The sequence below is a fragment of the Leuconostoc sp. XM4 genome, assembly GCF_055698815.1.
The window spans coordinates 435,135-492,805 of sequence record NZ_CP134507.1; the positions used below are offsets into that span (position 1 = coordinate 435,135).

The following is a 57,671-nucleotide window of genomic DNA, read 5'->3' on the forward strand; positions in this document are numbered from 1 at the left end:
AATTTTGATGGTGTAACTGGTAAGATGTCAATTGACAAAGACCACAATCCTGTCAAATCAATGGTTATGGTCGGTATGACTGATGGTAAAGAGTCATCTGCCGTAGTTGTTAAGTGAACACGTTTTCTAAGAAACGTATGAAACTAATGCGTTTGATAATATTTTGAGGTTAAAATGACTACTTTCATTCAGCAATTAATCAATGGTCTTATGCTAGGCAGTGTCTATGCGCTACTAGCTTTAGGCTATACAATGGTCTACGGTATTATTAAATTAATCAATTTTGCACATGGTGATATATACATGCTCGGTGCGTATTTTGGCTATTTTTTCATCAAGGTTTTACATTTGAATTTCTTTATAGCGTTAATTCTCGCAATGGCAGTAAGCGCCATTATTGGTGTGGTCATTGAGTATGTTGCCTATCGACCATTGCGTCATTCTCCAAGAATTGCGGTTCTTATCTCCGCTTTAGGCATCTCTTTTTTGCTAGAAAATGGCATGACTTATTTGTATGGGTCAGATCAACGTTCATTTCCACAGGCGATTAAGACAGTACAATACCACTTTTATGGTATACAAGTTTCAAATATTCAGTTGATTATTGCTGTAACTTCAATAGTTTTGATGCTGTTATTAACTTACATTGTTAAAAATACAAAAATGGGTCGTGCGATGCGGGCAGTATCCGCAGATCCAGATGCAGCGTCATTAATGGGCATCAACATCAATCACACAATTTCATTTACATTTGCAATTGGGTCAGCATTGGCGGCGGCTGGTGGCGTTTTGATTGGATTATATTATAACAGTATTGACCCATTGATGGGTATGACTCCTGGGTTGAAAGCGTTTGTTGCCGCGGTTTTGGGTGGTATAGGCATTATTCCAGGGGCAGCAGTAGGTGGTTGGCTAATCGGTATATTGGAAACAATGGTTCAAGCGACAGCTTTTTCAGATTACAAAGATGCGATTGTGTATGCAATGTTGATTGTCATATTGCTTATTAAACCGACTGGTATTTTAGGGAAAAACAAGCGGGAGAAAGTTTGATGGATCAAGCGCATATTAAATACACGTTATCATGGGCATCTTTGGCTGCAATGGGGTTCATTTTGATATTCGTGGCTCAAATGGTTGGCCTTATTGGTCATTATGGCATCACAACGATTGTACTTATCGGCATTAATATCATTGCTGCACTGGGACTTAATCTAGTGGTTGGTATTTCAGGGCAGTTTTCGTTAGGGCACGCTGGATTTATGGCTATCGGTGCTTACGCGACAGCATTAGTTATGGAAGTTGTTCCAGGTATCATTGGCTTTATTTTGGGAATGGCTGCAGGCATCGTAGTCAGTGGCGTAATTGCCTTAATTGTTGGTATTCCAACTTTGCGTTTACGTGGTGATTATTTGGCTATTGCAACATTAGGGTTTGCTGAAATTATTAGAATTGTCATTATGAACTTGAAAATAACTAACGGACCAGCTGGTATTTTTGGCATCGCACCTTTTGTGAGTTGGCAATTAGTTTATATACTAGCAGTTATAACATTGATTATTGTGGTCAACTTTGTTCGTAGTATGCCTGGGCGAGCCATTATTGCCGTTCGTGATAATGAAATTGCTGCCGAATCCTTAGGAATTAATACAACTAAGTATAAGGTAATTGCTTTTGTGACAGGGGCATTATTTGCTGCTATGGCTGGTAGCTTACGTGCAAGTTTCATCCAATCTATTGCGCCTAAAGACTATGCTTTTATGCAAAGTATTATGATCTTAATTATTATTGTGATAGGTGGGATTGGCTCAATGAGTGGGACAGTTGTGACAGCAATTGCGTTAGGTGTGTTAGACACAATGTTACAAAATTTTGGTTCCTTGCGTATGGTCATCTACGCTGTTATTTTAATTGCTGTGATGCTGGTTAGACCTCAAGGTATTTTTGGTAGTCGAGAACTATCATTAAAGAAATGGTTATTTGATGAAGGAGACGGACATGGCTCAGACAATACTGAAAACGCGTGATTTAAGTATCCGTTTTGGAGGTGTAACTGCTGTTGATGGTGTTAATATTGAAGCTGCCGAAAATGAGTTAATTGGTTTAATTGGGCCAAATGGTGCGGGTAAAACCACATTATTTAATTTACTAACAGGTGTATATTCACCTAGTGAGGGAGAAGTACTCCTATTTGATGGTCAGCAGTTAGCTAATGTCAATCGTCAATCTCCTGCAAAACGTGCTCGATTAGGCGTTGCGCGCACTTTTCAAAATATTCGCTTGTTTGAAAGTCGAACAGTATTAGAGAATGTTATGATTGCTATGAATTCTAGTACTCAGGCACATGTATTCAGTTCATTGTTTCGTTTACCTTCATTTTATAAAAATGAAGAGCAACTAAAAAACGAAGCTCGTAAGCTGCTAAGTATTTTTGATATGCTGGAGGTACAAGATACGCTGGCAACAAACTTACCATATGGGCAACAACGACGTTTAGAAATTGTGCGGGCATTGGCCACAAAACCTAAAATCTTATTTTTAGATGAGCCAGCAGCTGGTATGAATCCACAAGAAACGGCTGATTTAACACGTTTAATTAAACAAGTTCAACAAGAATTTAAGATGACAATTATTTTAATTGAGCATGATATGAACCTTGTTATGGCTGTCAGTGAGCGATTATATGTATTAGAGTACGGTAAGTTATTAGCCAGTGGCACACCATTAGAAATACAGCAAAATGCCGATGTGATCCGTGCATATTTGGGAGAAAATAACGAATGAGTGCATTACTGACAGTTGAAAATTTAAACGTAAGTTATGGTGCCATTAAAGCGGTACAAGACGTTAACTTTGTGGTGAACAATAACGAAATCGTATCACTAATTGGTGCTAATGGCGCTGGGAAAACTACAATTTTACGTACGATTTCGGGCTTAGAAAAACCCACTAAGGGACGTATTTTATTTGAAAATCAAAACATATTGACTATGAATTCAGAGCGAATTGTCTCAAGTGGAGTTGCTCAAGTGCCAGAAGGACGTCGCGTGTTTTCTGGCATGACTGTTCAAGAAAACCTACAGTTGGGTGCTTTTACTCGAGGCAAGGGTATTAACTTGAAAGATGAATACACACTTATTTACGATCAGTTTCCAATTTTAAAGGAAAGACGTAATCAAGATGCAGCGACTTTATCTGGTGGTGAACAACAAATGCTAGCCATGGGTCGCGCATTAATGGCAAAACCAAAATTGTTATTGTTGGATGAACCTTCCATGGGCTTGGCACCGCTATTTATTGAGAAAGTTTTTGATATTATTAAAAATGTTAATGCACAAGGAATGACAGTATTAGTAATCGAACAAAATGCGAATCAAGCGCTAAAAATTGCGGATCGCGGCTATGTTTTGGAAAGTGGAAAGATCACGATGACAGGTACGGGAGCAGAGCTACTTGCATCAGATGACGTGCGCAAAGCATACTTAGGCGGTTGATTATTCATATGGATTCAGGTACACTGAAGTAGAATTAAATAAATATCTGGGGTGCCCAAGCTGGCTGAGAGATACCCATTGAACCTGATTACGGTAATTCGTGCGAAGGAAGATTATAATAATGAACTATTCTAGTGTATAAATATGCCTATTTAGCCGTTAACTAATCTTTTCTGATAGTTAGCGGTTTTTTTATTCATTAATGTTAATTTTTAAAATTAATGAAGATATTTGTTTAAAAACACGAAGCCAAACAAAAAAGGAATTTAATCATGAATATTACAGACATTAGAACGAAATCACCTCTTGTCCTGACTTATGCAAATTTTGTTACACCACAATTTGTAGCTAATGTAGTTAATGTTGTTGGTGCCTCACCGTTAATGAGTCGCGAGCTAGCAGAATTTAAGGAATTAGCCGGAATTGCCAATGCGGTGATTATTAACACAGGGACGCTTCAAAAAGTAGAAATTAACGATATTATTAAACTTTCTCAGGAAGCATACCAATTAGGCAAGACAGTCGTATTAGATCCGGTTGCTGTATCAGTTCCATTTAGGTCTAAAGCCATTACACAATTTTTAGCCTCTGGTCATGTTGATGTTATTCGTGGCAATGCAGCCGAAATTGCTTGGTTTGCCGATATTGATTTTGCTAGTCAAGGTATCGATGCTACTGGAAAAGGTGACGTAATTGAAATTGCACAGCGTGCCGCCAAAAAAACAGGTGCAGTGATTGCGCTAAGCGGGGCTTGTGACGTTGTCAGTGATGGTCAATACACACAAACACTTGATATAAATGTTGAACAATTATCTTCTATTGTAGGTACAGGAGATGCCTTATCATCATTAATTGGTGCGTTCATTGCCGATGGGCTAAAGGTTCCTAATGTGATGAATGCAATGGCTACATTCAAACTTGCTGGACAAAAAGCCGCTACAAAAACGAATCAACCAGGGTCTTTTACAAATCAATTATTAGATGAATTATTTGTTATTGATAATATCGATGTTCAAAATTTTATTAAAGAAAGTGTGCTGAATCATGGTTAATAAAACACCCCAAGCTCTAACAATTGCTGGTATGGATAGCAGTGGTGGCGCTGGAGTTAGCGCGGATCTAAAGACGTTTGCCGCCCAAGGTGTTTATGGCGCTAATGTTATTGTTGCTCTAACAGCACAAAACACAATGGGTGTACAGCAAGTTTCGATGACTTCACCATCTATGATCCATGCCCAATTAAAATCAGTGGCTGATGACTTAAAAATAAGTGCTGTAAAAAGTGGCATGCTTGGTGATGTGCCCACAGTAGAATCAGTGTCTGAATTTTTACAACAAGCAGATTTTGGTAACTATGTATTAGATCCTGTAATGGTTGCCAAGGGAGGCGCTCACTTATTGAGTGATGAGGCCATAGTTGCTATTAAGTCTAGTTTGATACCGTTGGCAACGCTCATTACGCCTAATATGCCAGAAGCTGAAGTCTTAAGTGAGTCAAACATTACTAACCATGAAGATGTGATGCAATCCGCTTCAAAGATACAACAATTAGGAGTTGAAAACGTATTATTAAAAGGTGGGCATGCCTCCGGGAAAGATGTTTATGACTATATTCTATTGGCTGATGGTAGTCATTTTTGGCTTAAAAGCTCACGGGTAGATACAATTAGAACTCACGGGACAGGGGATACAATTTCTGCGGCCATTACTGCTCGTTTAGCTTTGGGAGATGATATGAAAACGGCTATTATTCATGCAAAAGCTTATGTTGATGCTACCATTCGTGAAGGTATCGATGTTGGGCATGGGCATGGACCGCTTAATCACCAGGCAAGAGTGACTGACAGGCATTTTCCAGAGGTACTAGAAAATGTTTGATCCGAGCATATTAGTAAATTATTTTGTATTAGGAACTCAGGACACCAATGGAGAGAGACATTTTTTTGAAGTCTTAGAGGAAGCACTGCAATCGAAAATCAGTGTGTTTCAATATCGAGAAAAAGGGCAACTGGCTTTAAGTGGATCAGAGAAATTACGAGTAGCCAAAAAAGTCCGGCAACTAACAACTGACTACCATGTACCATTGATTATTGATGATGACATTCAACTAGCACATGAAATTGATGCAGAGGGTGTTCATTTTGGGCAAAAAGATGGCGATATTATCAATAATATTCAATTAGCTGAGAATCTAGCTGTTGGGGTATCGGTGTCTAATGACAGCCAATATAAAAGAATAGAGAATATTAAAGGGATTGATTATATCGGAATTGGTCCTGTTTTTGCGACGGTAAGCAAAGCTGATGCAAATCCAGAGATTGGGGTTGAAGGTTTAAAATATTTGACAAGCAGAAGTAAATGGCCAAGTGTGGCAATTGGTGGAATATCGGAAATAAATTTGTCATCAGTTTTATCTACGGGTGTTAACGGTGCTGCTGTAATCAGTATGATTAGTCAAAGTGCAAATATAAGCGCTACCTTAAAATATTGGCGTTCATTACATTTATAAATAATGTGTTTTGCTGAAAATATCACAAACAAAATATACTTTGCGAATGAATAATGGTGTTATAGTAGGGGTGTTTAGAACAGAAATGTAATTTGTTAATTGAAGAAAGGTCGAATAAAATGAGCTATCAAACAATTAATCCCTTTAACGACGAAGTTATTCAAACATTTGACAATCATGATGACGCTTATGTTGAGAAGGCCATTGCCGAAGGTCATGCACTGTATAAAAAGTGGCGCAATGACCCGGCTAGTAGTCGCGCAGAGATATTAAACAAAATTGCTGACTTGATGGAAGAAGATGCTGATCATTTAGCTAAGGTACTTACTATTGAAATGGGTAAGCGATTTGTCGAGGCTCAAGGTGAAGTAGCATTAAGTGTTTCAATTGCTCGTTACTACGCCAAAAATGGTGCAGATTTCCTTAAGCCAGAACCAATCAAATCCTCGATGGGGGATGCGCAAGTAATTTCGCGCCCCACTGGTGTATTGATGATGGTTGAACCATGGAATTTTCCTTACTATCAAATTATTCGTGTATTTGCACCAAATTATATAGCTGGAAACCCAATGCTTTTGAAGCACGCAAGCAATACGCCAATGGCTGCATCAGAATTTGAAAAAATTGTTGAACGGGCTGGTGCCCCTACTGGTGCGTTTGCTAATTTATTCATTGATTACGATCAAGTGAATAAAATTATTGCTGACGATCGTGTACAGGGGGTGGCGTTAACTGGTTCAGAACGTGCTGGACAATTAATTGCTGCCGAAGCTGGTAAAAATATGAAACAAAGTTCGCTTGAACTTGGTGGAAGTGATCCATTCATTGTTCTGGATGATGCCGATTTATCTGAGATTAAAAAGATTATCGGGGGTGCTCGTCTATACAATGCAGGACAGGTATGTACTTCGTCTAAACGGTTTATTGTAACCGAAAAAAATTACGATGCGGTACTTACAATGTTAAAAGATGCCTTTGCTGAAGTAAAGCTAGGCGACCCATTGTTGGAAGATACGACATTAGCACCATTAAGTACCAGCAAGGCTAAGAAAAACTTGACCAAACAAGTGAAAGCGGCGGTTGATGCCGGTGCTACTCTTGAATATGGTAGTGTTGTCCAAGATAAACCAGCTGCACTGTTTGATCCCGTTATTTTAACTGGTATTACAAAAGACAACCCAGCTTATTATCAAGAGTTCTTCGGTCCAGTTGGACAAGTTTACAAAGTGAAAGATGAAGAAGAGGCAATTACACTAGCTAATGATTCTAATTATGGCTTATCGGGCGTGGTATTTGGTGGTTCACCTGAGCATGCGACGGAAGTTGCTTCTCGTATTGAGACGGGAGCGGTTTATGTGAATAGTTTTGGTGGAACATTACCTGAGTTACCATTTGGTGGTGTTAAAAATTCTGGCTATGGACGTGAGCTAGGACGCTTTGGTATCGAAACCTTTGTGAACAAGGAACTTATTGTTACCAAAAAGGAACCAATTGATTTAGATAATGCGTTTGGTGGATTTGTTTAAAAATTACTAAATGCCGGTTATTACTGGTTAGACGATTAGATCTCGAATAATGCTGAGATTTAATCGTTTTTCGTTACTTCAAATTGAGAACTTGGTTGGAAAGGATAAATAATGACCAGTATGCAAAGAAGTTTTACATGTTTTGTGGATGGTGAAGAAAAGAATGTTGTCGATGGTGTCTTACTGGCAGAACTAGATATTGAACTACAACAAAAGATAAAGCATGATTTTCCTGACAGCATGTTGGCAGATTTTATTTGCTTTGATCATTTGCTTCAATACCGTTTAGAAAAAATCGATAAAATGATATTGGAGAAGCATAGAACAAACAAACATATTAATAACAAACTAACGCACATATTGACAGATAAAAGTTTTAAAGTTGTCAATGTGAATAAGCATCAAAGAGAATCCTATACATTTGGCCAAAAAATAGCAGATAATGTCGCACATTTTGGCGGTAGTTGGGGATTTATTATCGTGTCCATTTGTGCAATGATTATGTGGATCATCACCAATGTTTTTCAATTGTTCAACATGCATTTTGATCCCTACCCTTTTATATTATTAAACTTATTTTTGAGTATGGTGGCCGCATTACAAGCGCCGTTAATACTAATGAGTCAGAATCGATCATCTGATTATGACAGATTGCACGCAGATAATGATTACCATGTGAATTTAAAGACCGAGGAGGAGATGAGGGTACTGCATGCTAAAATTGACCGTATTATTCAAAAAGATAACCCCGATTTATTTGAAATTCAAAAAATGCAGACAAAAATGCTTGGAGAATTACAAAAACAGGTCAATGAGTTACATAGTCACCAAAAAATTAAAAATGTTGACTAATAAAAAGGCCTAGGTGTGATACACTTTAGGCCTTTTGTTCTGTCTATTTTTATTTTATAAATTGCTCAGAAAGTGACAAGAATTCGTCAATATCTTTTTTAACCAAATCGGCACCAGTCTGCCAAAATCCCGGCTTCGTTAGATCAACACCAAGATGCTTTTTTGCTAATTCTTCTGAAGTCATATTAGCAGTGTCACGTAGCAAGGCAATATATTTTTCTTCAAAATTGTCACCATCTTTTTGTGCTTGCGCGTAAATGCTTGATGAGAATAAATAACCAAATGTATAAGGGAAATTATAAAATGGCACAGAATCAATGAAAAAGTGCAGTTTTGATGACCAGAAGTGGGGATGACGGACATCTAAAATACCATCAAAAGCTTCTTTTTGCGCGTTATCCATTAGTTGATTGAGACGCTGTGGTGTCACTAGGCCATGCTTACGTTCTGTGTAAAACGAATCTTCAAATAAGAAGCGGGCATGTATGTTTAAAAACATAGCAATAGGATTAGTCATTTTTGCATCTAATAATACAATTTTCTCGGCATCTGTTTTTGCTTCTTTTACGTTAGCGTCATTAACAATCAATTCGGCAAAAGTTGAGGCTGTTTCGGCAACGTTCATAGCATAGGCATCACGCCAAAATGGTAAATCAGTTAGCTGCGCAGAGTGGAATGCGTGACCCAGTTCATGCGCAATTGTCGCAGCATCATTTACTGAACCTGTGTAGGTTAGAAATATTCGAGACTCGTGTAAATCTGGGACAGATTCCATATAACCACCTGGTTGTTTACCAGGACGGTTCTCTGATTCAATCCAATTATTCTCAAAAGCCTTTTGAGCAAACGTTGCCATCTTAGGTGAAAACTTACCAAATTGTTCGATAATAAATTTAGCAGCGTCATCATAAGAAACATCTGATGGTTTATAGTCACCGATGTTGGTTAGTGGCGCGACTTGATCTTGCCAACCGATGGATTTCAAACCGAGTAATTGCTTTTTACGTTCAAAATATGTTTTAAACATACTCTTGTTAGCATCTACAACTTGCCACATAGCATCCAAAGTTCCGCGAGACATACGGTTGAGCTCCAGTGGCTGTTCTAAGTGTGATTGACGACCATGAGCTTCTTGATTGGTTAGACGAAATCCAGCCAAATGATTTAATGTATCACTCGTTAAATTTTCAGCTTTTGCCCACATTTTTTCATAGTTTGTCATGAGGTTAGCCCGCACCTCATTATCGGGTTCACCATCTAACATGTTCAAAGCTTGTCCAGCGGAAATTTGACGAGTTTTATTGTTTTCATCGGTATAGCTCATCGATAATGAAGCAGATATTGTGTCATAATGCTGGGACCAAGCTTGCTGTCCATCAAGATCAAATTTGTTAATTAACGTTTCTGTTTTATCGTCCAACAATCGTTTAGCATCAGTACGCAACTCTGTTAAGTAAAAAGCAATTGGTGCAAGACGGCTAGTAGTGATAGCTTTTTCAAATGTTTCATCATCTAATTTTGAAAGTAGTTTTTGAAAAGCATTTAAAGGAGATGAGAAAGATACCCATAAGTTTCCCAATTTATTAAAATGAGGCGCATAAACACTGTTACCATAATCTACAGACGACCAACCATTAACAAAAATATTGGCAGTACCAATTCCAGCACCAATATTTTGTGCTAAATCAGCTAAATCAGCCAACACCGTGAAATCTTTGTCTTGTGCGAGGCTGTAATCGGCTATCATATCAGTAAAATCATTGATTTGCTTTGCGATAAGTTCATATTTTTGAGTGAGTTGTGGTGAAGTTATACCACCCGGGAATATACTTTCTAAATTCCATTTTTGTGAGTAGGTCACGTTAATATACCTCGCTTTCTTTATAATTTATGATACCATTCTTAATGAAATTCTAGGGATAATAATTTATTAAACTTCAATTTTAATCATAATTTGTTTGCTCCATGACCAAAATTAGCGTACAATTTTATGGATTGATTATAAGGGAAAGTGATTTATGAAAAGAAAGTATAAGTGGTTAATTGGTTGTTTGGTTTTTATTGCTATTTTATTGTTATCAGCTGGTATGTATTTTTTTCATGTTGCTGAGGTCCGCGATGTAGCAGCAGATAAGCCAGACAAATTACGTGCAAAAACAAATTCACTTTATCACTACGAACATGATTTTTTGTCTCGTGAAAAGCAAACATGGACACAAAAAACATCTGATAATTTGAAACTAATTGCTTGGTACGTACCTGCTGAGAAAAAAACAGGTAAAACAGCTATCCTGGCTCACGGCTGGCACAACAATAAAACGACGATGGCCATATATGGTGAGTTATTCCATGAGTTGGGCTACAACGTATTAATTCCAGATAATCGTGCACACGGTGATTCACAGGGTGAAATGATTGGCTACGGTTGGTTAGATCGGCGAGACTATATCGGTTGGTTGAATCAAATTTTAGAAAATAATGGTCAAAAATCAGATATTGTCATGTATGGTATGAGCATGGGTGCTGCTACTGTGTTGTCAACTTCTGGTGAAAATGATTTACCGAATCAGGTGAAAGCAATTATTGCTGATTCGTCCTACACAAGTGTTATAGAAGAGATTAAACATGAAGCAGGAGATATGTATGGCTTACCATGGTTTCCACTTGTTAATGTGGTTTCGGGTATCTCGAAGGTACGGGCCGGATACTCATATGAGGAAGCTAGTCCTTTGAGACAAGTTGAAAAAAACACGCGGCCAACCTTTTTCATTCAAGGTGGGGCCGACACTTTTGTGCCAACCAAAATGGTTTACCCGCTGTACAACGCTTCTAGAGGACCAAAGCAGTTATGGATTACCAAGGGCTCAAAACATGTTCAAAGTTTTCATGACTACCCAGTCGCTTATAGAAGTAAAATAAAAGCATTTTTGGAAAAATATGATAAATAAAAGGATCAACTCATTAATGAGTTGATCCTTTTTTGGAACAAAGTTAATATCAGAAACACTACGAATCTTCTGGATTAACCCCAAAGATCTCAATATGATATCCTGTAATATTTAAACCGCTAGCTTTACGTGCTGCGTCAAACAAAGGAGCCATATCGAAATTATCTGCATCAATAATCTCACTAGTTTGTTGATTGATGATGTGATAATGTGGTTCACCATAATAATCAAAGTGGCGCTTGCCATCATCATGAATGTCTATAGCGATGATTAATCCAGTTTCAATTAATTTATCAAGCGTGTTATAAACTGTTGCCAAACTAATATTATTTAAATCTTCGTGAATCATTTCTGCTGTGGGGTGGGTTTTATTTGTAGCGAGATATTCTAAAACGGCCATTCGTTGATACGTAGCTTTTAATCCGTGTTCTTGCAATATTGTACGCAATTTTTGATCAGTCATAAGAATCCTCCATATTTATTACTATTATATCATGATATGTAGAATTGTTCCAAATAACTTGATTTATGAAACTAGATGAGTTAGAATGTTCATTAGAATAGTTCTAACAACAAGGGGAAGTTATGTCTGAAAAATCTGAAAAAACAAGCTTTATGCAGCGAAATAATATTATTCGTGCAGCAGTTATGGGTGCCAATGATGGTATTTTATCAGTATCTGGTATCGTTTTAGGTGTTGCAGGTGCTACTAGTCACACAGATACAATCTTACTAGCGGGGTTTGCTGGTATGTTAGCTGGAACTGTGTCGATGGCAATGGGGGAATATGTTTCGGTCAATTCTCAACATGATGCACAAGAAAAAGTGCGTCAAATTCAAACTCGGGCTGTTGCAAATGATTACGATGGCGAATTTGAATTTATACAAAAAAAATATGAAGAAACAGGTATATCATCAACGTTAGCTCAACAAGCTACGCAGGAGATGATGTCAAAAGATCCCTTGGTCACATCTGTCCGCGAACGCTATGGATTTTCTTTAAACCAAGAATTAAGTGCTGGCCACGCTGCTTTGGCGTCATTAGTTAGTTTCCCCATAGGATCAATATTACCAATGGTTGCTATTTCTATAGCGCCTCAGGGAACGCGAGAAATTGCCACATTTATTGCTGTTATTGTAGCATTAGCCATTACAGGATATGCAGCAGCTCAAGTAAATGGTGCAAACAAAAAGCATTCCGTAATTCGTAATGTCATTGCCGGTATCTTTACAATGATTGTGACGTTCTTAATCGGTAGTTTGTTTAGATAAAAAAGGGGACTGAAATGGAAAAAGTAAAAAAACACGAAACCATGGATGAACGATTAAATGCCATTCGAGCAGGGGTTCTCGGATCTAATGATGGCATACTGACGGTTGTTGGGGTTTTGTTTTCAGTAGCAGCAGCAACGACAAATCAATTTGCAATTTTTATTGCTGGGCTAGCTGACTTAGTGTCATGTGCTTTATCAATGGCTTCTGGAGAATACGCCTCTGTCAGTTCACAGTCAGATAGCGAAAAGGTGGCCGTTGAAACTGAAAAAGAATTGTTAAAAACTGATATGCCAGGGCAACACCGTTGTGTACGAGACTTTTACATGGAACGTGGTGTGTCTGAAAAAACAGCAAGTGCAATAGCTGATGAGCTGTTGCAGAAAAAGCCTTTAGAAACAGTATTAAGTGTTAAGTATGATATTACACTAGGACACTATATGAGTCCATGGTCAGCCGCTTGGTCATCATTGTTTTCTGCAGCTTTAGGTGGTGCCTTTCCATTGTTAACGTTGTTAATTGTGTCAGGAAAGTATCAATTCGTTGCCACAATTGCAGCAACTGTAGTAGCAGTTGCACTTACTGGATTTCTTAGTGCGAAAATTTCTAATGGCTTAGTTAAGCGTGCAGTGATTCGTAATATTATCATTGGTCTTATTACGATTGCAATCCACTTTGGCATAGGAAAAATATTCTAACTAGTATAAGTTAACAATATCTGTTATATTTTTAATTAATGTTGCTGAATACGGGCTATGTTTGAGATAATAGTATTATGAATAAGAAAATTATGCACAAATGGCGTGTTATAGATGCACGATTAAAAATATCAACTTTAACTACTTTTTTTACACGCTCACAAATTGGTTATGTTGGACCGACATTTGCTTATTATGCACTTTTAACAGTCTTTCCTATATTGATGGGGGCAGCTTTAATTGTCTCTTTCACGAGCATCAGTACTGCTGATTTACTAGCAATGATGCGTAATGTATTACCAAAAAATATTGAGAATATTGTGATTCCAATTATGGAATCCGTTTTATCATCAAGAAGTACTTCGCTACTTTCTTTTTCCGTCCTGTTTACGATTTGGTCGATTTCACGTGTGATTGCGGTCTTTCGTCAATCATTTAATGCCATTGCAGACGTTAAAGAACACATTAATAGTTTGTTCACACGAGCTTTTTCATTTATATGGTTGTTGTTTATTTTGACATTATTTGCTTTGTTAATGGTTGGTAGCAATGTTTTGACCATCGTCATTCAGCACTTGCCGTATTCAGAATGGACTAACTTTTTACAACATCAAACGCGTTGGTTTATATGGTTGGGTATTTGGCTGGCTTTGGTCATGATGAATTTTTTTCTGCCGGCAAAAGACGCTCGAGCACCATTTCGTTTTGTTTTAGTTGGCAGTTTTCTTGAATTAGTGATGTTGAATCTCTTGAATAGAGGATTCACGTTTTACGCTCAATTTGCATTGGGGAAATATGATTTTTATCAATCCGTGAGTTCTATGATTGCTATGCTGATTTGGTTAAACTTGATTGCTACAATTTTGGTATTAGGTTATGTAGTCATCAAATGGTTATCGGTCATTAATTGGAGGAAAGAAGATGTTTCGAAACAGTGATTTTGATATTTTTGAAGACAAAACGTTAAATGGTCGAATGGAAAAAATAAGAACGATTATTGATCCAAAGTTTGAAGAGTTTGCGTCGATTGTGTTGCCTATATTGAATACAAATGGGCAAGAATGGTATGCACATGTAGCTAAGCATTTACGAAGAACAACTTATGCGCCGGATAATACATGGGTAGCCTTTGCGCCAAATAAGCGCGGTTATAAAATGTTACCACATTTTGAATTAGGCATTTGGGAAGATAATGTTTATTTTTATCTTGCTGTTGAAGAGAATATGAAACCTGCTCAAACCAACGTAATCACTCAAAAATTGCGTGAGGTGAGCCCGTTAGTGAGAGAATTACCAGATTCATACCGATTAAGTCAAGATCACATGGTAAACAAGACATACTCATTATTACAATATGACGATTCAGTAGAACGTTATGAATCTGTTAAGCATAGTGAGGTATTGATTGGAGTAGAAATAAAACGTGGTGATAAACTTTGGGATGGCGATGGCATTGTAGATACCTTGGTTCTAGCAATGAAAAATTTGTTACCAATCTACGAAAAAATTAAATAAAAATAATGGCTAGACTTGAATATTAAGTCTAGCCATTATTTTTTTAAGAATTCATTGCTTCTATCTGGTTAATTTGTTGTAACTCTAGCGTTTGGGCTTCATTTATTTCATTGTATAGTACGGCTGCCAGTGTATTGGGAATAATGCCTGTCGAGCTGGCTTGTTGAATATAATTATATTCAAATTGAAATGCTTGAATATATAAATCACTGTTGATAGTTGGCGTTTCTTGATTATATTCACGTTTTATTAAATTAAAATAACGATCAAATCTTTGACGAACATAACTAATGTATTGGTGGTCATCAGCGTCATTCTCTAAACTATTACGTAAGAGATTATCCAAGTGCTGATTAACTTCACCAATGACGTCGTTATTTAATAGCAGTAATCCTTCATGAATATTTTGCCATTGTTGTGCACTACCTTGATGCTCTTTGGCCCATTTTTTACGACCCTTTAGCCGTTGTTTTTTCGTAATTTGGTCATTTCGGACGTGCCACTTTATATGACGATATCTTGCCTTTACATAGTGAAAAAATCTTTGTAGGGGGCTGTGTTGGAAAAAACTGCTGATTTTGAGACGATTAAGAATTTTTTCATATGCATCAATTACTTCAGAACTGTATTTTTGTTCAACACTATCACTGTGGAGATAATGAATAATAAAATCTTTCGTGTTGTTTAGCAAAATATTATATTTTTGAGAATTATAATTTCTTGTTGAATGGTTGTCGTTTAACCAGCCTTTTTGCGACTGTAATTGTATCATAATTGCCTCTCGAACTGCTGGGTTTGCAGTAGTCTCAGAAACCTTTAATGAGGCATAGTCAACCATTTTGTTACGTGTGTTTTCAAGGTCAGCCTTGGTATAGGTGACCGCTTTCTTTGGTAGGGCGATAGGTAAAATAATTGCACTCATTAACATACTAATTAAGATAATCAAAGTGGCAACTACAATAAGTTCAGCACGATAAGGGAAAGCATGATTGGCAATAGTTAACGGTAAAGAAAATGCCATGGCTAGCGTCATGGTCCCATGTACGCCACTGATGGCGAATATATGGGACAAAAAACGATGTTGTTTGGGATTGCTGTGGCTGTCAAAGAAAGTGTTAGCCGACTGGTTGTCTTCGCGAAATGCCCAAATATATCGCACAGCATACATAGCAATATAAATTAAGATGCTTAAACCTAATAGTTGCATGATTCCAACTAAGCCCATATGAATAATTTCTTGCCAAACAATCGGTAAAGAAATACCTAAAATAATGAAAACAATACTATTTAAGACATTCGATATTGATTCCCAAATAGTGTTGGAAGTCAGTTGTACTCGTGTCGATGTTAAGCGAAGCTTATTGGATTCCCAATTGTGCACAATACCAGTAGCAACCACGGCTAAGATACCGGAAGTGCCAAATGATTCTGCTAAAAAGTAAACAATAAACGGGGTTAAGAGACTAATCGGGATGATCGTTGTTTCTGGGCTAACGGTTCTGAAAGTAATATTGGTTCGGATAGTGACGAGTAGGAAACCAGCAATCACACCAATTAGCGCACCACCAACTGCAACAAACAAGAAGTGACCAATGCCTGCGATGAGAGAAAATTTTCCTTGTTCAAGCACGGATAGGGCTAAGTCTAATAAAACTAGTCCTGTTGCATCGTTGAATAGTGATTCTAATTCAAGAGCCTCGCCCACACCATTGGGCATATCAACTGACGAGGTCATTGATTTGACGGCAACAGCATCGGTAGGCACAACAATTGCAGCTAGAGCAATTGCTAATGGTAATGTCCACTGTACTTCCACGCGGTTAGCTATTAAGCCAACAACGATTGCGGTGGCCACAGCTAGGACTACTGATAGGAGAAAGATAATTGAAAAACGTTTTTTTATTTTAGAAAATGATTGTTTTTGTCCATCTAGAAACATTAACGGTGCAATAATCATTAGCATAAAAAACTCAGGTTCAAGTTCGAAATTTTGAAATATCGGTGTAAATGATAGGAAAATACCAACAATAATTAGGATGAATGGTTCCGGAATTTTGGGGAAGAATTGTTTAATTAGGTTAGTACCAATCACACCGATTAACAATAAAGCTAATGTATATAGTGCTGTCATATATCCTCCTTAAGAATGAAGTTTTAGTGGTTACAATAGTTCTAGTCAAAGAGATTCTCTCATTTGGATTGTTGACGGGATTCGAATTGTTTTGGACAAAGTGGTTTCATCATTCATAATCTGCATTAAGTTGGCTGCAGCCGTTCGACCTATTTCTTGGGGGTTTTGTGATACAGAAGTAATTTCGGGTGAAATCATGTCAGCAAACATGTCATCATCATAACCAATTACACCAACATCATCAGGTATAGCAATATGATGTTTCTTTAAAAATCGAACAATTTCCCACAAGACTTGTCCATTGAGCGCATACAGCGCTTTTTTTGTGGGTGATTCAAGCATGGATTGTAGTGTGTTTTGCCAGTCCTTATTGTCATCAATTTCGATTAGTTTAATCGTAATACTTGTGTTCTCAATACCAGTTTTTAGGCCATTGTAACGATTCATACGGCTAGATACACCGTTGATATGATTGGATAAAACAATAATTTCTTCGTAATTTTTTGATTTCATTAGATCTGCCACTTCTAGTGATTTTTGAAAATTATCCGATACCACTGCTGGCCAAGTAAATGGTTCAGTATAACGATCAACTTGAACAACGGGGATATTTTCATCAATTAATAGTTGGTAGTGATCAGGTTGGTGAACCAATGGTTGTAAGATAATACCGTCGATCCTTTCGGTGACCATCTTTTCCAAATTACTATATTCACGTTCAATTGAATTGTCGCCGTCCATAATCAAAACTTGATAGATTGTATTTTGAAAATAATCACTGATGCCTTTTAAAAGACGCGAGGTATACATATTGGAAATATCTGCTACAGAGATACCGATTAACAGAGAGTTTTTGGCTTTTAAGGCTTGTGCTTGGCGACTAGGATGATAATCTAATTCAGCAATTGTTTCAGCAATACGTTCTTTTGTTGCTTCTGACATATTATCAAATTTCCCGTTTAAAAAACGGGAAACAGTTGTCTTTGAAACCCTTGCCATTTCAGCTATAACGTTGATGGTCACTTTTTTACTCATGAGAACATTATACGACAAATTAAAAAAAGGGGTTGACAAATATTTGGAAGCGTTTACAATATATCATGTAAACCGGTTTCCGAAAACGATACACGTAATAAAAATAAAGGGATGGAAAAATGGAAAAAGAGCAGTTACATATTGATCCAGAAAAGTTTGCGTTACAATTTCTTGAATCTTTTAAACTAAATTTTGATGCTAAAAATCTTGAGGGTATGGCTAAACAACAACTTGCGGCCTATCTATCTGCTTACTTTCTAGTTGAAAAATTTAATAAAATTGAAGGCGAAAACTTTGATCGGTCACAACCTAATTTATCAGATTTAGGATTTGACGAGTTATTGAAACATGTAACAGAACTAAACAAGTATTGAGGAGCGGATAATGAGAAAAGAACAAATTGTTTTAAATAATTTAGTATTCATGAATGATCATGAGAAGGGAATGCAACAACTTGAAATGTTAAAAAAAGCTGTGTCTTTCGGTGTCTCATCGGTTGAATTGCGACGGGAGTACTTTGATGACATTGTTAAAGAAACTCCAGCCATTGCACAGTATGCAGTTGATAACAAGTTGCGGTTATTTTATTCCGTACCAGATGAGGTATTTGTGAACCATCGTCTTAATCCAAAATTGGCACAATACTATGATGAAGCACAGGCGCTTGGCATTTATGCGATTAAATTTAATATTGGAGATTTCGAAACGTTATCTTCGGAAGATGTGTCTGAATTAAACCAATTATTAGCGCGCGACATTCAAACAAATATTGAAAATGATCAAACCCAAGTTTCGGGAAAAATAAAAGCGATTGAAAAGTTTATGTCTGCTGTTACCGAAAATAATTTAGATATTCGCTATGTTTATGATATGGGTAATTGGCGTTATGTTGGTGAAGACGAAGTTGTGGCAGCTGAAAAACTAACACAGTATGTACGCTATATTCATGTTAAAGATGATCAAGGACACGGTGATAATTTGGTAACCGTACCGCTTAATGAAGGAGATATTGCATGGCAATCAATTTTGAACATCTTGCCAAGCAACGTTCCCGTAGCGGTTGAATATCCAACAGTTAATGACAAAGTTATACAAGATGGCGTTCAGGCACTCGCCATCTTTAATTAAAGGGGTGTAAGACTTATGACTAATATAATTATTAGTATTTTGCTCTTACTAACATTCGTAGGCTTTATCTATTACATTGTTAAGGGTGGCAATTTAGTTATTGGTTTCTTTGTAATGGCGCTTCTCTGGTCTGTTATTGGGCTGGTACCTTTCGACCAAGTTGTTCAAAAGGTTATTGCAGATCCGGCATTGAATTATGGACCAACAATTATTTACATTGTTTTTGGTTCTTGGTTTGGTCGTGTACTAGTTGATTCTGGTATAGCTGGATCCATTTCGGCGCAGACTGAAAGAGTTGGACGAAAAGCGCCTATTTTTGCAACGATATTAGTTGTGCTCGTCACAGCATTGATTTTCTCGTCGGCATACGGCGTTGGTTCGGTTATCGCCATTGGTGTTATATTAATTCCAATCTTGTTGTCGATTGGGGTCCCTAAAAAGGTCGCCATTCCAGCATTCACAATGGCTATTGGTGCGCCAATGTACATTAACGTAGTCCTATTTAATCAAATAAAAGCGTTCTTTCCGTCAGTTAGTTTTTCGGGAAAATACTTGATTTTTGGATTAGCAGCCATGGGGGTTCAATTATTAGGCGTTATTATCTTCATATTGCTTAATAGTAAAAGCATCAAAAATGGTGAAATTGAAACAATTGATGACAGTAAACAAGCAACCTTCCAGAAAACGCATCCAATTACATTTATCATCCCTGTTTTACCGGTGGCCTTGAATATGTTCTTCCATTGGGATGCTATTCCTGCTCTGTTATTGGCAACTATTATTGCGTTGTTATTGACAGGGCAAATGAAATCTTATAAAGGATTAGTTGCTTTTATCAACAAAACAGTTTCACAAGCAATCAATGATATTTCTGGTTTGATCATATTCTTGATGGCATTGGTTATGTTTGCCGGCGCAGCTACTATGAACGTTCCCCATTTTAAAAGCATGATTGAAGTTATTTTACCAAGTAGTCCATTGGTTTTGGCAATTGCCATTGGTATATTAGCACCATTGGCTTTGTTCCGCGGACCTTTACATGTTTGGGGTGCCGGAGCGGCTACGGCGGCAGTTTTAGCTGCTACAGGTACTTTCCAACCAATATTTTTGCTACCACTTCTTTACACGGCAAGTATTATGGCAGTTTCCATTGATTTAACACAGTCATGGAATACATGGGCGCTAACTTACTCAAAGTTGGAAACAAAGGAATACTTAAAAATGGGCATACCAGTGATGTGGGTAGTATCGTTTGTGAACGAACTATTAGTTTATGGCTTTTTTGGACATTAAAAAGGAGTTAGGAGAAACAAGATGAGTGAAATTTTAACATTAGGTGAACCGGTAGTGACGTTTGCTTCCACCGACTTAAATAAGGGTTTAGTTGATAGTATTAATTACTATAAATTTTTGGGTGGTGCTGAACTAAATGTCATGATCGGTGCTACTCGATTAGGTCATAACACGGAATACATTTCTCAGGTTGGTGCAGATCCGTTGGGTCAATTTACGATTAAGGAAATAGCGCGTTATAATGTTGGTAATCATTATATTGCTACAGATGAAGGCAATTGGACGGCGTTTCAGTTAAAAGAATTAGTTGATCAAGGAGATCCATCAACTTTTAATTTTCGCAGAAATTCAGCTGCGGCACACTTTGACAAATCGTTAATTGATCAAGTTGATTTTTCCGATGTAAAGATAGCCCATTTATCAGGGATTTTCCCCGCAATTTCGCTTCAAGCACGTGAAGCATTCCGTTATTTTGCTGAACAATTAATTGATCATGGTATTAGAACAACATTTGATCCAAACTTACGCCCTGCTTTATGGGAGTCTAGAGAAGTGATGATTGAAACGATCAATGATTTAGCAAAATATGGTGAAATTGTTTTACCTGGTATTGATGAAGGTGAAATCCTAATTGGATCAAGAGACCCAGAGACCATCGCCGATTTTTATCTGAATAATAGTGACCGCACACAAACTGTCGTTGTCAAAATTGGTTCTGATGGAGCCTATGTCAAAAACAAGAGCGGTGAGAGTTACATTGTTAATGGGTTTAAGGTTGAAAAGGTCGTTGATACTGTTGGCGCAGGGGATGGATTTGCGCTTGGCTTGATTACCGGTTTGATTGAAGGATTGACCATGGCAGATGCTGTAAGACGGGGGAACGCTGTAGGTGCTCTACAAGTTCAAACACCAGGTGACAACGATGGGTACCCAACACAGGAAGAACTAGAAGCATTTTTGGCAGATAATAAGAAAGAGGCATAATATGACAAAACAAGTATTCTTACCAGATGATATTCCAGCAGTTGGGAAAAAGATTCTTGAAGAAGCAGGATTAGAAGTAGTTGTTGGTTCTGGTCGTGATCATGAAAAGATGAAGGCTGAAGGGGTAGAGGCAAGTGCTGTATTGATTGGTACACAAAAGTTTGATGCAGATATAATGGACGCTATGCCAAATTTAAAGGTTATTGCACGTAACGGCGTTGGTTATGATGCTGTTGACGTGGATGCTGCAACCCAGCGCGGTATCTATGTTGTGAACACACCTAAAGCTTTATCAGGATCAGTTGCTGAAACGGCTGTCTCTGAGTTATTAGCTATCAGCAAGAACTTATATCAAGATTCAAAATCAATTCATGATGATAATTGGAATTATCGAAAGGCACACCCAGGCCGTGATATTGAAGGGAAAACTGTTGGTATCTTAGGATTTGGTCGTATTGGTCAGCAAGTTGCTAAAAAATTAAGTGGGTTTGATGTTAAGGTCATTGCCTTTGATCCCTTTGCCAAGGATGTGCCTGGTGTTGAATTGGTTGATCGTGAAACGATTTTTAAAACTGCCGACTATGTGATGGTCCATTTGCCGGCATTACCTGAGACTCAGCATTCAATTGGCGCAGATGAGTTTAAGTTAATGAAAAATGACGCATTTCTAATTAATATGGCTCGTGGTTCTATTCTGGTTGAATCTGACTTGGTCTTGGCTCTGAAATCGGGTGAGATAGCTGGTGCGGCTTTAGATGTTTTTGAAGAAGAGCCATTGCCTGTTACAAACCCATTAGTTGCATTGGAAAATGTTTTGCTCACACCACATATTGCTTCTAATACTGTTGAAACTAAGGCGCGTATGGCGGTTGATGCAACCAATGACATTGTTCGGGTATTATCTGGCAAGAATCCAGAATCAGCTGTGAATAAAATTGATAAATAACTAGAAAAACGACTGATTAAAAGTCGTTTTTTAATTTCAAGGTGTATAATGTAGCTATTCTAATAGATTACAGGAGAAAACATGACTCAATTCACACGGCTTTATAATAATTTTCAACCTGAACACTATGATATCTATTTAGATATTAATCGTGAGACGAAACAGTTTAATGGTAAAACAAAGATTAGTGGTAATGCGCTAGTCAACAATATTGCCTTACATCAAAAAAATTTGCAAATTCAGTCTGTTCACATTAATGAAAAAGAGATTCCTTTTGTCATTGATGATAACGCTGATTTGATTAAAATTTCGACAGAAACTATTGGTCAGATAGATATCACTGTGACTTATAAGGCGACGCTAACCGACACAATGATGGGGATTTATCCTTCGTATTACGAGCTAGATGGTGTTAAAAAACAAATTATCGGTACACAATTTGAAACAAGTTTTGCTCGTCAAGCTTTTCCAAGTGTGGACGAACCGGAAGCTAAAGCGACATTTGATTTATCAATCAAGTTTGATGAACAAGCAAATGAAACAATTTTAGCCAATATGCCAGAGATACGCACAGAAAATGGCGTACATTATTTTGATACAACAGTGAGGATGTCAACTTATTTAGTGGCCTTTGCCTTTGGTGAATTACAAAGTAAGCAAACGGTTACTAACACAGGGGTAAAAGTTGGTGTATTTTCTACCAAGGCACATGCTCCCAAAGAATTGGATTTTGCACTAGACATTGCTAAACGATCGATTGAGTTTTTCGAAGATTTTTATCAGACACCTTACCCATTACCACATTCTTGGCAACTAGCCTTGCCTGATTTCTCTGCAGGAGCAATGGAAAACTGGGGATTAGTAACTTATCGTGAAGCTTATGTATTGCTTGATCCTGAAAATTCAGCGTTGAATACCAAACAAATTGTTGCCACAGTTATTGCTCACGAATTAGCGCATCAATGGTTTGGCGACTTAGTCACGATGAAATGGTGGGATGATTTGTGGCTCAATGAAAGCTTTGCTAATATGATGGAGTATGTGGCAATTGATGCCATTGAGCCTGATTGGCACATTTGGGAAAGCTTCCAAACAAGTGATATTGTTTCAGCATTGAAGAGAGATAGCACAGATGGCGTACAATCAGTCCACACTCAAGTAGAACACCCAGCTGATATTGATGCTTTATTTGATCCAGCAATTGTTTATGCCAAAGGGGCAAGACTGTTGGTGATGGTTCGTTCTTTGATTGGGGATAAGGCCTTACGTGAAGGACTAAAAAGATACTTTGCTCGTCATCGCTATGCAAACGCAGCAGGAGCTGATTTGTGGGAGGCTTTGGGTGAAGCTTCAGGTCAAAATATTAAAGCAGTGATGGATTCTTGGTTGGAACAACCAGGATATCCAGTGGTTTCAGCAAAAGTTATTGATGGCCAGTTAACCCTATCTCAAGAACAGTTTTTCATTGGTGAATACGAAGAAAGTGACCGTCAGTGGCAAATCCCCTTAAACAGTAACTATGATGTGGCACCTCAAATACTAGCCAGTAAGCGTGTAGTGGTTGGTGATTATGCTCAATTACGTGAATCAGTTGGTACACCTTTTAGGCTGAATGACGGTAATGATTCGCATTTTGTTGTTAAATATGATGCCCAATTACTAAAAGATATTTTAGAACATCTTGATGAATTGGATAATATTTCGCAAAGACAAATTCTTCAGGATCTACATTTACTAGCTGATGGTAGGCAAATTACCTATGCTGATATCGTGCCACTGCTGGTCAATTTTGCGCACAAAGATGCCATGTTGGTTAATGCAGTACTATATAGTATTCTTTCAGACTTGAAGAAATTTGTTACACCAAATTCAGCTGAAGAAAAAGCTTTGAAGGAATTCTATGATGTACTAAGTATAAAACAAGTAAAACGCTTGGGCTGGGCCGGTCAAAGCGGTGAATCATACGACAATCAGCTCACACGTCCTTATGTTTTGAATGCTTCTTTGTATGCAGAAAATCCTGATACAATTGCAACGGCTCATGAATTATTTGAGAAAAACAGTGATAATCTACAAAACCTATCTGCTGATATTCGTCACTTTGTACTCGCCAATGAATTGAAGCACTTTGGCAATACGTCATTGTTTGAACAACTGTTAACTACTTACCGAAAATCCTCTGATGCTAATTATAAAGCTGACTTACGTTCGGCCTTAACTAGTACCCCAAAGCCAGATTTAATTGTAAAATTGATTGATCAGCTAAAGGACGCTGACACGATTAAACCGCAAGACCTCCGTGGTTGGGTCTATGGCTTGCTAGTTAATGATAAAAGTCAGCAGTTAGTCTGGGATTGGGTTCGTGAGCAGTGGCAGTGGCTAGAAGACACGATCGGTGGTGACATGGAATTTACGATGTATATTACTGTTATTGCGATTGTGTTCCATACACCAGAGCGACTAGCTGAATTTAAGGCGTTCTTTGAACCTAAGTTGAATACGCCTGGATTAACACGGGAAATTACTATGGACATTAAAGTAATCTCAAGCCGTGTTGATTTAATCGCAGCTGAAAAGGATGGTGTGAATAAAGCCATTTCTGAGGCTATAAAATAAACTAGTTAAAAAGCAAACGGTTATATGTTTGCTTTTTTGATATAAATCATTTTGTGGTAATCCTTTTGAATTGCTAATTAATACCGACTTAGAGTAGAATGGGGTTGTATTGAAAGCGTTTTCTATTAGAAAGGGGATCACGATGTATTATAGTAATGGTAATTATGAAGCATTTGCAACACCACGCAAGCCGAAGGACGTAGATCAGAAATCAGCATATATTGTCGGTTCGGGGCTAGCAGGATTGGCTACTGCAGTATTTCTTATTCGTGACGGTCATATGAAGGGAGAGTCAATTCATATATTTGAAGAACTCCCACTGGCTGGTGGTTCATTGGATGGTATTCAAAGACCTAATGTTGGTTTTGTCACACGTGGCGGCCGTGAAATGGAAAATCATTTTGAGTGTTTATGGGATTTATATCGCTCAGTGCCATCATTGGAAATCCCTGGGGCCTCTTACCTTGATGAGTATTATTGGCTGGATAAGGATGATCCTAATTCATCAAATTGTCGGTTGATTTACGATCGTGGAAATCGTGTGCCAAACGACGGTGACTATACGTTAGGTAAATCATCTGAAGAAATTATTAAATTGATTATGACGCCTGAAGCAAAATTAGGCACAACGACGATTGAAGATTATTTTTCAGAAGACTTTTTCAAAAGCAATTTTTGGATATATTGGGCAACAATGTTTGCTTTTGAAAAGTGGCATTCAGCAATCGAGATGAGACGTTATGCAATGCGCTTCATTCACCATATTGATGGGTTACCGGATTTTTCTGCATTGAAGTTCAATAAATATAATCAATATGATTCGATGGTCTTGCCTTTGATCAAGTATCTCGAAGATCATGGTGTTGACGTACAGTTTGATTCTACGGTTGATAATGTCATGGTGAATTTTGATCACGGCAATAAAGTTGTCAAGGAGTTACAGCTCACTGTTGCAGGGAAGCCAGAAACTAAACAGCTTACAGCAAATGATTTAGTTTTCATAACGAACGGTTCCATTACTGAAAGTACGACCTATGGGAGCCATTTTGAACCAGCGCCAGTGACAAACGAACCCGGTGGGTCGTGGCGTTTGTGGGAAAAATTAGCTGAACAATCAGACGAATTTGGTCATCCAAGTGTGTTTTATCAAAACTTACCAGCAAAAAGTTGGTTTGTTTCAGCAACAGCAACAATTAAAAATACTGAAATTGATCCCTATATTGAACGGCTTACCAAGAGGGATCTGCATGACGGTAAAATCAATACAGGTGGCATTGTAACCATTACCGATTCAAACTGGTTGATGAGTTTTGCTGTCCATCGTCAACCACATTTTAAGCAACAAAAGCCCAATGAAACAACAGTTTGGATCTACGGACTATATTCTGATGTTCCTGGTAACTATGTTAAGAAGACCATCGTAGAGTCTTCTGGTCAAGAAATTACACAAGAATTTTTGTACCACCTAGGTGTCCCTAAAAGTAAAATTAATCAACTAGCACAGCAAGAATCAATTAACACTGTTCCAGTGTACATGCCGTTTATTACAAGTTATTTTATGCCACGTGTCATGGGTGATCGTCCAAAAGTAATTCCGGATGGCTCTGTCAATTTGGCATTTATTGGAAACTTTGCTGAGTCACCTTCGCGAGATACAGTCTTTACTACGGAATATTCAGTACGGACTGCTATGGAGGCTGTATATAGCTTGCTAGATGTTGAGCGTGGTGTACCAGAAGTCTTTAATTCAATCTACGATATTAGAGAATTATTGCGAGCTATGTACTATATGAATGATAAAAAGCCACTGAGCGAAATGGATTTGCCAATTCCTAAACTAATACAAAAAGTTGGACTTAAGAAAATTAAAGGTACTTGGTTAGAAGAATTATTGGCAGAAGCACACTTATTATAAACTTTGTCAGGCACTCGTCCGCAGATGAGTGCTTTTGTCGTATAATGAGATAAAAACAATAAAAGGTGTATTATGATTAATCAATATGGTCGAATTGCTGTTGATTCAGCAACCGAATTAGAAGAGCTAAGAGCTGTTGGTTTTAATAGTGAAGACTTTGAAACACTATTGCGACGTGCTTTGACAAATTATAAAACTTATGAAGCCCAAAATGACTGGTTACGGGAACATCTCGCCACCGATGAGCAAAATATTTTTCTTTTCTTAGAAACAAAGCAACCACTCACACAAGCCGTCTTTTATTGTATTGCTGCCCAACTGCTAGGATTTACGGAGGTCTTGGCGGGTAACGGATATAATGGGGTGGCTACATTTCGGCAATTAGGTTTACCAATAGCGACGGTAAATAATTTACGTCACGCATGGTATGAGTTGCTAAACAGCCACACAAATAATGGTTTGTTATTTATTGATGAGCTGGCAAGCCAAGGATATTTTGAATCTAATAATCATCGCCTACTCTTTAATGGTAAGTCTTTGCCAACCTATAATACAAACGATTTAATCCGTGAGTCGGTTTGGGTGGAAACTTCTGTTGATACTGATAATGACGGGCGATTTGATTTAGTCCAAGTAGATATTATAAGACCAAATACAAATGAAAAATTACCGGTTTTATTTACAGCATCACCTTATTATCAAGGTTTAAACGAAAAAGGAAACGACGCCAAGGTTCATGACGTTAACGTACCGTTAACAAGAAAGGACACGCATCAATCAGCCCTGAGTAATTTGAATCAGATGGAAGAGAATGTGGCAAAACCGCTTGCACGTCAAATTAATGGTTACGCTGAAGAAGCTTCTGTGATTTTTACTCAAGAAGCAGGGAAAACCGTTGATTTGAATCAGTATTTTTTGTCTCGTGGCTATGCAGTTGTTTACGCTGCAGGTATTGGCACACGTCATTCTGATGGTATGCAGGATACTGGATCTCCCGAGCAAGTTGAATCAATGAAAAATGTTGTTGAATGGTTAGCTGGTAATAGAGTGGCCTTTACTGATCGCACAAGTAATATTGCCATTGTAGCTAATTGGTCAAATCACAATATTGCTATGACGGGACGCTCTTATTTGGGAACTTTGGCTACGGCAGTTGCCACCACAGGAGTTTCTGGTTTAAAAACAGTTATTTCTGAGGCTGCTATCTCTAATTGGTATCAATATTACAGAGACAATGGTCTGGTTGTCGCACCCGGTGGCTTTCCAGGTGAAGATATGGATGTATTAGCCGAATTAGTATATTCACGGATAAAAGATCCAGCTGACTGGTTAAAAACTAAAAACCAGTGGGATGATTTTCAAGCGAATACTGAAAAGTTCACTGACCGTGTAAATGGCAATTATGACTACTACTGGGATACACGTAATTATTTAAATCAAGTCAAGAATATTAAAGTGGATATGATAATGGTTCATGGTCTAAACGATTGGAATGTTAAACCACGGCAAGTTTATCAATTATGGTCAGCACTCCGCGATTTACCAAACGTTAAAAAAATATATTTACACCAAGGCCAACATATCTATATCAACAACAATCGCTCTTTAGATTTCTCAGATCAGATGAATCTTTGGCTGACTGAGAAATTATTGGATAAAGATGTCAAAGCTAACGAAGTATTACCTACCGTTACATGGCAAGACAATACTACAGAAGATGCCTGGCATGTCCTAGATGAGTGGGGAGCAAGCAAAAAAAGTAAGTACTATATTGGTAGTAATGTGCTTACCACCCATCAAAACAGCGGTGAACTTAATTTTAAGGATTGGTTACCTGAAAATCAGTTCACTTATTACTGCGAGCATTTTGATAAATGGCGTGACGACACGATTACTGGAAAATTGCCAACAAATCAGATATTTAAGAGCGAAACGTATACAAGCGAACGTATAGTAGATGGGGAAATTTTATTAAACCTGCGAGTAAAATCATCACATAATATAGGATTGATCAGCGCAATGGTTGTCGACTATGGGGATGACACATATCTGAAAGAAACACCTACTAACCAAGGAGTGGTGATTGACCGTGGTGTGAATTTTAGCCCGACAGATTTGATGTCATTTGAATCCCAAAAGTCTGCTTACAAGATGATCACTATTGGCCATATTAATTTACAGAACCGGACGAGTTCTCGTCAAAATGATGACTTACTGCCTAATCAATATATCGATTTACATTTTGAGTTACAACCAACCTACTACAAAATGAGACCAGGACATCAATTGGGATTAATTATATATGCGACAGATTTTGAAATGACAATTCGTGGAAACCAATCCATCGCGTACACTATAGATTTATCAAAAAGTTCGCTAGATGTACCATTCACTTGTAAAAAATAATTATAAAACATGAAGTTTTATCTTGTAATTAAGATGGGGCTTCATGTTTTTAATTGTAACCGTTTACATAATTATCAGATTGTGTTATCCTTAAGGTAGTAACTAGTACGTACAAGTTGTTTGATTAAAGGAGAAGGCTATGTTTGGATTTGGGAAAAAAATAAGCGAAGATGAGCATGTTTACGCACCAGTAACCGGTGAAGTAATTCCTTTAGACAAGGTTTCGGATCCTGTTTTTGCACAGAAAATGATGGGTGATGGATATGCAGTCGAACCTAATGCTTCAAAAATTGTTTCCCCGGTTTCTGGGAAGGTGACGATGGTTCAAGGTCATGCTATTGGTTTGAAACGCTTTGACGACCTAGAGCTGTTAGTGCATATAGGTATCGATACCGTTTCTTTAAATGGCAAACCATTTACAACGGCAGTGAAAGAAGGCGATATTGTTGATGCAGGTGATGACCTGGTAACAGTCAACTGGGAGCAAGTGGAAGAAGCTGGTCTTCCAAAAACAACGCTAGTGTTGATTACAAATACAGCAGATAAATTAGAATCAATCACAGTTCATTATGGACCAGCAGTTGCAGGACAACAGTTGGGTAGTGCTAAGGCAAGGAGAGACTAATTATGGCTAAGGAAGACTATGAAGGCATGGCTCAAGACATCATTAAAAATGTGGGCGGTAAGGACAATGTTGATAAAGTGATACATTGTATTACACGCTTGCGTTTCTATTTAAATGATGAAACTAAGGCCAATACAGAAGAAATGTCAAAAGTACCAGGAATAGCTGGTGCCGTCTATAACAGCGCGTTGGGACAGTATCAAGTAGTTATCGGACCAGCAGTTGCTGACGTCTACGATAAGGTTGTCGAGCATCTAGGATCAAGTGTAGTGGACAACGAAGCAACGAATGCAGCAGTAGAAGCAACAAAAGCCAAAGATCAAAAGCCAAAAAATGTACTTGACTGGTTTAAAGGTGCTTTCCAAACGCTAATTGGTACAATCACTGGATCAATGATTCCGGTGATTGGATTATTAGCAGCAGGTGGTATGTTAAATGGATTTCTGACTTTATTGTCAGATCCAAATTTGCTTGGTTTAATTAGTACCAAGTCAGATACGTTTACGATTATTCAGTCGATGGCGATGGCACCATTTTACTTTTTACCAGTGTTAGTCGGATTTACAGCAGCGCAGCAGTTGAAATCAGATCCTTTGGTTGTGGCGGCGATTGGTGCGCTGTTAGTTAAACCAGAAATGATTGGGTTATCAGCAGCAAAGGCTTCAGGTGTGTTGTTAGGTATGCCAATCAACGCACATTTCTTTGGTTTACCAATTACAATTCCTAACTATGCTTATTCAATTTTCCCAATTATTTTTGCAGCTTGGTTGGCACGTCCCATTGGGAATTGGCTAAAGGACCATTTGCCAGCTTCAATTCGATCAATCTTCCAACCTTTAATCACTATATTTATTGTTGGTTCTGTTGTATTAGTAATCATGGGACCCGCAATTACAATGATTTCATCCGGTATATCTGTTGCTATTAATGCGTTGCTTAACTTTAACTACGCATTATCTGGTTTGGTTATCGGAGGTTTGTATCAAGTATTAGTTATTTTCGGATTGCATTGGATGGTTGTGCCGCTAATTGCTAACGAAATTGCGCAAACAGGGCAGTCACAATTGAATGCGCTGGTTAACTTCACAATGATTGCACAAGGTGCTGGTGCATTAGCAGTCTTTGCAAAAACTAAGATTGCTAACTTGAAAGGTTTGGCCGGTGCTGGTGCGTTGTCAGCCTTTGCTGGAATTACTGAGCCTGCGATGTATGGTATTAATTTGAAATATGGTCGAGTGTTCTGGATGGCTAACTTAGGTGGTGCCACAGGTGGTTTGATTGCCGGACTATTCAATCTTCATATGTATGGTTTCACCGGCTCATTAATTGGTTTCCCATCATTTGCTTCTCCACAAGATAATCCTAATAACTTATTGATTTTCGTTATCGCCTCAGCAGCAACAATTGCCGTTTCGTTTGTAGCAGTTTATCTATGGGGATTTAAAGACAGCGACACGGAACAAGCAGCCGCACAAGTTGAAAAGAAGAATGTCTTCAAAGATGCCATTTCAAAGTGAGGGATAGAAGATTATGACTGAATTAGGAAAACATGTTGTTTACCAGGTTTATCCCAAATCGTTTCAAGACAGTAATGGGGATGGTGTAGGTGATTTGCCTGGTATCATTCAAAGGCTGCCCTACTTGGCAAAGCTGGGAGTTACCATGATATGGTTGAACCCAGTGTTTCCATCCCCACAAAATGATAATGGCTATGACATAAGTAATTATACGGCGATTGATCCATTATTTGGTACGATGACTGATTTTGAGAACTTGGTCAAAGAAGCTAAAACATACCATATGGGAATTATGTTGGATATGGTATTCAATCACACCTCAACTGATCATACTTGGTTCCAAAAAGCGCTTGCAGGTGATCAAAAGTATCAAGATTATTATTACTTGCGACCTTACCGTGATAATGGACATGAGCCAACTAATTGGGTATCGAAGTTTGGTGGTTCGGCGTGGGCTAAATTTGGTGATACTAATTTAGCCTACCTTCACTTATATGATCCAACACAAGCTGATTTAAATTGGCATAATCCAGCAGTTCGTCAAGAGCTCTATGATGTTTTAAATTTTTGGTTAGCAAAGGGGGTTCGTGGTTTCCGATTTGATGTGATTAATGTAATCGGTAAATCTGAAGTACTAGTTGATGATGAAACTGATAACGGCGGAAAGTTTTTATATACTGATACACCAATCGTCCAAGACTATATACAGGAGATGAACGCAGCTACTTTTGGGAAATATCCTGATGTAATTACTGTAGGTGAATTAAGTTCAACTACTGTGCAAAATACAGCTGCATATACAAATCCTGATAACAAGGCGTTAAGCATGGGGTTCAACTTTCATCATCTAAAAGTTGATTATGATCATGGTAACAAGTGGACAAAAGTGCCTTATGATTTTGAATCATTGCGTCATATTTGGCATGAGTGGAGTCAAGGATTAATGGAGAATCACGGTTGGCCAGCTTGGTTCTGGAACAATCACGATCAACCACGGGCAATAAACCGTTTCATTAAAACACCAAAATATTATCGTGTCGGTGCCAAAATGTTGGCTATGCTTGTTCATTTAAACCGAGGCACACCATATGTGTATATGGGCGAAGAAATTGGCATGATTGATCCAACGTATCATAAAATTGAAACATATGTTGATGTTGAAAGTAAAAATGCTTATCAAATGCTATTGGAGCAGGGGTTGTCGAAACAACAAGCTTTTGAAATTGTTCAAACAAAATCACGCGATAACTCACGTGTTCCAATGCAATGGCGCAATGAGGATTATGCTGGTTTTTCAACGCATGAGCCATGGCTACAAAATGCGAATTACGAACAAATTAATGTTGCTCAAGATGAAAAATCAGCTGACAGTTTGTATGCATTTTACCAAAATTTGATTCGTTTACGTCAAGAAAATGAAGTGATTGCTGATGGTGACTATACACCAAAGTATGAGGAATCTGAAGAAATCATTGCCTTTGAACGACAATTAGCAGGAAAACATATTTTGGTTGTTACACATTTTGGTGAAACGCCAGTGTCAATATCTATTTCTGATGAGATTGTTAAAAATGGTCAAGTGTTGGTTACTAACTATCCAGCGCAACCTGTTTCGGGGACAATGCTTTTGAAACCCTATGAAAGTTTTGCAATTGCTTACTAAATAAAAAACAACTGCTCAAGTACTTAGTATTTGAGCAGTTGTTTTAAGTTGTTTGTCGTCGTGCAAATTCATTAAACTGAAATTGATCAGGTCTATGTCTTGCAATAGTGCGTTGAAAATATGTTGTGTCAGTTAAGTGACCTTGGCTTTCAACTTGGATTAATCGATTTTCGTTCTCAGGCAAACCGACCAATAATTTGCGATCCATTGCTGTAACTAGTTCGGCAGTAATTGTTTTTTCAGCATAGGCAACCGACAAGTGTAGGGTATTCTCAATATAAGCATAAATAGAATGCTTAGCTATGTCTTTAGTGAGGCCAGGAACAATGTCTGCACGGATATAATCTTCGTCAATAACACTATAGATACCGTCGATAATGCGAACACGAACAATATGATATAAAGGGGTGCCAACAGGAAATAAAGTTGTTTTCTGAGTCTTTTTTGTGACGGTAAGATGTTCGAATACAGGAACCTCAGTAACAACATGGAAGTGTTGCAGCTCTTCCAATTCATGAAAACTGGTGAGCCCACTGATTGGAAAGTGACGTAACTGATGAGAAATGACTTGTGACCCTTTACCACGCTGTTTTTGAATAAGTCCTTCTTCGTCTAATTTTGCGAGCGCTTTACGGATTGTATCGCGAGATGTTTGAAATTGAGTCACCAACTCATTTTCGCTGGGTAGAAAAGAACCAGCGGGGTAAGTATGGTCACGAATGTCATCTTTAATCTGCTGATATATTTTAAAGTATAATGGAATCATGTTGAACCTTTAGGATTCTGGATTTGGTGTAGTTAATGCATTGTTACGAATAAAACTACGGAATTTTTTGAACGTATCTGCGAATAACTCGTCTGGTTCAATATTGAGCATTTCCTTTGGAAAAAAGAAGCGCTGATCTATGGAGGCCTTACCTTTAATAGCTGCAACTAATGTGGACATATCTGATAATTCACGATGTGAACCATCGGCTAACAAAAAGTCAATTTGTGTCCTTGGCTTGGCGACATTTGGTTTGTAATCATCATAAGGCAAATCATAGGCATTATTACGCGCCGTGTAAAATCTAGGATTAAATCCAGCATTATCCACAAGTTGCTCGAGTTCTTCAAGCAGTGGGGCCGTTTCGTCGGTGATTTCCATTGATTTTAGTGGGCGACGTCCCATGAAACGTTGTGATAAATCAGACAAAATGGGATCAGAATGTGATTGCCAAATATTAATATAGGTCATAAAAACATTATCATCGAGCTTTAAATATTCAGATAAAGTTAGTTTTTTGTCGCTAAATAAAGGCGCTAATAGCGGACCAACAAAATCATTTTCCGCAAACTCGCTAGTCGTATTAGAGCGATACAGTTCTTGTGCGCGTTGTAGTAAATGTTCTAGCAAGACTTCCATGCCACGAGATACTGGGTGGAAGTAAACTTGTAAATACATTTGATAACGTGAAACAATATAATCCTCAACGGCATGCATACCAGCAATGTCAAAGGCAATGCCATCAGGGGTTGGTTGCATAGTACGTAATATTCGATCAATATCGAATTCACCATATTTTGTACCAGTAAAATAGGCATCACGTAGCAAATAATCCATTCGGTCAACATCAATTTGACTAGAAATTAGTTGAACGACTTGTGGATTTTCATAAGTTTTCGCGATAACACTGGCAACTTTGTTTGGAAAGTCTGGTGAAACTTGAGCCAAGACGCGGTGGATTTCTGTATCACCCGTAATAATCTCACGAGTCATCGCCTCGTGATCTGTATGAAATAAGTGTTCAAAGGTATGCGAGAAGGCGCCATGACCAATGTCATGAAGCAGTGCGGCTACTAGCGTTAGTAGGCGTTCTTTCGGGTCCCAAACATCACTGTAATACTGTTCAAAGCGTTCCGTGATACGACGAGCAAGTTCATAGACGCCGACTGAATGGCCAAAGCGAGAATGTTCTGCTCCATGAAAAACAGAACTTGTTATACCTAATTGTTTTACACGGCGCAACCTTTGAAATTCAGGTGTATTAATGAGATCTAAAATAATAGGATCTTCAACATGTATGAAGTTATGGATTGGATCACGCAGTACTTTTTCTTTAGGTAATTTTTCTTTTAACATAGTAAGCCCTTTTGCCGTTTCTTATATTATAATAGATTTTAGATTAAAATAGGGGTAAATTATGGCAATTAAAGACCAAATAGATGTTGAAATTCATCTAAAAACGAAAATTCGTCAAGAAAATGATCTTGAAGAATTCGAATTTCATACAAATGGACAACTTTTTTTGAAAAACGATGCACTTTATTTACGATATACAGAAGTAATTGAGAATCAAAAAACACAAATTATGTTTAAGTTTGAAGAGAACCGTGTACGTATGAATCGATCAGGTGACATTTTAACAAAGTTCTCTTTTGTTAAATCACAGCGTATCCCTGCCTTGTATCAAACACCAACTGGGCAGATGCAGTTGGAAACACTAACCACATTAATGGCGCTAAACATAGATCATGAAGAAACGCATGGTGAAGTTGCGATTGACTATGTTCTTTATGCTATGCAACAAATTGTTGGGCAATATGAAATTCGGTTGCAATTTATGCCCAAATCTAGTATGCTAGATTAGTTAGAAACCCCCGAAAGGACGTAGAACATGTCACTTACAACATTAGGCAATCACCCTAAAGAAGAATTTGCATTGGTTGAAATTGCAACAGCCATTTTGACAGAACATAAAGAAGCGATGCCTTTTAGTTCATTAGTTCAAGAAATCCAGGAATTTTTGGAAGTTGATGCAGAGACGTTTAAATCACGTCTTTCACAATTTTATACAGATTTGAACACTGACGGTTCATTCATTTCACTTGGAAATAATGAATGGGCTTTGCGTGCGTGGTATCCAGTTGATGCAATCGACGAATCTATCCATGAGCTTGACGATGAAGAAGACGCTCCTAAGCGTAAGAAGTCAGCAAAAAAGAAGGTTAACGTATTTGCTGATAATGCTTCAGATGATGATGTTATTGATTATAATGACGATGATCCTGAAGACGAAGACTTTGGTGCGGTTACTGATGATGATACAGAGACTGACGACGAAGAAACTGAAGTTGAAGTTGAAAGCGATGATGAGAGTAATGAAATCGATTTATCAGATGATGAATCAATTGATGCCAATATGACAGAGTTATCTGGTGGCGATGATCTTGATGATCTGAGCGATGGCGACCAAGAAAAATAATCTAGAATGAAAACTACCTGCTGGGTAGTTTTTTTCTATAATACTAACAAAAAAATTTTAATTTTTGTAAGTGACAACGGCTATTTGAATGCCTTTTCAGTTAAATGATAAACGCCAATCAAAAAAAGTAATTTAAATTGAAAAAAAGGGTTGCTTTTTGTTTGGAAAGTCTGTATTATATATAAATGTGCTAAGGCATAAGAAATGCTCCTGTAACTCAGTTGGTTAGAGTAGGGGATTTTTAATCCCAAGGTCCTCGGTTCGAATCCGAGCGGGAGCACTGACGTAAAGTTGGCGACCTTTGGGATAATCCATTTAAAAAGAATTGTTCGTTCAGAACAGTTCTTTTTTTGTATATCAATTAGGATATATAGGGGGGAATGTGTTTTAAATACTGGTTAAAATTGACTTTGCAAAATAAGCCAATATAGTGTATTATAGGTAAAAACGTTGAAGAGGAAGAGTACTAATAGTTGTTGTTTGAGAGACGTCATGGCTGGTGAAAATGACGCAATGCTGTTTGGAAAACTACCTTGGAAGTGACATACGAGTAGCACGAGTGAAAGTATGACCGGAGTCATTGGTCGTTAACCTGATGAAAGAGTTAAGATGAAGCGCAGCTAATAAGGAATTAATTATTTTTGCTTAAGCTTTATCTTGAACTATTCATGAGGTGGTACCGTGCAAAAAGCGCCCTTAGATTTAAGATTCTAAGGACGCTTTTTTTATTCGTTTTAAAGAAAAGGAAACTGTCATGGCAGAGAAACAGAATAGAGAACTAAGCAGAGATTTATCATCTCGACAGATGCAAATGATTGCGCTTGGCGGCACAATTGGTGTTGGCCTGTTTATGGGATCATCAGCCACAATCAAATGGACTGGTGTGTCGGTATTATTAGCCTACGCGATAGCGGGATTGGTTTTGTACCTAGTGATGCGTGCTTTAGGTGAAATGCTTTATGTCGATCCGTCAGTTGGGTCATTTGCTAATTATGCAACAAAATATATTCATCCGGTTGCTGGATATTTGACCGTTTGGGCAAATGTTTTCCAATGGCTCACGGTTGGTGTCAGTGAGACGATTGCTGTCGGAATGTATTTAGATTATTGGTTCCCGCACATTCCTGGTTGGGTCACTGGGGTGGTAGTATTGGCTATGCTAACAGCCGCGAACCTAGTGACTGTTAAAGCATATGGTGAAATGGAAACATGGTTTTCGTTGATTAAAGTGGTTACTATCATATTTATGATTATTTTAGGCTTGTTGGTTATTGTGTTGGGTTTTGGTAATCATTGGCAACCGATTGGTTTTTCAAACCTTTGGACGCATGGACCGTTCTTTGCTGGTGGTGTTAAAGGATTTTTCTTTGCACTGTCAATAGTTATCACATCATACCAGGCGATTGAGATAATTGGTATAACTGCTGGAGAAGCGGATAATCCACAAGTAGCTATTGTAAAATCAATTAAATCAATTGTGGCGCGTATATTGATTTTTTACATTGGTGCCATATTTGTTATCATTACTATTTATCCTTGGAACGAATTAGATCAAGTCGGTTCCCCATTCGTCGAAACATTTTCACGAGTAGGTATCACAGCTGCTGCTGGAATTATCAATTTTGTGATGATGACAGCAGCTATGTCAGCTTTGAACTCAGGAATCTTTTCGTCTAGTCGGATGCTTTACACATTGGCAATTGGCAAAGAGCTCTCACCAAAATTTTTGAAATTATCAAAGCACCGTGTACCCACATTACCAGTACTAGCAATTTCAGGTGGTATCCTACTAGGGATTATTTTAAACGCCGTATTACCTTTATTTTGGCACGGTAGTTCAAGTATTTTCGTATTAGTTTATTCAGCAAGTACATTACCAGGCATGGTACCTTGGTTTGTTATCTTGTGGAGCCAGATAAAGTTTAGAAAAGAAAATGCTAGTCAAATGGTGAATCATCCTTTTAAAATGCCATTCGCACCATATACTAACTATTTTGCGATTTTAATGTTATTGGTAACACTAGTATTTATGGTATTTAATCCAGATACACGAGTGCCGTTGTTTATAGGCCTTGGATTCTTAGTGATCATGTCAATTGTATTTTTTGCAACAAGAAAGAGTCACCGACGAAATAGTGAAGTAAGTTCATCGAAAACGCTTTGAGCGTTTTTTATTTGCTGTAAACTTGACAACAGCATTTTAGTAAACTAAAATAATTAACATGGTTTACTAAAGGAGAATATTATGAAAACAAAAGCCCTTTCGGCTTCGGCTATTTTATTAGCAGTAATTATTGTAATGGGCGCTATTCCAGGGATTCCATTAGGATTCATACCGGCCCCAATTATTTTGCAAAATATGGGTATTATGTTGGCGGGTGTTATTCTTGGAAAAAAATACGGATTCTTCACAGTTCTTGGGTTCTTGATTCTAGCAGCCCTTGGATTACCTATTTTAAGCGGTGGTTCGGGCGGATTTGTTGTGTTCATTGGACCAACAGCAGGGTATTTATTTTCTTATCCAGTTGCTGCATTTTTAATTGGTTGGGCAACAGAATGGTTAGAGAAGAACAACAAGCTTAGTTTTTTAACACTTTTGATAACATTACTCATTTTTGGAATGTTGTTCATTCTTGTATCTGGTGCGATTGGATTAAATATAGTGGCACACATGTCATTAAATAAAGCGTTGATTTATCAAGCAGCCTTCTTGCCGGGAGATACTATCAAAGCTGTCTTGGCAAGTATTATTGGCATTATCTTGCATAAAAGACGTTTGACATTGTGATTAAAGGAATAAATTTAGATCAACAAGGCCGTTGCAAGCATTGGCATACGGATGTCGATGTGGTGGCTAATCGTTGCGCTAAATGTCGAAAATACTATGCTTGTTACTTATGTCATGATGCATTAAATACGCATCCATTCGTGCCAGTTTCTCTAGATACTGAAGAGACGGCCGTCTGCTGTGGCGTTTGTTTGCATCAAATGACACCCGCACAATATCTACATGCTCACTATCAGTGTCCCAAGTGCCATCATTTGTTTAACGCGCAATGTGCATTGCACAAAAATACCTATTTCTGCTAAACTAAAACTATGAAAACAACTGATCAGCTTTTAAAATACTTTCTGAAACACGAAGGTGAATATTTAAGTGGCGAGACGTTAGCTAATCGATTAGGTGTGAGCCGCGCGGCTATTTGGAAAGCAGTTCAGAAACTAAATGAAGACGGCCATCAAATCGATAGTCAACATAGAAAAGGCTATCGCTATGAAGAAACAGGCGTTTTGAGCGTACCAGCTATTAAGGCGCTGATTGCCACTAATTGGGACATTCAGGTATTTGATCAATTAGATTCATCAAATTCATATGCTAAGGAAGCCCTAGCGGCTGGGAAGATAGTTCACCCAACTGTTATCATTGCCGATCAACAAAATGCCGCATACGGCCGCTTTAGACGCTCTTTCGTTGCACCGGAAAAAACAGGGTTGTATTTATCCATTGCGTTACCGGTGATGAATGATAGGGTGTTAGAGCCAGGACTACTGACCACCGCTACAGCAGTAATTGTTCGACATGTTATTGCATCATCTTTAGGATATCAACTCTCCTTTAAATGGGTTAATGACTTAATCTTTAATGATAAGAAAGTTGGCGGTATTTTAACAGAAGGTGTTCTCGACATAGAGTCGCAAAGTTTGACATCTTTGGTTGTCGGTATCGGTTTAAATTTAATTCAACCCACAAATTTACCTGATCAGTTGGATAAAAAAGTTGGTGGCATCGTTTCGGATTTAGTTTTTTCACGAAACATGATGATTGCAAAGTTGGTTGATGAATTTGCTGACATGATTAATCAATATCAGACAGGAAAGTATTTGCCTGAATATAGGGCGCACAATATTGTCTTGGGACACGAAGTTGTAGTTCAATATGCTGGTCAAAAAATTCATGGAAAAGCGGTTGAAATAAGCGATCAAGGTGCATTAATTTTAGTGACATCCGCTGGCGAAAAAATCACAATATCCTCAGGCGAAATTACCAAACTCAATGTTAATGGTAAGGAATATTGACTGAGCACCTTTTCCTCAACCCAAAGTTAAAAATAATTTCAATATTTATTTGACAAATCTACAGCAACTCTGTAATATATATTAGGGCTCCCGTTAATGGGACAGACGTTAAAAGCTCCCAAGTTGATCTTGGGGGCTTTTCTATTTTATTTTTACCCCTAGTTGTCGCAATAAAACGTGTTAAGCCAATGCGCGTTTGAATTATGAGGAGGCATTATGGCAGATAAACAAGTGAAGTATATTTTTGTTACCGGTGGTGTTGTTTCATCTCTTGGTAAAGGAATAGTTGCAGCATCATTAGGTCGATTGCTCAAAAACCGTGGATTGAAATTAGCTATTCAAAAATTAGATCCATACATTAATATTGATCCCGGTACAATGTCACCATATCAACACGGGGAAACATTTGTTACTGGCGATGGTTTAGAAACTGATTTGGATATGGGGCACTATGAGCGTTTCATGGATATTAATACAAACATGTATTCTAACGTGACAACAGGGCGTATTTATTCTGAGGTTTTGGCAAAGGAACGTCGTGGTGATTATAATGGTGGTACTGTACAAGTGATTCCTCATATCACAAATGCCATTAAAGAAAAAATGCAAAAAGCTGCTGAATCAACTGATGCCGATGTCGTGATTGTTGAAGTTGGTGGAACAGTTGGTGATATTGAAAGTTTGCCATTTGTAGAAGCATTACGCCAAATGAAGTCGGATTTGGGTAGTGAAAATGTTTTCTATATTCATACTAGTTTGATTATTTACTTAGCTGCGGCTGGTGAAGCCAAGACAAAGCCAACACAACATTCTGTAGCACAATTACGTTCGTTAGGTATTCAACCTGACATGATTGTCTTGCGTACACAACGTCCTCTAGAAGAGAATTTGAAGCAAAAGATATCAACATTTACCGATGTTAATGAAAATGCAGTTATTGAATCTCGTGATGTAGAAACTCTTTATGAGATTCCGTTAAATCTGCAAGCACAGGGCATGGATGATGTTGTATTAAATAAGTTAAAGCTTGATGCGCCAAAGGCAGAAATGTCTGATTGGTCAAAGATGGTTGAATTAATTAAGCATCCTAAGAAGACAGTTAACGTGACTTTGGTTGGTAAATATACTGATTTGCCTGATGCTTATATCTCTGTTAACGAAGCCTTGAAGCATGCAGGTTATGCCCAAGATGCCGATGTCAAGATTAATCATGTGAAATCAGAAAATGTTACACCAGAGAACGTTGCTGAATTGTTAGCAGGTGCTGATGGTGTGATTGTACCTGGTGGATTTGGTGAACGTGGTACTGAAGGTAAGATTCAAGCCATTCGTTATGCGCGTGAAAACAATATTCCTTTCTTAGGCATTTGCTTGGGTATGCAACTAGCATCAATCGAATTTGCTCGTCATGTTTTAGGTTATAAGGACGCGAATTCGACAGAATTAAATCCTAATACTTCAGCGCCAATTATTGATTTGATGAAAGATCAAGCTAACGTCGAAAACCTAGGTGGTACGCTACGTCTGGGATTATATCCAGCAATGCTATTACCTGGCACATTGACAGCCAAGGCTTATGGGAATCAATCAGAAATCGAACAACGTCATCGTCATCGTTATGAATTCAATACACAATATCGTGAAGAATTTGAAAAGGCGGGTATGTTATTCTCAGCAACATCCCCTGATAACCGTTTGATGGAAGTTATTGAGTATCCTAAGAATGATTTCTTTATCGCAGCGCAATATCATCCAGAATTTTTGTCAAGGCCAGATCGTCCCGAAGGCTTGTATCATGACTTCGTGGCTGCCTCAATTAAAAATAGTTGATTCATAGCATTTTTTAGTTAGATAAAATATCCCTTTAACACTTTTCGTGTAAATGGGGTATTTTTTAATTAAGATTTTGGGAGCTGACAAACTTGACAGACAAGGTATAATGAAAACATGTTAGCAAATACAACACAACATATCGAACAAAAATTAATTTTATTACCCAGTGAGCCTGGTTCATATCAGATGAAAGACCAGAATGGCAAAATTATTTATGTTGGTAAGGCAAAAAATCTAAAAAATCGTGTTCGTTCATACTTTAAGCAAGATCATGACGGAAAGACAGCCGAATTAGTATCCAAAATAGTTGATTTTGATTTCATCGTGACAAATTCTGATAAAGAAGCTTTTTTGTTAGAAAACGAATTGATCAAGAAGTATAAACCATACTACAATATTCGTTTGAAGTATGGTACAGGATATCCTTATATCAAGATTACAAAAGAACGTAATCCAAAAATGGCTTTAGTCAATGAGGTAAAAAAAGACGGTGGTTTTTATTTTGGACCATACCCAAACGTCTATGCTGCCCAAGAAACGCTAAGGTTTCTAGAGAAGAACTATCCATTGCGCCGCTGTAACGGACCACAAGGTAGACCGTGCTTGTACTATAATATGGGTCAATGTCTGGGCGCTTGTTTCCGTGATGTTCCTGTTCAAGAATACAATGATCAGATCAGCCGCATCAAAAAGTTTCTTGATGGTGATACAAAGATTGTCAAGAAACAAATAGCTGAAAAAATGCAAGTTGCAGCATCGTCATTGGAATTCGAACGGGCTGCAGATTTACGTGATCAGTTAAAGTATATCGACGAAACTGTTGAGAGCCAACGTGTGCTATCAAAAGACACTACACCAAGAGACCTATTCAATTATTATATGGATAAGGGCTGGATGACCGTTGAGGTATTCTTTCTACGGCAAGCCCGTTTGATTCGTCAATTTAAGCGAACGTTTTCCATTGTTGGTGAGGCTGATGAAGAAGTTTCCAGTTTTATTCAGCAATTTTATTCGCAAAAAAACATTCAAAAGCCACGCGAAGTTCTGGTACCAAAAGGTATTGATACAAAAGCACTTTCTGCTGTTCTAGAGGTTCCAGTTAGAATTCCTGTGCGTGGTGAAAAACGGGAGTTACTTGATTTAGCTGCTAAAAATGCTCGTATTGTGTTAGAGGAAAAATTCCGACTAATGCAATTGAATGAGCGAAAAACGACTGGGGCAATGAAGGAAATTACTGATGCACTTCAAATACCTATGGGTCATCGAATTGAAGCATTCGATCACTCTCATACACAAGGAGTTGAGATTGTCAGTGCCATGGTTGTTTTTGACGATGGGATCCCTAATAAAACAGAGTACCGTAAATATAAAATTAAATCGACAGATCATGCAAATGAATGGGCAGAAACGCAAGAGGTTATTCGTCGCAGATATTCTCGTCTATTAAGGGAAGACGGCGATTTTCCTGATTTAATTTTAATGGATGGCGGCGAAATTCAATTGCATGCGGCGCAAGAAGTGTTAGAGGATGAGCTTGGGTTAACAAATATACCAATTGCCGCAATGGTTAAAAATGATAAGCATAAGACGGCTGATCTAATCGATGGTGTGACTAATCAGATAGTTACTCTTGACAAACAGTCAGAGGGTTTCTTTTTAATACAACGCGTACAAGAAGAGGTACACCGATTTGCTATTAGTTTTCATCGTCAGTTACGTTCAAAAAACTCACTTGCTTCACGTTTAGACACGATACAAGGTGTTGGTCCGAAAACAAGACAAAAGCTTTTGCGAGAGTTTGGGTCGTTACCCAAAATTACCGCAGCAAGTGTTAGCGACTTAGTTGACATTGGTATTAATGAAAAATTAGCACGTGTGATTCATTTGTCGCTCTCGGCAGGTGATAATAGCTAAGATGGCTTATATATGTTAAACTAGAGTGTTAATTATTCGCAAGCTCTTCGTTGTAGAGCAGTAAAGGAGAAAAGGCGCCGCAGGATAGTCAGCTAAACGATTAAGTTAAATGTTAATTTTTTGGTTTACAAGCAAAGAATATATCTGCTCGCGCTCTATATAGATATGGCATTCGTAGATCAAGCACAAATAGAAGTAAAGGCCGGAAAAGGCGGTGACGGTATTGTTTCATTCCGTCATGAAAAATTCGTAGCAATGGGTGGACCTTTTGGTGGTGATGGTGGTCATGGTGGCTCAATCATCTTTAAAGTAGATGAAGGCCTGCGCACACTAATGGATTTTCGTTATAATCGGCATTTTAAAGCTCAACCAGGTGGCAATGGTGGCACGAAAGGGATGACCGGTGCTTCAGCTGATAACCGTGTCGTTAAGGTGCCACAAGGTACCACCGTTAGCGACGCTGATACAGGTGAAGTATTGGCTGACATGCTTGAAAACGGCCAAGAACTTGTGGTCGCTAAAGGCGGACGTGGCGGACGTGGAAATATTCATTTTGCTACGCCAGCAAACCCAGCGCCAGAATTGTCAGAAAACGGTGAACCTGGCCAAATTAGGAATCTAAAGCTAGAGCTTAAGGTACTGGCTGATGTTGGTTTAGTTGGATTTCCTTCTGCCGGTAAATCAACGCTCCTGTCAGTTGTTTCAAATGCTAAACCAAAAGTAGCGGCTTATCATTTTACAACATTATCACCAAACATTGGTATGGTTCGTCTAGACGACGATCGTGATTTTGTTATGGCTGACTTACCAGGATTAATTGAAGGGGCTTCTCAAGGTATCGGGCTAGGGTTCCAATTCTTACGTCATGTGGAACGAACTAAAGTTATTCTGCATCTAGTTGACATGTCAGGTATTGAGGGAACAGATCCCTACACACAATATCGTAAAATACTAGATGAGCTACAACAATATGATGAAACGATTTTAAACCGGCCACAAATTGTTGTACCAACTAAGATGGACATGCCTGACTCTGAAGAAAATCTTGCCAAGTTTAGGAAAGAAGTTGCTACTGATTCTGGGTTACCCATCCAACCAGAAATTGTACCAATATCATCAATCACACGTGATGGTGTCAAGGACTTAATGCGTTTAACAGCAGATATGTTAGCTACAGCACCTGCGCCTGAAAGTTATCGACCAGAGACCAAAAATGATACATCTGAAAAGAGCTACACGTTCAAACCGGAAACACATGATTTCACAGTCGAGTGGATTGCGGATGAAGAACGTTGGTTGCTTAGCGGTGCTGAAATCGAGAAGTTATTCTTAATGACTAATATTCAGCGTGACGCAACAATTATGCGATTTGCTCGTCAACTACGTCATATGGGCGTTGATGATAAACTTCGTGAAGCTGGAGCTAAAGATGGTGACGATGTTCGCATCAATAATTCCGACTTCGTATTTGAATTTAGTGAATAAAATATTCTCAAAAAGGTTTGTCAACAAGACGAACCTTTTTTTATAATTTTTAAAGAGCAATATCTGTTCTTGTGAAAATAATACCTTGTTGTATAAGCGATCTTCACAATTTTAAGGCTACTCAAATTTAATCAAGAGTGCTATGATGAAAATACTAAGATAAGGTGAGGCAAATGAATCATGGCAAATAAAAAATATGGTGCAGATATTGTTACCGATAGTTTAGTCAATCATGGTGTTGATTTAGTTTTTGGAATTCCAGGTGCTAAAATTGATCGTTTATTCGAAACATTAGAACATCCAGCCGAAGGTCAAAGAGTACCTAAATTAGTTGTTGCACGTCACGAACAAAATGCAGCTTTTATGGCACAAGCATTTGCTCGTATAACAGGAAAAACAGGTGTTGTTATTGCCACCTCAGGTCCTGGTGTCGGCAACTTAGCTACTGGATTAATGACAGCAACCGCTGAAAGCGATCCTATTGTAGCCATTGGTGGTCAAGTACCGAGAAATGATTTATATCGTTTGACTCATCAATCAACAAATTCAGTTGCATTGTTTAGTCCGATCACAAACCTCGCTTCAGAAATTCAAGATCCAAATAATATTTCAGAAATTATCGCTAATGCTTTTGCAGCCGCTAATGGCGCTAAAAAAGGTGCGACTTTTGTTTCATTGCCACAAGATGTAGACGATGCACAAGTAACTATTGAAGCACTTCCTAAAATTACCCCTGCACAGCAAGGCGCAGCCGCTATTAAGGATATTGATTGGTTAGCTGAACAAATTAAGGCTGCAAAATTACCGGTGTTGCTTGTGGGATCACGTGGATCTGATGATGCTACCGTTACTGCACTACACCAATTACTGAAACAAACAACTTTGCCAGTCGTTGAAACTTTCCAAGGCGCTGGTGTAATTTCACGCGAATTAGAACCGGAAACATTTTTCGGCCGTATTGGCCTATTCCGTAATCAAACTGGCGACAAACTGCTAAAGCAATCTGATTTAGTGATTACACTGGGTTATGACGCGATTGAATATGAGCCACGTAACTGGAACAAAGAAAACAATCTGAACATTGTCGCTTTGGATACAACACCGGTTCAAATTGATAATAATTTTGTACCGCAACGGCAGTTGGTCGGGGACTTAGCACAGAGCCTACGTTTGTTGATAGAACGTCTTAATGGATATGAATTGCCAACCACTAGCAAAGAAGTGCTAAAAAAATTGAAAGCAGATCTACGAGCATCTGACGAACCTTCTTATACCCCAGCACAAGGAAATTTGAACCATCCGTTGGATGTTATTAAGTCGATTCAAGCCCATGTGACAGATGACATGACAGTATCAACAGACATCGGTTCACACTATATTTGGATGGCACGTCATTTCAAGTCTTATGTTGCGCGTCACTACCTTATCTCTAATGGCATGCAAACACTTGGGGTAGGGTTACCTTGGGCTTTAGCGGCAGCAATGGTTCGTCCTAATGCCAAATCGGTATCAGTATCTGGTGATGGTGGTTTCTTCTTCTCAGCGATGGAATTAGAAACAGCAGTACGTTTAGGATTAAATACAGTCCACATCGTTTGGAATGATAATGCATATTACGATATGGTCAAGTTCCAAGAGGAAATGAAATACAACGGCCAGTCAGCAGGGGTTAAGTTTGGTAACATTGATTTGGTTAAGTATGCTGAAAGTTTTGGGGCCAAAGGCTTACACGTTGAAACACCAGATGACCTTGATACTGTGCTAGACGAGGCATTTTCAACACAAGGACCTGTTGTTGTTGATATTCCGGTAGATTATTCACATAACTATGAGCTTGGTTCACAATTGATTGGTTCTGAAGGATAACATTATTACTAAGTTTTATAATTAAAAAGGAACAGGCGCAACATTAGCCTGTTCCTTTTCTATATGTTAAACTGGTTTTTCTATAGTTCGTGTTAATAGGATGCTTTCAAAGACCACAAATACAAGTAACTGAGGCCAAAAGGTAAGGCCTAGAATATTGTTTGTAAAGATATTAGTGAGTACGAAAGTGCAGCCGATATAACAAAAATAGTATAGCGACAATAATTTATAGGGGACACTAGAATTATTTGTTAAACGAGGCAACTGAAGTAAATAAATTAATGCAATTAGGGTTGTAATGATTATCATAAATCGGAATCTTATACTACTTTGGGGATGAAAATACCAAAAATCAACATGACCTATAATTGCGATAAAAATAATGAAAAATAGATCATAAAGTCTTTTTGACCTTGGTCGGCCACCATCCCAATTATCTAATAGATTATTAAACATACGTAAACCTCTAACCTAGTGTATCACTTATTCGAAGTTTGGGCAGGATGCAGGAACTTATGCCCAATCACCTGAACGGAATACTGGTACAACCTCACCATCTTGAGTGACACCATCAATGTCCATATCATTTGATCCAATCATAAAGTCAACATGTTCATCTGAAATATTCCATCCGCGCTTCGCTAAATTCTCCGGTTTTTCTGTTTTTCCACCTGAAATATTAGAAGCATAAGCAGCACCGATGGCCAAATGATCGGAAGCATTTTCATCAAAGAGGGTATTGTAGAATAAAATACCACTTTGTGCAATTGGTGAAGGGTCGGGTACTAGAGAAACTTCACCTAGTGATTTAGACCCTTCGTCAGTATTGATGATTTTTTCTAATACATCTAATCCAGAAGTAGCTTGTGCTTTGACAATGCGACCGTCTTCAAAATCTAATTCAATATTTTCAATGACATTACCTTGATAAGACAGTGGAAGCGTTGCTGCCACATGACCATGGATATTACGGTTATCTGGTGCTGTAAAGACTTCCTCAGTCGGCATGTTTGGAATGAAGATGTTGCCGGCTTTATCTTGGGAGTAAGCAGCCTCCCAGACATGACCTTCAGCTAATCCAATTGTGAAAGCAGATTTTGCGTTTTTGTAATGTAGTTCTTTGAAATTTTGTTCGTTTAACCAATCGGCTTTGTTTTTGAGTTTGTTGATGTGTAGATCCCAGTTATCCACTGCATCACTATCATCATCAATACGCACATCTTTGAGAATTTCTTCCCACAAGCGGTTCACTGCATCTTGTCCTTTTAAATCTGGGAATACTTTTTCTGCCCATTCTTGACCAGCTGCTGCCACAACAAGCCATGAGATATCATCTTTCATCGTTGCTTCACGAACGCGGAATAATGCTTTTTGATTGGCTTTTGTCAATGTAGCTAATCTTTCTGCATCAACGTCAGCCAAACCATCAGGATCCTGTGAAATTAATGAAATGCGGGAGGCGTATTTGTCCATTAATTCATTTGCTTTAGTTACCTGATAATTTGGTACTTCCTTCAGACGGTCTAGCGACGTATGATTTAGAAATTCTTTGGCGATCGTTTGATCTGACCATTCCATAACAACCTCGTGAGCACCTGCTTTATAAGCTTCGGCAACAATTTTACGAGCAAAATAAGCTTCGTCAACTGCTGCGTAAAGGATTATTGTTTGTCCTGGTTGGACATTAACCCCTTTTTTTACGATGAGTTCAGCGTACTTGTTGAGTTTTGTTTCTAAAGACATGTTTTCTCTCCGTATGAGTAAATTTAGTTTGTCTGTCAATTTTCCCATTAATGCACCATGTTAGCAAGTTTTTTGTTATTGATTTATCATTTTCGTAAGGCATGTTAATAGGCGTAAGTATCTATTTTCTTGTATAATAATAGTATGGAAAATGTATTTGCAAGTGCCTCACAATATAAAACTAAAAAATTACTAACATTTACTTCTTGGCTATTGATTCTGTCTGGTATTGTTTGTTCATTTACTGTCTGGGTTTTTGCGAAACCAGTGGTGACACAAACAAATACAATTCCTAGCGGCTTTTCAGTGCAGGGTGTGTCAATTAACCAAACATCTAACTATGTTGATTTTAATAATCTAGCAAGTAATGGTGTGAGCTTTGTTTATATGCGCACGACATCTGGTAGTTCGGTCATGGATGGTGGTTATAAATCGAGTTTTTCCCGCGCTAAATCAGCTCATTTGAAAGTTGGGACCATTCATGTTTATGATGCGAGCGTCACAGCAGCGACACAAGCACAATACTATATTGACAATGTGGGAAACAATATTGGTGAGCTGCCAATTGCAATTTCAGTGACGGCTGATCAGATTAGTACGGCAACATCCAAGCAACGTTTAGCATCGCTAGTCCAAATACTAGCTTCGCACTATAATCATGACATGATTATTTATACGACACCAAATGTTCAAAAGAAGTTGTCGTCCACAATTTCCAAAACAAAATATTGGTTGATTGAAGACAATACAAAAAATACAGACAGCAAGAACTTATTTATTCAATATGATGAAGATCAAACAATTGGATCAGGGTTGAAGGCAATTAAAATGCCAACGACAGTGTTTAATGGCACGCAAAAACAATTTGAGGTGTACAAATGATTAAATTGGGTATTATTGGTACAAGCTGGATCACGGCAATGTTCATTGATGCAGTAATAAAAACAAAAGCGTATGATTTAACAACAGTCTATTCACGTTCACAAGCTAGTGGTGAAAAATTTTTAGCATCATTAGACCTTGATACAGACAATGTTGATGTAGTTACTACTTTAAGTGATTTATATCAAAATATTGATGTGGTTTATATAGCATCACCGAACGCTTTGCATTTTGAACAGGCTAAGGTAGCCATTCAGTCCGGCGTTCACGTGATTGTTGAAAAACCTTCGTTTAGTAATCCAACAGAGTTTGAAAAAATAGAATCTCTGCTAGCAACACATCCAGATGTGCGTTTATTTGAGGCTGCTCGCCATGTTCATCAACCAAATTTCAAGGCCATTCAGGAAACAGTCGCTAAGATGGATCAGTTACAAGGGGCAACGCTAGTTTATCAAAAGTACTCATCCCGTTATGATGCTTACTTAGCTGGGCAGGAGCCAAATGTTCTGACGAGAGAGTTCAGTGCTGGCGCGTTATATGATTTGGGCGTCTATCCAATTTACGCAGCGTTGGCTGTTTATGGTGCGCCTAATGCCGTACAGTATTTACCTAGACTATTACGTAACGGGGCCGATGGTAGTGGTGTAGCCAATCTATTTTACGACAATTTTAATGTAACTGTTATCTTCGGTAAAACTTCAAATTCGTATTTACCAAGCGAGTTTTATGGATTAAAGGATACAATTAGTGTCAGCAATATTGCAGAGCTTGAAAAGGTTACTTATTATGATGGTGAAGGAAACAATAATCATTTAGGAGATGTACCCGAAGAAAATCCCATGATTCGTGAGAGTCAGGATTTTGCAAATATTATTAACGACCCAACTAAAAATCACGCTGAATATAGTCAGTGGTTTCAGTTGGCGAAGCAAGTGAACCAGACATTGTTTGACTTGCGTCAGTCTGCAGGCATTGAGTTTCCTGCAGATATAAAGGAATAAAATGAAACCTGAACTTTTAGAAAAATTTAACGCCTCTTTTGATACACCAACGCCTATACAAAGTGCTGTTTGGCAACGCTTGACGGATGGCGATTCAATATTTGGTTTAGCACCAACTGGAACTGGTAAGACATTAGCTTTTGTATTACCAGTTTTATCTCGTATTGACACGAACTTGAAACGTACACAAGTATTGATTCTGGCGCCCAGCCAAGAATTGGCCATGCAAACAACACAGGTCGCTCGAGAATGGGGGAATGTTGTTGGTGCAAGTGTAGCTAGTTTAATTGGTGGCGCAAATGGCCGTCGACAAGCTGATAAAATCAAGAAAGACAAGCCGCACATTGTAGTTGGCACTTTGGGTCGTGTGCTGACAATGGTAGACGGTGGCGTACTAAAATTAGATCATATTGCAACCGTTATTTTTGATGAGGCTGATGCAATGTTAACTGAGGAACGTCATGACAGTTTACAGGAGCTAGCAGATAAGTTGCCTTCACATATTCAATTAGGATTGTTTTCAGCAACTTCTGGTGTGGATCTAAACTATGTCAGCGACACGTTTGAACAAAAAGTGCATCCGATTTCTGTGGGAACAGATGCGCCGGTATCTATTAAGCATGAATTCCAGTACGTGGATCAACGTGCAAAAGAAAAAGTATTAATACAATTAGCCCGAAATAATCAACAGGCTTTGGTATTCTTTAATACAATCAGTGCTTTAGTGAATATGCAAGCTACCTTGCGACACGCTCATGTGAGTGTTATGAGCATCGGTAGTAATGACAAGCGCCAAGTGCAACGTGCAGACGCTTTGCGTTTATTCAAAAAAGGTGAAGTAACTTTATTGTTAGTAACTGATGTTGCGGCGCGAGGATTAGATATTGAAGATCTGCCATTAGTAGTGAATGCACAATTGCCACAACGTAAGAAAAACTATGTCCACAGGACGGGACGAACAGGACGTATGGGAAAAATAGGTCGTGTATTGAATCTTGGTAACGATCATGACATTCGTGACCTGAAAAGAGAATTAGGGGATAGCTTTAATCTAGACAAAGCAGAAAACTTGTTTGAAAAAAGTATACAGTCCCAAGAAAAGACTGTCACAAAAGATACAAACACAAATGATGTTTCATCTGTCTCTAAAGCCAAAAAGTCCTCAAGTGCCGCTCCTTTGGTAACAAAAAAAGAAGTTATAGTTGAGCCTACTACAAAAGTTAAAAAGAAGAAACGTGCAAAAAGTTCTAAAGATAAGGGAAAACCAAAGTGGGCTAAGAACGGGAAAACGAAGTGATTGGGTTAGCTTGATACTTGGTTATTTGCGTGACAATATGATATAAAGTTAAAAGCGCACACAATATTTGATTGGGTGCGCTTTAGTGCCTGTGTGTTAAAATAATGTAATATAGAAATAATGCAAGGCAAATTTATAAAATCAAGCTATAAAACAATTAGTCTTGTTTTACAAGACAGCAGGAGGGAAGATGCCAGAACTACCAGAAGTTGAAACAGTCAGACGTGGGCTTGAAAAACTAATTATTGGCAGCAAAATTATTGATGTACAGTTACTTTACCCAAAAGTTATTACTGGTGATGGGCAGCAGTTCATCACCGGTGTCATGAACACAGAATTTAAACAAATTGATCGTCGTGGCAAATATTTATTACTACGTTTAGCGAATAATCATACGATTGTTTCGCACCTACGAATGGAAGGACAATATTCAGTAGAGTCCCTTGAGACGGTCCCTTATAAACATACAGAGATTGTCTTTGAATTATCTGATAAGCGAGCTTTGTTTTACAATGACACGAGACGCTTTGGGCGCATGGCGTTGACCACAACTGGTTTTGAAAACACAGAAGTGCCTTCGTTGTCCAAATTAGGACCAGAACCGACAGAGGAGCAGCTGACTTTATCTTATATGAAGGCCATTTTTTCAAAGTCTAGAAGGCCTGTTAAAACATTTTTATTGGATCAAACACAAATAGCTGGTATTGGTAATATTTATGCTGATGAGGTTCTGTGGCAAAGCAAAATTCATCCCAAAACGCCGGCCAATGTACTAGATGAAGTTCAACTGAGTGTTCTTAGAGCAAACATCATTTCAGAAATTAAACGAGCGATTAAGCATCATGGTACAACAGTGCATAGTTTTAGTAATGTTTTTGGTGAGGTGGGCAAGTTTCAAAATGAATTACAGGCTTATGGGCATGCTGGCGAACCATGTTTACGTTGCAATACGCCAATGGTTAAAATAAAAGTTGGTCAACGTGGCACGACATTTTGTCCATTTTGTCAAGTGGAGAAGGATTAATATGAATCAAGAACCAATAAGTATTATTGACGTCAAACGCGACGCAAAGAAATTGATGAAGGGTCGACTAGGAACAGCTATCAAAATTAATATTATCGCGATTATTGTGACAGTGACGACCTTATCAATGATGACTTTCACAGTGTATGCGATGATCAAAGACGCCAATCTAATGTCTAGCGCTGATGTTTCTTCAACAACAACATCTCTGGGTCTGAATCCGAGCGAAGTAATTGTTTCAGTATTGCAAGATGCAGCTGGGCTAACATTTATGTGGTCTGTTTCTTGGACAATTATTGATTGGTTTAATAATCCTAAAAAGAATCCAAGATTCATTCAAACTTTTCAAATATTTAATAATGGTAAATTTGCGCAAAGTCTGCTATTAGCCGTCGTGCAGTCCATGTTGACTTTCCTTTGGACGATGCTGTTTACAATTCCCGGATTGATTAAGCATTATTCCTACGCTCAAACGTATTTTAGTTATAAACTAGATTTGGATGCTGGAAAACAAGCCAATGCATTGACAGATTATATTACACGTAGCCGAAAAATAATGAATGGCCGTAAGTGGGAATTATTTTTATTAGACTTGAGTTTTATTGGTTGGCATTTATTAGGAATATTGACAGCTGGTTTGGCTTACATTTATGTTATTCCTTATTTGAATGCTACTAAGGTAGCTTATTCACGTCGGTTATTTAAGCTAAATAATGAAGTAAGCGAGGAACAGTAAATGTTGACAGTTGGTTTAACAGGTGGAATTGCTACAGGGAAATCAACAGTTAGCGCTTTGTTGCGCCAAGCAGGTTTTCCAATTGTTGACGCAGATATAGTGGCTCGTGAAGTTGTTGAGCCAGGAACGCCAACGCTTGAGAAAATTAAATTAGCGTTTGGTCCAGGGATAATTGACAATGGCGTATTAGATCGACGTAAGCTTGGTCAAATTGTCTTTGAAGATGGTGCCCAATTAAAAAAATTAAATGATATTATGCAACCAGCCATTAGCAGTGCTATGGCAGATAAAATTAATTTTTGGCGTTTACAAAATGTGCCAATATTAGTCCTGGATGTGCCATTGTTATTTGAACGAGACTATGATAAAAATAAGTTAGTAGACAAAATAATTGTTGTTACTGCTAGCGAAGAAATCCAATTATCTCGTTTGGAAAATCGTGATCAACTTAGTAATATGGAGGCACGTAATCGTGTAAAGGCACAGTTACCAATGACGCAGAAAATTGCGAGAGCTGATTATGTTATAGACAATAATGGCCGTATCGAAGAGCTACAGGAACAAGTTGCAGTTTTAATCAAAAAAATAAAGGAGATCGCGTCAACGCATGATGCAAAATGATGGCACAATTGAGTTTCACGCTAAGGCTGGTGTTTTTGTGCAGTCAAACACACCAATCACATTGACTGATTTAGATCGTGCTTTTGATTTATACACGCCGTTTATTGGTGCAACTGGATATGCATTGTACCATATGTTGGTAAGAGAATTACCCTACAATACACAACTAGATGCACGTGAAGATCATAATTTTATTTTAGATAGTCTGAATGTCAGTTTACCCGATTTTGTTAAGGTTCGTCGTCGTTTAGAAGCGGTTGGCCTATTGACGACACTTTATACGGAAGATGCTTTGGGAGAAATTTATACGTATCAATTATTTGCTCCGCTTGACGTTGACAGTTTTTTCAAAGAAAAATTATTGGCCGGACTATTGTTTAAATATGTTGGGGAAGAACGTTATTTAACACTCCAGAAACGATATGCTACACAAGGACAACCAAACGTGAAGGGGGATAATATATCCGCCAAGTTTTTACAGGTCTTCAAGCACGACACAGCTACCTCATTACCAACAGTTGAAGTAAAAGCAAGTCATGGCAAAATTGAAATAGAAGATGACTTTAATTTTGAAAACTTTACCGGCTTAGTGAGAGGTACAACAATAGAAAAGTTGGCACAACATCGTGATTTCTTAGTATCGATGCACGTGATCTACGGTGTTGATGAGGTGACGCTGGCTGGCTACACCTCCCAGGCAATCTCATTAGATACGCATGATGTTGACGAAAAGATTTTGCAGCAAGTTATGCGTCAGAATCGTACAACCGTCGTTGCAGAGCCGGTGGTCTCACAGCCAGTACAACAAAACCGTTCCAGAGAAATGTTACAATTAGTTCAAGATGCAAAAACATTAGCGCCTAATGCCTTTATTGAAGATGTTAAGTTTAAAAAAGGTGGCGGATTTGTGACACGAAATGAATATTATTTCATCAGTAAAATGATCAAAGATGTGCGCCTCAAAGCAGAGGTTGTCAACATGTTGGTTTGGTACGAGTTGGGTAAACGAAATCGTGATACTGTCAATGTTGATACAGCGGAAACAATTGCTAATTCATGGTTGAAAATGCATGTGAATTCGGCTGAAGCAGCACTAGATGCAATTGAAAAATATCAACCTAGTCGCCCTACAAAGCGAAACTATACCAAAAAAGTGACGCGTGTCGAACCAAAAATGCCTTCTGATACTTCCCAAAATAAGCCAGCAACTTCTGTGGATGAAGTAGCGGAAGCCTTAGCTGAACTAAAAAAGTTGAATATTAAGACTAAGAATTGAGATTAATATGCAGAATTTATCTGAAGTACTCAAGCAATTTCAGCAACAATATGCTAATAAAGCTAATTTATCGGATATTATTGAATCCATTGGAAAGGATCAAGATATACGTTCTTTTTGGAATGAGCATCAAGATGAATTGAACTCAGATGCTTTTCAACTTAAAATGGGTGATCTGTATGAGTACATTCAACAAAAGAAAAGAATTGCAGCTGGGGAAAAAGTTCTCTATCCAGGATATTATCCACAGTTAACGATTGAAAAAGGTTATCCAATAGTTCATTATGTTGCTGATGAAAAAACACGCAAACAATTAATGCAACGTGAAAAACTGACTTTGTACAAAATGCCAAAATCTGTTCGTTCAGCAGATTGGAGCACTATCGGGCAGGAAATCATTGATCATGCCCAAGAGGAACAGGGTAAAACGGAAGCATTTGTTTCGCTCAATAAAATTCTAAAAAGCTTAACTAGTACGGTCCAAAATAACTTTGTTCAAGGTATTTATTTATACGGTGATTTTGGCGTAGGTAAAACATATATGATGGGGGCTCTTGCTAACGCATTGGCCGTTAATAACATAGGCGTTATGTTATTACATTTCCCTTCATTTATTAGTGATTTGAAGGCAACATTTGATCATAAAAATGAATCTTTGGATGAATTATTAAGTAAGGCAAAAAGTGTTTCTGTGTTAATTCTTGACGATGTTGGCGCAGATACGTTGACAGCGTGGAGCCGAGATTCGATTCTTGGTATTATTTTGGAATACCGTATGCAAAATGAGTTAACAACTTTTTTTACCTCTAATTTTGATGCGAATGGGTTTGAACAATATCTGTCGCAAACTAGGGAAGGTAATGAACCTATTAAAGCTGCTAGACTCATGCAAAGAGTGAAGTTTCTAGCTAAGCCGGTCCAAATGACAGGAAAAAATAAACGGTTAGAAAATTGATATTCCTAAAAAAAACAAAAAATTATTGGTTTGTGGCCATTGCCGTAATTGCTGCTTGGTTTCTATTGAGATCTGATTCATTTTTGTATCAAGAGCCAGTAGGGCAGGTTACGCATGTCAAAGTTCAGTCCAAACAAAAAACGACAGATGAGCATAATAATACAGATAATATTTATCATCAACAATTAACGGTTAAACTGTTAAACAGAAACAAAATCATTAAGTTGACAAATCAATACACCGATTCGCAAACTGTGACACATAAGTACAAAGTTGGAGACCAGCTATTATTAACAGGGCATGCGGGACATTTTCGCATTATATCTCTTAAACGTGACGCAGTCATCGGATCTTTAGTTGTTTTACTATTAGGGCTGTTATTGATTTACGGAAAATGGCGTGCGACGTCATGGCTAACCCTCAGCCTTGTCGCTAATGTGATTCTTTTTGCGATTGCATTATATATAGATGTTCATCTTAAAAATCCGAATGTCATTTTGATTTTTAGTATTTTAGCTATCGTTGTAGCCTCACTGAGTTTGGTATTAGTATTGGGCAGAACCCTTCAGATGGTGGTTACGCTTTTGGCAACTCTTTTATCAACGGTCCTTACGATGTTCATTATGTTTGTTGCCCTTAAAAT

At 38.0% G+C, this 57,671-nt stretch carries 52 protein-coding genes, 1 tRNA gene and 1 riboswitch (2 of these 54 cut by a window edge); of the genes, 46 read left to right on the forward strand and 7 right to left on the reverse strand.

The genetic code is table 11. The features are described 5' to 3' along the window. From RHP64_RS02360 to RHP64_RS02405, 10 genes are all read left to right on the forward strand, one after another. Window positions 1-117 carry the 3' end of an ABC transporter substrate-binding protein gene (locus RHP64_RS02360; RefSeq protein ID WP_061514775.1) on the forward strand. Its footprint begins 1,059 nt before the window's first position, so only the last 117 of its 1,176 coding nucleotides appear in the window; the start codon falls outside the window, past its left edge; it ends in the stop codon at window positions 115-117. 57 nt (window positions 118-174) lie between these two features. Continuing rightward, window positions 175-1,053 carry a branched-chain amino acid ABC transporter permease gene (locus tag RHP64_RS02365; RefSeq protein WP_014324353.1) on the forward strand — a complete coding sequence of 293 codons (879 nt, stop codon included), beginning with the start codon at window positions 175-177 and terminating at the stop codon, window positions 1,051-1,053. After that, on the forward strand, window positions 1,053-2,027 hold the full coding sequence (locus RHP64_RS02370) for a branched-chain amino acid ABC transporter permease (RefSeq protein ID WP_014324354.1): 975 nt from the start codon (window positions 1,053-1,055) through the stop codon (window positions 2,025-2,027). Before RHP64_RS02365 ends, RHP64_RS02370 begins: the two co-directional genes overlap by 1 nt. Then, window positions 1,999-2,784: an ABC transporter ATP-binding protein gene (locus RHP64_RS02375; protein ID WP_011679323.1), complete on the forward strand. Its 786-nt coding sequence runs from the start codon at window positions 1,999-2,001 to the stop codon at window positions 2,782-2,784. Before RHP64_RS02370 ends, RHP64_RS02375 begins: the two co-directional genes overlap by 29 nt. Further along, a complete protein-coding gene (locus RHP64_RS02380; RefSeq protein ID WP_014324355.1) occupies window positions 2,781-3,494 on the forward strand; it encodes an ABC transporter ATP-binding protein in 714 nt (237 codons plus the stop codon). The genes RHP64_RS02375 and RHP64_RS02380 overlap by 4 nt, the downstream gene beginning before the upstream one ends. A gap of 37 nt (window positions 3,495-3,531) precedes the next feature. Beyond that, a riboswitch (TPP riboswitch) is annotated at window positions 3,532-3,622 on the forward strand. A 144-nt stretch (window positions 3,623-3,766) separates the two neighbouring features. Further along, on the forward strand, window positions 3,767-4,546 hold the full coding sequence (gene thiM, locus RHP64_RS02385; protein WP_061514776.1) for a hydroxyethylthiazole kinase: 780 nt from the start codon (window positions 3,767-3,769) through the stop codon (window positions 4,544-4,546). Further along, window positions 4,539-5,372 (forward strand): bifunctional hydroxymethylpyrimidine kinase/phosphomethylpyrimidine kinase, encoded by an 834-nt coding sequence (gene thiD / locus RHP64_RS02390; RefSeq protein ID WP_061514777.1) that lies wholly within the window; start codon window positions 4,539-4,541, stop codon window positions 5,370-5,372. Before thiM ends, thiD begins: the two co-directional genes overlap by 8 nt. Beyond that, on the forward strand, window positions 5,365-6,003 hold the full coding sequence (gene thiE, locus RHP64_RS02395) for a thiamine phosphate synthase (RefSeq protein ID WP_061514778.1): 639 nt from the start codon (window positions 5,365-5,367) through the stop codon (window positions 6,001-6,003). The genes thiD and thiE overlap by 8 nt, the downstream gene beginning before the upstream one ends. Before the next feature lie 119 nt (window positions 6,004-6,122). Further along, the gene (locus tag RHP64_RS02400) at window positions 6,123-7,529 is read left to right on the forward strand and encodes an NAD-dependent succinate-semialdehyde dehydrogenase (RefSeq protein ID WP_061514779.1); all 1,407 of its coding nucleotides are present in this window, start codon (window positions 6,123-6,125) and stop codon (window positions 7,527-7,529) included. A gap of 111 nt (window positions 7,530-7,640) precedes the next feature. Then, window positions 7,641-8,381, forward strand: a complete 741-nt coding sequence (locus RHP64_RS02405; protein ID WP_011679329.1) for a DUF1003 domain-containing protein — start codon at window positions 7,641-7,643, stop codon at window positions 8,379-8,381. Window positions 8,382-8,430: 49 nt separating this feature from the next. On the opposite strand, the gene RHP64_RS02410 is transcribed toward RHP64_RS02405, so the two are convergent. Next, window positions 8,431-10,242, reverse strand: coding sequence for a M3 family oligoendopeptidase (locus tag RHP64_RS02410; protein WP_061514780.1), 1,812 nt, complete (start codon window positions 10,240-10,242; stop codon window positions 8,431-8,433). Window positions 10,243-10,399: 157 nt separating this feature from the next. On the opposite strand from RHP64_RS02410, the gene RHP64_RS02415 reads away from it, so the two are divergent. Next, entirely contained in the window at window positions 10,400-11,329 is a 930-nt protein-coding gene (locus RHP64_RS02415) for an alpha/beta hydrolase (RefSeq protein ID WP_010282851.1), read from the forward strand. 58 nt (window positions 11,330-11,387) lie between these two features. Here RHP64_RS02415 and RHP64_RS02420 read toward each other — a convergent pair whose 3' ends face one another. Next, window positions 11,388-11,792 (reverse strand): Fur family transcriptional regulator, encoded by a 405-nt coding sequence (locus RHP64_RS02420; protein WP_004164584.1) that lies wholly within the window; start codon window positions 11,790-11,792, stop codon window positions 11,388-11,390. 122 nt (window positions 11,793-11,914) lie between these two features. Between RHP64_RS02420 and RHP64_RS02425 the strand changes: the two genes are divergently transcribed. From RHP64_RS02425 to RHP64_RS02440, 4 genes are all read left to right on the forward strand, one after another. Then, entirely contained in the window at window positions 11,915-12,601 is a 687-nt protein-coding gene (locus RHP64_RS02425; RefSeq protein ID WP_004164583.1) for a VIT1/CCC1 transporter family protein, read from the forward strand. 14 nt (window positions 12,602-12,615) lie between these two features. Continuing rightward, window positions 12,616-13,299, forward strand: coding sequence for a VIT1/CCC1 transporter family protein (locus RHP64_RS02430; protein ID WP_004164582.1), 684 nt, complete (start codon window positions 12,616-12,618; stop codon window positions 13,297-13,299). A gap of 77 nt (window positions 13,300-13,376) precedes the next feature. Beyond that, window positions 13,377-14,237, forward strand: coding sequence for a YihY/virulence factor BrkB family protein (locus tag RHP64_RS02435; RefSeq protein WP_014324363.1), 861 nt, complete (start codon window positions 13,377-13,379; stop codon window positions 14,235-14,237). Continuing rightward, window positions 14,221-14,814: a DUF1054 family protein gene (locus RHP64_RS02440; protein WP_014324364.1), complete on the forward strand. Its 594-nt coding sequence runs from the start codon at window positions 14,221-14,223 to the stop codon at window positions 14,812-14,814. Before RHP64_RS02435 ends, RHP64_RS02440 begins: the two co-directional genes overlap by 17 nt. Before the next feature lie 43 nt (window positions 14,815-14,857). Here RHP64_RS02440 and RHP64_RS02445 read toward each other — a convergent pair whose 3' ends face one another. Both RHP64_RS02445 and RHP64_RS02450 read right to left on the reverse strand, forming a co-directional pair. Beyond that, on the reverse strand, window positions 14,858-16,945 hold the full coding sequence (locus RHP64_RS02445; protein ID WP_025267824.1) for a cation:proton antiporter: 2,088 nt from the start codon (window positions 16,943-16,945) through the stop codon (window positions 14,858-14,860). A 45-nt stretch (window positions 16,946-16,990) separates the two neighbouring features. Further along, entirely contained in the window at window positions 16,991-17,980 is a 990-nt protein-coding gene (locus RHP64_RS02450) for a LacI family DNA-binding transcriptional regulator (protein ID WP_025267825.1), read from the reverse strand. A gap of 119 nt (window positions 17,981-18,099) precedes the next feature. On the opposite strand from RHP64_RS02450, the gene RHP64_RS02455 reads away from it, so the two are divergent. The 11 genes from RHP64_RS02455 to RHP64_RS02505 all read left to right on the forward strand — a co-directional run bounded on the left by RHP64_RS02455 (window position 18,100) and on the right by RHP64_RS02505 (window position 33,073). Then, complete coding sequence (locus RHP64_RS02455; protein WP_010286019.1) at window positions 18,100-18,354, forward strand: hypothetical protein; 255 nt, start codon at window positions 18,100-18,102, stop codon at window positions 18,352-18,354. Window positions 18,355-18,364: 10 nt separating this feature from the next. After that, on the forward strand, window positions 18,365-19,108 hold the full coding sequence (locus tag RHP64_RS02460; RefSeq protein WP_025267826.1) for a sugar phosphate isomerase/epimerase family protein: 744 nt from the start codon (window positions 18,365-18,367) through the stop codon (window positions 19,106-19,108). Between the two features lie 15 nt (window positions 19,109-19,123). Continuing rightward, a complete protein-coding gene (locus tag RHP64_RS02465; protein ID WP_061514781.1) occupies window positions 19,124-20,401 on the forward strand; it encodes a hypothetical protein in 1,278 nt (425 codons plus the stop codon). Between the two features lie 21 nt (window positions 20,402-20,422). Then, on the forward strand, window positions 20,423-21,385 hold the full coding sequence (locus RHP64_RS02470) for a sugar kinase (RefSeq protein WP_011679338.1): 963 nt from the start codon (window positions 20,423-20,425) through the stop codon (window positions 21,383-21,385). A gap of 1 nt (window position 21,386) precedes the next feature. After that, window positions 21,387-22,331, forward strand: coding sequence for a phosphoglycerate dehydrogenase (locus RHP64_RS02475; RefSeq protein WP_025267828.1), 945 nt, complete (start codon window positions 21,387-21,389; stop codon window positions 22,329-22,331). Between the two features lie 81 nt (window positions 22,332-22,412). After that, window positions 22,413-24,947 carry a M1 family metallopeptidase gene (locus tag RHP64_RS02480; RefSeq protein WP_025267829.1) on the forward strand — a complete coding sequence of 845 codons (2,535 nt, stop codon included), beginning with the start codon at window positions 22,413-22,415 and terminating at the stop codon, window positions 24,945-24,947. 142 nt (window positions 24,948-25,089) lie between these two features. Further along, window positions 25,090-26,862, forward strand: coding sequence for an oleate hydratase (locus tag RHP64_RS02485; protein WP_105295944.1), 1,773 nt, complete (start codon window positions 25,090-25,092; stop codon window positions 26,860-26,862). A 72-nt stretch (window positions 26,863-26,934) separates the two neighbouring features. Then, the gene (locus RHP64_RS02490; RefSeq protein ID WP_061514783.1) at window positions 26,935-29,268 is read left to right on the forward strand and encodes a Xaa-Pro dipeptidyl-peptidase; all 2,334 of its coding nucleotides are present in this window, start codon (window positions 26,935-26,937) and stop codon (window positions 29,266-29,268) included. A gap of 139 nt (window positions 29,269-29,407) precedes the next feature. Continuing rightward, window positions 29,408-29,893 (forward strand): PTS sugar transporter subunit IIA, encoded by a 486-nt coding sequence (locus RHP64_RS02495; RefSeq protein WP_025267832.1) that lies wholly within the window; start codon window positions 29,408-29,410, stop codon window positions 29,891-29,893. 2 nt (window positions 29,894-29,895) lie between these two features. After that, entirely contained in the window at window positions 29,896-31,410 is a 1,515-nt protein-coding gene (locus RHP64_RS02500; RefSeq protein ID WP_025267833.1) for a PTS transporter subunit EIIC, read from the forward strand. Between the two features lie 13 nt (window positions 31,411-31,423). Then, window positions 31,424-33,073 (forward strand): alpha,alpha-phosphotrehalase, encoded by a 1,650-nt coding sequence (locus RHP64_RS02505; RefSeq protein ID WP_061514784.1) that lies wholly within the window; start codon window positions 31,424-31,426, stop codon window positions 33,071-33,073. Window positions 33,074-33,116: 43 nt separating this feature from the next. On the opposite strand, the gene treR is transcribed toward RHP64_RS02505, so the two are convergent. After that, a complete protein-coding gene (treR, locus tag RHP64_RS02510) occupies window positions 33,117-33,839 on the reverse strand; it encodes a trehalose operon repressor (protein ID WP_025267835.1) in 723 nt (240 codons plus the stop codon). Window positions 33,840-33,848: 9 nt separating this feature from the next. Then, window positions 33,849-35,195 carry an HD domain-containing protein gene (locus tag RHP64_RS02515; protein WP_014324376.1) on the reverse strand — a complete coding sequence of 449 codons (1,347 nt, stop codon included), beginning with the start codon at window positions 35,193-35,195 and terminating at the stop codon, window positions 33,849-33,851. A 61-nt stretch (window positions 35,196-35,256) separates the two neighbouring features. Between RHP64_RS02515 and RHP64_RS02520 the strand changes: the two genes are divergently transcribed. From RHP64_RS02520 to alsS, 11 genes are all read left to right on the forward strand, one after another. Beyond that, entirely contained in the window at window positions 35,257-35,703 is a 447-nt protein-coding gene (locus tag RHP64_RS02520) for a YwiB family protein (RefSeq protein WP_025267836.1), read from the forward strand. Window positions 35,704-35,730: 27 nt separating this feature from the next. After that, the gene (gene rpoE / locus RHP64_RS02525; RefSeq protein WP_014324377.1) at window positions 35,731-36,318 is read left to right on the forward strand and encodes a DNA-directed RNA polymerase subunit delta; all 588 of its coding nucleotides are present in this window, start codon (window positions 35,731-35,733) and stop codon (window positions 36,316-36,318) included. A 206-nt stretch (window positions 36,319-36,524) separates the two neighbouring features. Beyond that, window positions 36,525-36,598: transfer RNA gene (locus tag RHP64_RS02530), tRNA-Lys, on the forward strand. Window positions 36,599-37,072: 474 nt separating this feature from the next. Next, window positions 37,073-38,482 (forward strand): amino acid permease, encoded by a 1,410-nt coding sequence (locus tag RHP64_RS02535; protein WP_004164568.1) that lies wholly within the window; start codon window positions 37,073-37,075, stop codon window positions 38,480-38,482. A gap of 81 nt (window positions 38,483-38,563) precedes the next feature. Further along, window positions 38,564-39,106 (forward strand): biotin transporter BioY, encoded by a 543-nt coding sequence (locus RHP64_RS02540; protein WP_025267838.1) that lies wholly within the window; start codon window positions 38,564-38,566, stop codon window positions 39,104-39,106. Then, on the forward strand, window positions 39,103-39,408 hold the full coding sequence (locus RHP64_RS02545; protein WP_014324379.1) for a CHY zinc finger protein: 306 nt from the start codon (window positions 39,103-39,105) through the stop codon (window positions 39,406-39,408). Before RHP64_RS02540 ends, RHP64_RS02545 begins: the two co-directional genes overlap by 4 nt. Before the next feature lie 9 nt (window positions 39,409-39,417). Continuing rightward, window positions 39,418-40,395 (forward strand): biotin--[acetyl-CoA-carboxylase] ligase, encoded by a 978-nt coding sequence (locus RHP64_RS02550; protein ID WP_014324380.1) that lies wholly within the window; start codon window positions 39,418-39,420, stop codon window positions 40,393-40,395. A gap of 216 nt (window positions 40,396-40,611) precedes the next feature. Continuing rightward, the gene (locus tag RHP64_RS02555; RefSeq protein WP_014324381.1) at window positions 40,612-42,225 is read left to right on the forward strand and encodes a CTP synthase; all 1,614 of its coding nucleotides are present in this window, start codon (window positions 40,612-40,614) and stop codon (window positions 42,223-42,225) included. Between the two features lie 117 nt (window positions 42,226-42,342). Continuing rightward, complete coding sequence (gene uvrC / locus RHP64_RS02560; protein WP_011679352.1) at window positions 42,343-44,142, forward strand: excinuclease ABC subunit UvrC; 1,800 nt, start codon at window positions 42,343-42,345, stop codon at window positions 44,140-44,142. A 165-nt stretch (window positions 44,143-44,307) separates the two neighbouring features. Continuing rightward, entirely contained in the window at window positions 44,308-45,627 is a 1,320-nt protein-coding gene (gene obgE, locus RHP64_RS02565; RefSeq protein WP_011679353.1) for a GTPase ObgE, read from the forward strand. A 180-nt stretch (window positions 45,628-45,807) separates the two neighbouring features. Then, window positions 45,808-47,493, forward strand: a complete 1,686-nt coding sequence (gene alsS, locus RHP64_RS02570; protein ID WP_025267839.1) for an acetolactate synthase AlsS — start codon at window positions 45,808-45,810, stop codon at window positions 47,491-47,493. Window positions 47,494-48,006: 513 nt separating this feature from the next. On the opposite strand, the gene RHP64_RS02575 is transcribed toward alsS, so the two are convergent. Continuing rightward, entirely contained in the window at window positions 48,007-49,236 is a 1,230-nt protein-coding gene (locus RHP64_RS02575; RefSeq protein WP_011679355.1) for an aminopeptidase, read from the reverse strand. A gap of 144 nt (window positions 49,237-49,380) precedes the next feature. Between RHP64_RS02575 and RHP64_RS02580 the strand changes: the two genes are divergently transcribed. From RHP64_RS02580 to RHP64_RS02620, 9 genes are all read left to right on the forward strand, one after another. Continuing rightward, a complete protein-coding gene (locus RHP64_RS02580) occupies window positions 49,381-50,118 on the forward strand; it encodes a GH25 family lysozyme (RefSeq protein ID WP_025267840.1) in 738 nt (245 codons plus the stop codon). After that, entirely contained in the window at window positions 50,115-51,119 is a 1,005-nt protein-coding gene (locus tag RHP64_RS02585; protein WP_025267841.1) for a Gfo/Idh/MocA family protein, read from the forward strand. The genes RHP64_RS02580 and RHP64_RS02585 overlap by 4 nt, the downstream gene beginning before the upstream one ends. Window position 51,120: 1 nt before the next feature. Further along, entirely contained in the window at window positions 51,121-52,416 is a 1,296-nt protein-coding gene (locus tag RHP64_RS02590; RefSeq protein ID WP_025267842.1) for a DEAD/DEAH box helicase, read from the forward strand. A 190-nt stretch (window positions 52,417-52,606) separates the two neighbouring features. Then, window positions 52,607-53,440, forward strand: coding sequence for a bifunctional DNA-formamidopyrimidine glycosylase/DNA-(apurinic or apyrimidinic site) lyase (gene mutM, locus RHP64_RS02595; protein WP_025267843.1), 834 nt, complete (start codon window positions 52,607-52,609; stop codon window positions 53,438-53,440). A gap of 1 nt (window position 53,441) precedes the next feature. Next, window positions 53,442-54,176, forward strand: a complete 735-nt coding sequence (locus RHP64_RS02600) for a DUF975 family protein (protein ID WP_014324389.1) — start codon at window positions 53,442-53,444, stop codon at window positions 54,174-54,176. Further along, a complete protein-coding gene (gene coaE, locus RHP64_RS02605; protein WP_025267844.1) occupies window positions 54,177-54,797 on the forward strand; it encodes a dephospho-CoA kinase in 621 nt (206 codons plus the stop codon). It begins immediately after the preceding gene. Then, window positions 54,784-56,073, forward strand: coding sequence for a DnaD domain protein (locus RHP64_RS02610; protein ID WP_025267845.1), 1,290 nt, complete (start codon window positions 54,784-54,786; stop codon window positions 56,071-56,073). Before coaE ends, RHP64_RS02610 begins: the two co-directional genes overlap by 14 nt. Before the next feature lie 7 nt (window positions 56,074-56,080). Beyond that, on the forward strand, window positions 56,081-57,028 hold the full coding sequence (dnaI, locus tag RHP64_RS02615) for a primosomal protein DnaI (protein ID WP_004164550.1): 948 nt from the start codon (window positions 56,081-56,083) through the stop codon (window positions 57,026-57,028). Beyond that, window positions 57,025-57,671 carry the 5' portion of a YibE/F family protein gene (locus tag RHP64_RS02620; protein WP_025267846.1) on the forward strand. Its footprint extends 439 nt past the window's final position, so 647 of the gene's 1,086 nt are visible here — the first part of the coding sequence; its start codon is at window positions 57,025-57,027; its stop codon lies off the right edge, out of view. The genes dnaI and RHP64_RS02620 overlap by 4 nt, the downstream gene beginning before the upstream one ends.

Bases quoted from the DNA above. Each gene is read 5' to 3' on its own strand.
- RHP64_RS02365 (WP_014324353.1), top strand. From the start codon at position 175: ATGACTACTTTCATTCAGCAATTAATCAATGGTCTTATGCTAGGCAGT.
- RHP64_RS02370 (WP_014324354.1), top strand. From the start codon at position 1,053: ATGGATCAAGCGCATATTAAATACACGTTATCATGGGCATCTTTGGCT.
- RHP64_RS02375 (WP_011679323.1), top strand. From the start codon at position 1,999: ATGGCTCAGACAATACTGAAAACGCGTGATTTAAGTATCCGTTTTGGA.
- RHP64_RS02380 (WP_014324355.1), top strand. From the start codon at position 2,781: ATGAGTGCATTACTGACAGTTGAAAATTTAAACGTAAGTTATGGTGCC.
- thiM (WP_061514776.1), top strand. From the start codon at position 3,767: ATGAATATTACAGACATTAGAACGAAATCACCTCTTGTCCTGACTTAT.
- thiD (WP_061514777.1), top strand. From the start codon at position 4,539: ATGGTTAATAAAACACCCCAAGCTCTAACAATTGCTGGTATGGATAGC.
- thiE (WP_061514778.1), top strand. From the start codon at position 5,365: ATGTTTGATCCGAGCATATTAGTAAATTATTTTGTATTAGGAACTCAG.
- RHP64_RS02400 (WP_061514779.1), top strand. From the start codon at position 6,123: ATGAGCTATCAAACAATTAATCCCTTTAACGACGAAGTTATTCAAACA.
- RHP64_RS02405 (WP_011679329.1), top strand. From the start codon at position 7,641: ATGACCAGTATGCAAAGAAGTTTTACATGTTTTGTGGATGGTGAAGAA.
- RHP64_RS02415 (WP_010282851.1), top strand. From the start codon at position 10,400: ATGAAAAGAAAGTATAAGTGGTTAATTGGTTGTTTGGTTTTTATTGCT.
- RHP64_RS02420 (WP_004164584.1), bottom strand. From the start codon at position 11,792: ATGACTGATCAAAAATTGCGTACAATATTGCAAGAACACGGATTAAAA.
- RHP64_RS02425 (WP_004164583.1), top strand. From the start codon at position 11,915: ATGTCTGAAAAATCTGAAAAAACAAGCTTTATGCAGCGAAATAATATT.
- RHP64_RS02430 (WP_004164582.1), top strand. From the start codon at position 12,616: ATGGAAAAAGTAAAAAAACACGAAACCATGGATGAACGATTAAATGCC.
- RHP64_RS02435 (WP_014324363.1), top strand. From the start codon at position 13,377: ATGAATAAGAAAATTATGCACAAATGGCGTGTTATAGATGCACGATTA.
- RHP64_RS02440 (WP_014324364.1), top strand. From the start codon at position 14,221: ATGTTTCGAAACAGTGATTTTGATATTTTTGAAGACAAAACGTTAAAT.
- RHP64_RS02445 (WP_025267824.1), bottom strand. From the start codon at position 16,945: ATGACAGCACTATATACATTAGCTTTATTGTTAATCGGTGTGATTGGT.
- RHP64_RS02450 (WP_025267825.1), bottom strand. From the start codon at position 17,980: ATGAGTAAAAAAGTGACCATCAACGTTATAGCTGAAATGGCAAGGGTT.
- RHP64_RS02455 (WP_010286019.1), top strand. From the start codon at position 18,100: ATGGAAAAAGAGCAGTTACATATTGATCCAGAAAAGTTTGCGTTACAA.
- RHP64_RS02460 (WP_025267826.1), top strand. From the start codon at position 18,365: ATGAGAAAAGAACAAATTGTTTTAAATAATTTAGTATTCATGAATGAT.
- RHP64_RS02465 (WP_061514781.1), top strand. From the start codon at position 19,124: ATGACTAATATAATTATTAGTATTTTGCTCTTACTAACATTCGTAGGC.
- RHP64_RS02470 (WP_011679338.1), top strand. From the start codon at position 20,423: ATGAGTGAAATTTTAACATTAGGTGAACCGGTAGTGACGTTTGCTTCC.
- RHP64_RS02475 (WP_025267828.1), top strand. From the start codon at position 21,387: ATGACAAAACAAGTATTCTTACCAGATGATATTCCAGCAGTTGGGAAA.
- RHP64_RS02480 (WP_025267829.1), top strand. From the start codon at position 22,413: ATGACTCAATTCACACGGCTTTATAATAATTTTCAACCTGAACACTAT.
- RHP64_RS02485 (WP_105295944.1), top strand. From the start codon at position 25,090: ATGTATTATAGTAATGGTAATTATGAAGCATTTGCAACACCACGCAAG.
- RHP64_RS02490 (WP_061514783.1), top strand. From the start codon at position 26,935: ATGATTAATCAATATGGTCGAATTGCTGTTGATTCAGCAACCGAATTA.
- RHP64_RS02495 (WP_025267832.1), top strand. From the start codon at position 29,408: ATGTTTGGATTTGGGAAAAAAATAAGCGAAGATGAGCATGTTTACGCA.
- RHP64_RS02500 (WP_025267833.1), top strand. From the start codon at position 29,896: ATGGCTAAGGAAGACTATGAAGGCATGGCTCAAGACATCATTAAAAAT.
- RHP64_RS02505 (WP_061514784.1), top strand. From the start codon at position 31,424: ATGACTGAATTAGGAAAACATGTTGTTTACCAGGTTTATCCCAAATCG.
- treR (WP_025267835.1), bottom strand. From the start codon at position 33,839: ATGATTCCATTATACTTTAAAATATATCAGCAGATTAAAGATGACATT.
- RHP64_RS02515 (WP_014324376.1), bottom strand. From the start codon at position 35,195: ATGTTAAAAGAAAAATTACCTAAAGAAAAAGTACTGCGTGATCCAATC.
- RHP64_RS02520 (WP_025267836.1), top strand. From the start codon at position 35,257: ATGGCAATTAAAGACCAAATAGATGTTGAAATTCATCTAAAAACGAAA.
- rpoE (WP_014324377.1), top strand. From the start codon at position 35,731: ATGTCACTTACAACATTAGGCAATCACCCTAAAGAAGAATTTGCATTG.
- RHP64_RS02535 (WP_004164568.1), top strand. From the start codon at position 37,073: ATGGCAGAGAAACAGAATAGAGAACTAAGCAGAGATTTATCATCTCGA.
- RHP64_RS02540 (WP_025267838.1), top strand. From the start codon at position 38,564: ATGAAAACAAAAGCCCTTTCGGCTTCGGCTATTTTATTAGCAGTAATT.
- RHP64_RS02550 (WP_014324380.1), top strand. From the start codon at position 39,418: ATGAAAACAACTGATCAGCTTTTAAAATACTTTCTGAAACACGAAGGT.
- RHP64_RS02555 (WP_014324381.1), top strand. From the start codon at position 40,612: ATGGCAGATAAACAAGTGAAGTATATTTTTGTTACCGGTGGTGTTGTT.
- uvrC (WP_011679352.1), top strand. From the start codon at position 42,343: ATGTTAGCAAATACAACACAACATATCGAACAAAAATTAATTTTATTA.
- obgE (WP_011679353.1), top strand. From the start codon at position 44,308: ATGGCATTCGTAGATCAAGCACAAATAGAAGTAAAGGCCGGAAAAGGC.
- alsS (WP_025267839.1), top strand. From the start codon at position 45,808: ATGGCAAATAAAAAATATGGTGCAGATATTGTTACCGATAGTTTAGTC.
- RHP64_RS02575 (WP_011679355.1), bottom strand. From the start codon at position 49,236: ATGTCTTTAGAAACAAAACTCAACAAGTACGCTGAACTCATCGTAAAA.
- RHP64_RS02580 (WP_025267840.1), top strand. From the start codon at position 49,381: ATGGAAAATGTATTTGCAAGTGCCTCACAATATAAAACTAAAAAATTA.
- RHP64_RS02585 (WP_025267841.1), top strand. From the start codon at position 50,115: ATGATTAAATTGGGTATTATTGGTACAAGCTGGATCACGGCAATGTTC.
- RHP64_RS02590 (WP_025267842.1), top strand. From the start codon at position 51,121: ATGAAACCTGAACTTTTAGAAAAATTTAACGCCTCTTTTGATACACCA.
- mutM (WP_025267843.1), top strand. From the start codon at position 52,607: ATGCCAGAACTACCAGAAGTTGAAACAGTCAGACGTGGGCTTGAAAAA.
- RHP64_RS02600 (WP_014324389.1), top strand. From the start codon at position 53,442: ATGAATCAAGAACCAATAAGTATTATTGACGTCAAACGCGACGCAAAG.
- coaE (WP_025267844.1), top strand. From the start codon at position 54,177: ATGTTGACAGTTGGTTTAACAGGTGGAATTGCTACAGGGAAATCAACA.
- RHP64_RS02610 (WP_025267845.1), top strand. From the start codon at position 54,784: ATGATGCAAAATGATGGCACAATTGAGTTTCACGCTAAGGCTGGTGTT.
- dnaI (WP_004164550.1), top strand. From the start codon at position 56,081: ATGCAGAATTTATCTGAAGTACTCAAGCAATTTCAGCAACAATATGCT.